Source organism: Methyloradius palustris, assembly GCF_019703875.1.
Lineage (GTDB): Bacteria > Pseudomonadota > Gammaproteobacteria > Burkholderiales > Methylophilaceae > Methyloradius > Methyloradius palustris.
In genome coordinates, this window is record NZ_AP024110.1 from 747,640 (window position 1) to 804,632 (window position 56,993).

The 56,993-nt window shown below is 46.6% G+C and carries 58 protein-coding genes and 2 tRNA genes (2 of these 60 only partly in view); 27 read left to right on the forward strand and 33 right to left on the reverse strand.

The window, feature by feature from the left end:
- The 3 genes from ZMTM_RS03660 to ZMTM_RS03670 form a co-directional block, all read left to right on the forward strand.
- Positions 1-514: the 3' portion of a ferredoxin--NADP reductase gene (locus tag ZMTM_RS03660; RefSeq protein ID WP_221764973.1), read on the forward strand. It extends 263 nt beyond the left edge of the window; the window shows 514 of its 777 coding nt (coding positions 264-777); its start codon lies beyond the left edge, outside the window; the stop codon is at positions 512-514.
- Between the two features lie 183 nt (positions 515-697).
- Complete coding sequence (locus tag ZMTM_RS03665; protein ID WP_221764974.1) at positions 698-1,822, forward strand: GNAT family N-acetyltransferase; 1,125 nt, start codon at positions 698-700, stop codon at positions 1,820-1,822.
- 98 nt (positions 1,823-1,920) lie between these two features.
- The gene (locus tag ZMTM_RS03670; protein WP_221764975.1) at positions 1,921-2,925 is read left to right on the forward strand and encodes an XdhC family protein; all 1,005 of its coding nucleotides are present in this window, start codon (positions 1,921-1,923) and stop codon (positions 2,923-2,925) included.
- Positions 2,926-3,037: 112 nt separating this feature from the next.
- Here the strand turns inward: ZMTM_RS03670 and gndA are convergent, their stop codons facing one another.
- Positions 3,038-4,549, reverse strand: coding sequence for an NADP-dependent phosphogluconate dehydrogenase (gene gndA / locus ZMTM_RS03675; protein WP_221764976.1), 1,512 nt, complete (start codon positions 4,547-4,549; stop codon positions 3,038-3,040).
- A gap of 278 nt (positions 4,550-4,827) precedes the next feature.
- Positions 4,828-5,358 (reverse strand): Spy/CpxP family protein refolding chaperone, encoded by a 531-nt coding sequence (locus tag ZMTM_RS03680; protein ID WP_221764977.1) that lies wholly within the window; start codon positions 5,356-5,358, stop codon positions 4,828-4,830.
- Positions 5,359-5,584: 226 nt separating this feature from the next.
- On the opposite strand from ZMTM_RS03680, the gene ZMTM_RS03685 reads away from it, so the two are divergent.
- The 5 genes from ZMTM_RS03685 (at position 5,585) to ppc (ending at position 12,277) form a co-directional block, all read left to right on the forward strand.
- Positions 5,585-6,280 (forward strand): response regulator transcription factor, encoded by a 696-nt coding sequence (locus ZMTM_RS03685; RefSeq protein WP_221764978.1) that lies wholly within the window; start codon positions 5,585-5,587, stop codon positions 6,278-6,280.
- A gap of 8 nt (positions 6,281-6,288) precedes the next feature.
- Complete coding sequence (locus tag ZMTM_RS03690) at positions 6,289-7,638, forward strand: ATP-binding protein (protein WP_221764979.1); 1,350 nt, start codon at positions 6,289-6,291, stop codon at positions 7,636-7,638.
- Between the two features lie 82 nt (positions 7,639-7,720).
- Positions 7,721-8,344, forward strand: coding sequence for an LON peptidase substrate-binding domain-containing protein (locus tag ZMTM_RS03695; protein ID WP_221764980.1), 624 nt, complete (start codon positions 7,721-7,723; stop codon positions 8,342-8,344).
- Positions 8,345-8,351: 7 nt separating this feature from the next.
- Positions 8,352-9,425, forward strand: a complete 1,074-nt coding sequence (locus ZMTM_RS03700; RefSeq protein WP_221764981.1) for a metallophosphoesterase — start codon at positions 8,352-8,354, stop codon at positions 9,423-9,425.
- Positions 9,426-9,496: 71 nt separating this feature from the next.
- The gene (gene ppc / locus ZMTM_RS03705; RefSeq protein ID WP_225907081.1) at positions 9,497-12,277 is read left to right on the forward strand and encodes a phosphoenolpyruvate carboxylase; all 2,781 of its coding nucleotides are present in this window, start codon (positions 9,497-9,499) and stop codon (positions 12,275-12,277) included.
- Positions 12,278-12,280: 3 nt separating this feature from the next.
- Here ppc and ZMTM_RS03710 read toward each other — a convergent pair whose 3' ends face one another.
- A complete protein-coding gene (locus tag ZMTM_RS03710; protein ID WP_221764982.1) occupies positions 12,281-12,787 on the reverse strand; it encodes a hypothetical protein in 507 nt (168 codons plus the stop codon).
- Between the two features lie 131 nt (positions 12,788-12,918).
- Between ZMTM_RS03710 and ZMTM_RS03715 the strand changes: the two genes are divergently transcribed.
- Positions 12,919-14,304: a tetratricopeptide repeat protein gene (locus tag ZMTM_RS03715; protein ID WP_221764983.1), complete on the forward strand. Its 1,386-nt coding sequence runs from the start codon at positions 12,919-12,921 to the stop codon at positions 14,302-14,304.
- On the opposite strand, the gene ZMTM_RS03720 is transcribed toward ZMTM_RS03715, so the two are convergent.
- From ZMTM_RS03720 to ZMTM_RS03790, 15 genes are all read right to left on the reverse strand, one after another.
- Positions 14,301-15,878 (reverse strand): diguanylate cyclase domain-containing protein, encoded by a 1,578-nt coding sequence (locus ZMTM_RS03720; RefSeq protein ID WP_225907082.1) that lies wholly within the window; start codon positions 15,876-15,878, stop codon positions 14,301-14,303. The genes ZMTM_RS03715 and ZMTM_RS03720 overlap by 4 nt on opposite strands.
- Before the next feature lie 218 nt (positions 15,879-16,096).
- Positions 16,097-16,768 carry an Npun_F0296 family exosortase-dependent surface protein gene (locus ZMTM_RS03725; RefSeq protein ID WP_221764985.1) on the reverse strand — a complete coding sequence of 224 codons (672 nt, stop codon included), beginning with the start codon at positions 16,766-16,768 and terminating at the stop codon, positions 16,097-16,099.
- Positions 16,769-17,008: 240 nt separating this feature from the next.
- On the reverse strand, positions 17,009-17,191 hold the full coding sequence (locus tag ZMTM_RS03730) for a hypothetical protein (RefSeq protein WP_221764986.1): 183 nt from the start codon (positions 17,189-17,191) through the stop codon (positions 17,009-17,011).
- A 100-nt stretch (positions 17,192-17,291) separates the two neighbouring features.
- Positions 17,292-18,122 carry a GGDEF domain-containing protein gene (locus tag ZMTM_RS03735; protein WP_221764987.1) on the reverse strand — a complete coding sequence of 277 codons (831 nt, stop codon included), beginning with the start codon at positions 18,120-18,122 and terminating at the stop codon, positions 17,292-17,294.
- 186 nt (positions 18,123-18,308) lie between these two features.
- The gene (locus ZMTM_RS03740) at positions 18,309-18,530 is read right to left on the reverse strand and encodes a hypothetical protein (RefSeq protein ID WP_221764988.1); all 222 of its coding nucleotides are present in this window, start codon (positions 18,528-18,530) and stop codon (positions 18,309-18,311) included.
- Positions 18,531-18,563: 33 nt separating this feature from the next.
- Positions 18,564-19,478: a DUF2971 domain-containing protein gene (locus ZMTM_RS03745; protein ID WP_221764989.1), complete on the reverse strand. Its 915-nt coding sequence runs from the start codon at positions 19,476-19,478 to the stop codon at positions 18,564-18,566.
- Between the two features lie 163 nt (positions 19,479-19,641).
- Positions 19,642-19,718: transfer RNA gene (locus tag ZMTM_RS03750), tRNA-Met, on the reverse strand.
- Positions 19,719-19,957: 239 nt separating this feature from the next.
- Positions 19,958-21,043: a redox-regulated ATPase YchF gene (gene ychF / locus ZMTM_RS03755; RefSeq protein WP_221764990.1), complete on the reverse strand. Its 1,086-nt coding sequence runs from the start codon at positions 21,041-21,043 to the stop codon at positions 19,958-19,960.
- Between the two features lie 32 nt (positions 21,044-21,075).
- Complete coding sequence (gene pth / locus ZMTM_RS03760) at positions 21,076-21,669, reverse strand: aminoacyl-tRNA hydrolase (protein ID WP_221764991.1); 594 nt, start codon at positions 21,667-21,669, stop codon at positions 21,076-21,078.
- A 152-nt stretch (positions 21,670-21,821) separates the two neighbouring features.
- Positions 21,822-22,442: a 50S ribosomal protein L25/general stress protein Ctc gene (locus ZMTM_RS03765; protein WP_221764992.1), complete on the reverse strand. Its 621-nt coding sequence runs from the start codon at positions 22,440-22,442 to the stop codon at positions 21,822-21,824.
- A 234-nt stretch (positions 22,443-22,676) separates the two neighbouring features.
- Entirely contained in the window at positions 22,677-23,609 is a 933-nt protein-coding gene (locus tag ZMTM_RS03770) for a ribose-phosphate pyrophosphokinase (RefSeq protein WP_221765564.1), read from the reverse strand.
- A 104-nt stretch (positions 23,610-23,713) separates the two neighbouring features.
- Positions 23,714-23,790, reverse strand: a tRNA-Gln gene (locus ZMTM_RS03775).
- Positions 23,791-23,843: 53 nt separating this feature from the next.
- A complete protein-coding gene (gene ispE / locus ZMTM_RS03780) occupies positions 23,844-24,713 on the reverse strand; it encodes a 4-(cytidine 5'-diphospho)-2-C-methyl-D-erythritol kinase (RefSeq protein ID WP_221764993.1) in 870 nt (289 codons plus the stop codon).
- A 45-nt stretch (positions 24,714-24,758) separates the two neighbouring features.
- Positions 24,759-25,442, reverse strand: coding sequence for a lipoprotein insertase outer membrane protein LolB (gene lolB / locus ZMTM_RS03785; RefSeq protein WP_221764994.1), 684 nt, complete (start codon positions 25,440-25,442; stop codon positions 24,759-24,761).
- 32 nt (positions 25,443-25,474) lie between these two features.
- Positions 25,475-27,121, reverse strand: coding sequence for a tetratricopeptide repeat protein (locus ZMTM_RS03790; protein ID WP_225907083.1), 1,647 nt, complete (start codon positions 27,119-27,121; stop codon positions 25,475-25,477).
- Positions 27,122-27,609: 488 nt separating this feature from the next.
- On the opposite strand from ZMTM_RS03790, the gene ZMTM_RS03795 reads away from it, so the two are divergent.
- The 5 genes from ZMTM_RS03795 (at position 27,610) to mutM (ending at position 32,498) form a co-directional block, all read left to right on the forward strand.
- On the forward strand, positions 27,610-28,542 hold the full coding sequence (locus tag ZMTM_RS03795) for an ABC transporter ATP-binding protein (RefSeq protein WP_221764996.1): 933 nt from the start codon (positions 27,610-27,612) through the stop codon (positions 28,540-28,542).
- A 68-nt stretch (positions 28,543-28,610) separates the two neighbouring features.
- Positions 28,611-29,357 carry an ABC transporter permease gene (locus ZMTM_RS03800; protein WP_221764997.1) on the forward strand — a complete coding sequence of 249 codons (747 nt, stop codon included), beginning with the start codon at positions 28,611-28,613 and terminating at the stop codon, positions 29,355-29,357.
- Positions 29,358-29,370: 13 nt separating this feature from the next.
- A complete protein-coding gene (locus ZMTM_RS03805; RefSeq protein WP_221764998.1) occupies positions 29,371-30,774 on the forward strand; it encodes a GldG family protein in 1,404 nt (467 codons plus the stop codon).
- The gene (locus ZMTM_RS03810) at positions 30,771-31,649 is read left to right on the forward strand and encodes a DUF4340 domain-containing protein (RefSeq protein ID WP_221764999.1); all 879 of its coding nucleotides are present in this window, start codon (positions 30,771-30,773) and stop codon (positions 31,647-31,649) included. The genes ZMTM_RS03805 and ZMTM_RS03810 overlap by 4 nt, the downstream gene beginning before the upstream one ends.
- A gap of 36 nt (positions 31,650-31,685) precedes the next feature.
- Positions 31,686-32,498, forward strand: a complete 813-nt coding sequence (gene mutM, locus ZMTM_RS03815; RefSeq protein ID WP_221765000.1) for a bifunctional DNA-formamidopyrimidine glycosylase/DNA-(apurinic or apyrimidinic site) lyase — start codon at positions 31,686-31,688, stop codon at positions 32,496-32,498.
- 43 nt (positions 32,499-32,541) lie between these two features.
- On the opposite strand, the gene ubiB is transcribed toward mutM, so the two are convergent.
- The 4 genes from ubiB to ZMTM_RS03835 form a co-directional block, all read right to left on the reverse strand.
- Positions 32,542-34,083, reverse strand: a complete 1,542-nt coding sequence (gene ubiB, locus ZMTM_RS03820) for a ubiquinone biosynthesis regulatory protein kinase UbiB (protein ID WP_221765001.1) — start codon at positions 34,081-34,083, stop codon at positions 32,542-32,544.
- On the reverse strand, positions 34,083-34,715 hold the full coding sequence (locus ZMTM_RS03825; RefSeq protein ID WP_221765002.1) for a ubiquinone biosynthesis accessory factor UbiJ: 633 nt from the start codon (positions 34,713-34,715) through the stop codon (positions 34,083-34,085). The genes ubiB and ZMTM_RS03825 overlap by 1 nt, the downstream gene beginning before the upstream one ends.
- 14 nt (positions 34,716-34,729) lie before the next feature.
- Complete coding sequence (ubiE, locus tag ZMTM_RS03830) at positions 34,730-35,485, reverse strand: bifunctional demethylmenaquinone methyltransferase/2-methoxy-6-polyprenyl-1,4-benzoquinol methylase UbiE (protein WP_221765003.1); 756 nt, start codon at positions 35,483-35,485, stop codon at positions 34,730-34,732.
- Positions 35,486-35,546: 61 nt separating this feature from the next.
- Positions 35,547-35,924 carry a gamma-butyrobetaine hydroxylase-like domain-containing protein gene (locus tag ZMTM_RS03835; RefSeq protein WP_221765004.1) on the reverse strand — a complete coding sequence of 126 codons (378 nt, stop codon included), beginning with the start codon at positions 35,922-35,924 and terminating at the stop codon, positions 35,547-35,549.
- 213 nt (positions 35,925-36,137) lie between these two features.
- Here ZMTM_RS03835 and ZMTM_RS03840 point away from each other — a divergent pair, with 213 nt between their 5' ends.
- On the forward strand, positions 36,138-38,096 hold the full coding sequence (locus ZMTM_RS03840) for a dynamin family protein (RefSeq protein ID WP_221765005.1): 1,959 nt from the start codon (positions 36,138-36,140) through the stop codon (positions 38,094-38,096).
- Positions 38,093-38,299: a cbb3-type cytochrome oxidase assembly protein CcoS gene (ccoS, locus tag ZMTM_RS03845; RefSeq protein WP_221765006.1), complete on the forward strand. Its 207-nt coding sequence runs from the start codon at positions 38,093-38,095 to the stop codon at positions 38,297-38,299. The genes ZMTM_RS03840 and ccoS overlap by 4 nt, the downstream gene beginning before the upstream one ends.
- A gap of 200 nt (positions 38,300-38,499) precedes the next feature.
- Here the strand turns inward: ccoS and rpoH are convergent, their stop codons facing one another.
- Positions 38,500-39,357 carry an RNA polymerase sigma factor RpoH gene (gene rpoH, locus ZMTM_RS03850; protein WP_221765007.1) on the reverse strand — a complete coding sequence of 286 codons (858 nt, stop codon included), beginning with the start codon at positions 39,355-39,357 and terminating at the stop codon, positions 38,500-38,502.
- A 931-nt stretch (positions 39,358-40,288) separates the two neighbouring features.
- On the opposite strand from rpoH, the gene ZMTM_RS03855 reads away from it, so the two are divergent.
- Positions 40,289-40,756 (forward strand): MarR family winged helix-turn-helix transcriptional regulator, encoded by a 468-nt coding sequence (locus ZMTM_RS03855; RefSeq protein WP_221765008.1) that lies wholly within the window; start codon positions 40,289-40,291, stop codon positions 40,754-40,756.
- 18 nt (positions 40,757-40,774) lie between these two features.
- Positions 40,775-41,191, forward strand: a complete 417-nt coding sequence (locus tag ZMTM_RS03860; RefSeq protein WP_221765009.1) for a DUF1398 domain-containing protein — start codon at positions 40,775-40,777, stop codon at positions 41,189-41,191.
- 209 nt (positions 41,192-41,400) lie between these two features.
- On the opposite strand, the gene ZMTM_RS03865 is transcribed toward ZMTM_RS03860, so the two are convergent.
- The 4 genes from ZMTM_RS03865 to ZMTM_RS03880 form a co-directional block, all read right to left on the reverse strand.
- Complete coding sequence (locus ZMTM_RS03865) at positions 41,401-41,631, reverse strand: hypothetical protein (RefSeq protein ID WP_221765010.1); 231 nt, start codon at positions 41,629-41,631, stop codon at positions 41,401-41,403.
- Between the two features lie 53 nt (positions 41,632-41,684).
- Complete coding sequence (locus ZMTM_RS03870; RefSeq protein WP_221765011.1) at positions 41,685-42,431, reverse strand: SDR family NAD(P)-dependent oxidoreductase; 747 nt, start codon at positions 42,429-42,431, stop codon at positions 41,685-41,687.
- Between the two features lie 230 nt (positions 42,432-42,661).
- The gene (locus ZMTM_RS03875; protein WP_221765012.1) at positions 42,662-43,408 is read right to left on the reverse strand and encodes an SDR family oxidoreductase; all 747 of its coding nucleotides are present in this window, start codon (positions 43,406-43,408) and stop codon (positions 42,662-42,664) included.
- A gap of 201 nt (positions 43,409-43,609) precedes the next feature.
- Positions 43,610-44,584, reverse strand: coding sequence for an SDR family NAD(P)-dependent oxidoreductase (locus tag ZMTM_RS03880; protein WP_221765013.1), 975 nt, complete (start codon positions 44,582-44,584; stop codon positions 43,610-43,612).
- A gap of 129 nt (positions 44,585-44,713) precedes the next feature.
- On the opposite strand from ZMTM_RS03880, the gene ZMTM_RS03885 reads away from it, so the two are divergent.
- From ZMTM_RS03885 to ZMTM_RS03900, 4 genes are all read left to right on the forward strand, one after another.
- Positions 44,714-45,352: a TetR/AcrR family transcriptional regulator gene (locus tag ZMTM_RS03885; RefSeq protein WP_221765014.1), complete on the forward strand. Its 639-nt coding sequence runs from the start codon at positions 44,714-44,716 to the stop codon at positions 45,350-45,352.
- A 150-nt stretch (positions 45,353-45,502) separates the two neighbouring features.
- Positions 45,503-46,249 carry a hypothetical protein gene (locus ZMTM_RS03890; protein ID WP_221765015.1) on the forward strand — a complete coding sequence of 249 codons (747 nt, stop codon included), beginning with the start codon at positions 45,503-45,505 and terminating at the stop codon, positions 46,247-46,249.
- A 265-nt stretch (positions 46,250-46,514) separates the two neighbouring features.
- Positions 46,515-46,952: a hypothetical protein gene (locus tag ZMTM_RS03895; RefSeq protein ID WP_221765016.1), complete on the forward strand. Its 438-nt coding sequence runs from the start codon at positions 46,515-46,517 to the stop codon at positions 46,950-46,952.
- Positions 46,953-47,077: 125 nt separating this feature from the next.
- On the forward strand, positions 47,078-47,668 hold the full coding sequence (locus ZMTM_RS03900; protein WP_221765017.1) for a hypothetical protein: 591 nt from the start codon (positions 47,078-47,080) through the stop codon (positions 47,666-47,668).
- A gap of 79 nt (positions 47,669-47,747) precedes the next feature.
- On the opposite strand, the gene ZMTM_RS03905 is transcribed toward ZMTM_RS03900, so the two are convergent.
- From ZMTM_RS03905 to ZMTM_RS03920, 4 genes are all read right to left on the reverse strand, one after another.
- Complete coding sequence (locus ZMTM_RS03905) at positions 47,748-48,125, reverse strand: class I SAM-dependent methyltransferase (protein WP_221765018.1); 378 nt, start codon at positions 48,123-48,125, stop codon at positions 47,748-47,750.
- Positions 48,126-48,326: 201 nt separating this feature from the next.
- On the reverse strand, positions 48,327-50,450 hold the full coding sequence (locus ZMTM_RS03910; RefSeq protein WP_221765019.1) for a TonB-dependent receptor plug domain-containing protein: 2,124 nt from the start codon (positions 50,448-50,450) through the stop codon (positions 48,327-48,329).
- Positions 50,451-50,503: 53 nt separating this feature from the next.
- Positions 50,504-50,833, reverse strand: a complete 330-nt coding sequence (locus ZMTM_RS03915) for a c-type cytochrome (RefSeq protein WP_221765020.1) — start codon at positions 50,831-50,833, stop codon at positions 50,504-50,506.
- Between the two features lie 153 nt (positions 50,834-50,986).
- Complete coding sequence (locus tag ZMTM_RS03920) at positions 50,987-51,376, reverse strand: hypothetical protein (protein ID WP_221765021.1); 390 nt, start codon at positions 51,374-51,376, stop codon at positions 50,987-50,989.
- Between the two features lie 154 nt (positions 51,377-51,530).
- Here ZMTM_RS03920 and ZMTM_RS03925 point away from each other — a divergent pair, with 154 nt between their 5' ends.
- From ZMTM_RS03925 to ZMTM_RS03940, 4 genes are all read left to right on the forward strand, one after another.
- Positions 51,531-52,862, forward strand: a complete 1,332-nt coding sequence (locus tag ZMTM_RS03925; RefSeq protein ID WP_221765022.1) for an ATP-binding protein — start codon at positions 51,531-51,533, stop codon at positions 52,860-52,862.
- Between the two features lie 11 nt (positions 52,863-52,873).
- Complete coding sequence (locus ZMTM_RS03930; RefSeq protein WP_225907084.1) at positions 52,874-53,419, forward strand: response regulator transcription factor; 546 nt, start codon at positions 52,874-52,876, stop codon at positions 53,417-53,419.
- A 3-nt stretch (positions 53,420-53,422) separates the two neighbouring features.
- Positions 53,423-53,932, forward strand: coding sequence for a TlpA family protein disulfide reductase (locus ZMTM_RS03935; RefSeq protein ID WP_221765024.1), 510 nt, complete (start codon positions 53,423-53,425; stop codon positions 53,930-53,932).
- A 125-nt stretch (positions 53,933-54,057) separates the two neighbouring features.
- Positions 54,058-54,522 carry a copper uptake system-associated protein gene (locus ZMTM_RS03940; protein ID WP_221765025.1) on the forward strand — a complete coding sequence of 155 codons (465 nt, stop codon included), beginning with the start codon at positions 54,058-54,060 and terminating at the stop codon, positions 54,520-54,522.
- Positions 54,523-54,558: 36 nt separating this feature from the next.
- Here ZMTM_RS03940 and ZMTM_RS03945 read toward each other — a convergent pair whose 3' ends face one another.
- Complete coding sequence (locus tag ZMTM_RS03945; protein ID WP_221765026.1) at positions 54,559-55,584, reverse strand: hypothetical protein; 1,026 nt, start codon at positions 55,582-55,584, stop codon at positions 54,559-54,561.
- Between the two features lie 166 nt (positions 55,585-55,750).
- On the reverse strand, positions 55,751-56,191 hold the full coding sequence (locus ZMTM_RS03950; RefSeq protein ID WP_221765027.1) for a copper chaperone PCu(A)C: 441 nt from the start codon (positions 56,189-56,191) through the stop codon (positions 55,751-55,753).
- Between the two features lie 234 nt (positions 56,192-56,425).
- Between ZMTM_RS03950 and ZMTM_RS03955 the strand changes: the two genes are divergently transcribed.
- A protein-coding gene (locus ZMTM_RS03955; protein ID WP_221765028.1) for a TonB-dependent receptor crosses the window boundary here: on the forward strand, positions 56,426-56,993 show its start. It continues 1,484 nt past the right edge of the window; 568 of the gene's 2,052 nt are visible here — the first part of the coding sequence; it begins with the start codon at positions 56,426-56,428; its stop codon lies off the right edge, out of view.

Genomic DNA, 56,993 nt, shown 5'->3' on the forward strand with positions numbered 1-56,993 from the left:
TATTTTGGTGAGCCGTAAGCCAACAGGTACCTTGCTGTTGTCAGACCTAAAGCCAGGCAAGCACCTCTATCTGCTATCAACCGGTACTGGTCTGGCTCCATTCATCAGCCTGATTCAAGACCCTGAAGCCTACGAGCAATACGACAAGATTATTCTGGTACACGGTGTACGCCGTGTGAATGATCTGGCTTACGAAGACTTTATTACTAAAGAGCTGCCGAACAATGAATTCTTTGGCGAAGAAGTGCGGAATAAACTGATTTATTACCCAACCGTCACTCGTGAGCCATTCAAGAACTCAGGCCGTTTAACTGATTTGATGGAAAACGGTAAATTGTTTGCCGATATTGGTTTGCCACCACTGAACCCAGAAACCGATCGCGCCATGTTGTGCGGTAGCCCAGCCATGCTGGAAGATACATGCCGTGTTCTAGATGCTGCTGGCTTGAAAGTATCTGAGCGTATCGGTGATGTAGGTGATTACGTGATTGAGCGAGCATTCGCAGAAAAATAATCTCAGCTTTTAGTATTCTAGAAACGGCGCTTTGCTTGATGCAAATGCGCCGTTTTTTGTTTATGGCACTCTTTAGATTTCTGTGAAAGCAAAATTCCTAGAACCTATTTCTAATACAATGGATTTAATTGCAAGCACCAATACTCAAAGCAGTGTCCAAAAGAAACAACTGTAAAGGCTTTCATGAGTTTTGAGATTCAAATTGCCACCAGCTACAGCCAAATCAATGCGCAGGATTGGGATGCACTGACTACAGACTCGCCGCTGTTAAGCCACGCATTTTTAAGCGCGCTTGAAGCGACTAAATGTGTAGGCGAAGGCACAGGCTGGCAGCCTTATCCCATCCTCGTATATGAGTCTGGAAAACTGGTTGGGGCAGCACCGCTGTATCTCAAAGGCCACTCGTATGGCGAGTATGTGTTTGACTGGTCTTGGGCCGAGGCTTATGAGCGTAGCGGCCTTTCGTATTACCCCAAGTTGCTGGTCGCTGTGCCATTTTCGCCTATCACTGGCGCACGTTTAATCAGTAATAACCCTGACGTCCAGGCTATGATCATTCGGACTATGGAGCAGCAGATGCAGCAGCATGATCTCTCATCTGCGCATGTGATATTCACGGATGAATCTTCTTCTGCGGCCTTGAAAGCCAGTAACTGGCTGCGGCGTGATGGTGTGCAGTTTCGTTGGCGTAACGAAAACTTCAGGAATTTCGATGATTTCTTGAGCCATCTTTCACATGATAAGCGCAAGAAAATCAAACAAGAGCGCAAAAAAATCGTCAGTGCTGGCGTTGTCTGTAAGCGCGTTAAAGGGAGGGATATCCAGCCGCAGGATTGGGATTTTTTCTATCAGTGCTATACCAATACCTATCTGGAACATCGCTCCACGCCTTACCTTACAAGACCATTTTTTGATGCCATTGGCGCTAGCATGCCAGACAATATTCTGTTGATTATTGCGGAGCTTGAAGGTCGCCCTATCGCTGCAGCACTCAATATTTATGGACAGCAGTCGCTATATGGCCGTTATTGGGGCACGTTGGAATATGTGCCAAATCTGCATTTTGAGTTGTGCTATTACCAGGCGCAGGAGTTCTGTATCGCAGAAAAAATTGAGTACTTTGAAGGTGGCGCACAGGGTGAACACAAGCTGGCACGTGGCTTCTTGCCCAGACCCACTTGTTCATACCATAAGATTGCTCACCCTGATTTTGATAAAGCGATCAGCCAATTTGTTAAGCGCGAAGCCTATGGTATGGCGGTTTACCATAATGAACTGGAAGAGCGAGCACCGTTCAAAGCTGATTGATTATTCCTTTTAATGGAATTCTTTAATCGATGGATTGCATATTATGCACAGATATTTGCGCTTATACTTTGTAAATCCATAAATGATATGAAAAGTATATGAATTCACTGGATTACGACGTCATCACACGAGCGTTGGAATGGCTGCGAGATGGCCATCAAGTGCATCTGTTTACCGTAGTGCAAACTTGGGGCTCTTCTCCCAGATTGCCGGGTGCATTATTAGCACTGCGTGCTGACGGCCATCTGGTAGGCTCAGTATCAGGCGGCTGTATTGAAGATGATCTGGCTGACAAAGCGATTAACCAACAGTTGCCGAAAACGACAGCACTCATGGAATACGGCGTTAGCCAGGATGAAGCGCAGCGCTTTGGTATCCCATGCGGTGGTCGTTTGCAGATTCTCGTTGAGCCATCAATCGCTGAGGCCACACTATTACCTTTACTGAATGCCCTCGAGAATAAACAATTAGTACGTCGTTCCGTCAATTTAAACAGTGGACATGTCAGTTTTAAAGAGGCTTTGCCTGGCTCCAGCGCAGGGCTTGAGGGTGAGTATTTCCATAACTATTTTGGCCCCAAAGCACGGTTACTTATCATTGGTGCCAATCAGCTTGGTGTATTGCTAGCCAGCATGGCGCAGACGCTCGAATTCGAAGTGCTGATTTGTGATCCGCGTGATCATGTCAAAGCAGAGTGGCGTGTGACAGGTACGCAGTGGATAGACGGCATGCCTGATGACGTGATTGTGGAAATCAAGCCTGATGCCAATACTGCAATTGTGGCCGTGACGCATGACCCTAAGCTGGATGACATGGCCTTACTAGAAGCACTCAAGTGCGATGCTTTTTATGTCGGCGCGCTTGGCTCTGAACGCAACCAGCAGAATAGACGTGATCGATTGTTGTCATTTGATCTAACGGCAGATGAGGTTGCAAGATTACATGGCCCTGTTGGTTTGCGTATTGGTAGCCGCACTCCGGCGGAAATCGCCATTGCCATCTTGGCTGAGATTATCCAGGTGCGTAGCCAGCAACGGCAATCTGCCAGCATTCCCCATCGCTTGGGTGAGGATTCAAAAGCCAGTTCTGCTTGTAAGGCTTAGCTGCTGAGTTTCTAGACTTGCGCTTAAACACTGCGTAATTCCCAATAAAAAAGGATGTCATTTAGACATCCTTTTTTATTGCCGATTTAATTGTTTGGTAACGCTATACCAATTAAATCTCTAGCTGCTTACGTGGGAACTCTGGCCAATCCACATGGAAGAACTCGCCTCTAGGCTTATCGGTACGTTCATAAGTATGCGCGCCGAAATAGTCACGTTGGCCTTGTAACAGATTGGCTGGTAATGAGGCGCTGCGATAACCATCGTAATAAGCCAGCGCTGCACTGAAGCCTTGTGCTGGAATGCCGTTGGTGACTGCGAGTGCAATCACTTTACGCCAGCCGGCTTGACCTTCATTCATGGCGTTGGTGAAGTAGGGGTCAAGCATGAGGTTTTTGAGGCGTGAGTTCAACGCATAAGCATCAGTGATTTTTTGCAGGAAACGGGCGCGGATGATACAACCACCACGCCAGATTTGTGCAAGTTCACCGAAGTTGAGTTTCCAGTTATAAGCCACTTGTGCTTTATCAATCAGCTGAAAGCCTTGTGCATAGGCGCAGATTTTCGAGCAGTACAGCGCATTTTTAATGGCTTCGATAATCGCTTTTTTATCGGTCTCATGTTTGATGACAGGGCCTTGCAGAATCTTGCTGGCATCTACACGTTCTTCCTTCAGACTTGAAAGTGCGCGCGCATACACAGCGGCGGCAATTGCATTGGCTGGTGCGCCTAGTTCTAGCGCATTTGCTGCTGTCCATTGGCCTGTACCTTTTTGGCCTGCAGTATCGAGAATCTTATCGACCAAAAAGCCATCACCTGCAGGGTCTTTCTGTTGCAGGATGTCGCCAGTGATTTCAATCAAGAAGCTGGAAAGCTCGGTCTTATTCCATTCCTTGAATACCGCACCAATTTCATCAGCAGGCATGCCCAGCAGATTCTTCATCAGCCAGTAGGCTTCGCAAATCAACTGCATATCAATGTATTCAATGCCGTTATGTACCATTTTCACATAATGGCCAGCGCCATCTGGGCCGATGTATTCAGTACATGAGAAACCGCCTACAACAGGTTTTCCTGGGGCAGCGCCTTCAAGCGGCTCACCCGTTTTTGCATCAACTTTGGCTGCAATGTCGCGCCAGATAGGCTCTAGTGAAGCCCATGCTTTGCGTGTGCCACTTGGCATGAGTGATGGGCCAAAGCGCGCGCCAGTTTCACCACCAGAAACGCCAGAGCCGATGAAATCAATCCCTTTTGCGCTGAGTTCTTTTTCGCGACGAATCGTATCTGTCCATAAGGCATTTCCGCCATCAATAATGATGTCACCTTGCTCCAGGAACGGTAGTAGTGCGTTGATAGTGACATCAGTCGCGCTGCCTGCTTTAACCAGCAACACAATCTTGCGCGGGCGCTTGATGCTAAGGACGAATGAGGCCAAATCTTCAAAGCCAATCACGCGTTCGTGAGAAGGCTCATTCGCCAAGTTTTGTGCGATGAAGTCGCGCATTTTTTCGGGGTTGCGGTTATATACCGCGATGTTGTAGCCGTGGTCGGCAATATTCAGCGCCAGGTTCTGGCCCATGACGGCTAGGCCTACAAGGCCGATATCAGTAGTTTTGGTACTCATGAGTTCCTCAATTTGTTATTAATGATGTATTGAACGCGAAACAAGACATTTGCCCAAAACGAATAGCTTAGCCATGTCATGGTTTACCAACGCCTAAATAAATAAAGTACGTCGATAAATGCATTCTAGTCCAAATAAGTGGACAACAGAAACTGCAGAACATTCTGATTCTTTGCAGACTATATCGCTGCTTGATGACATTAAAAAGTAAAGATCATGAATGCAAAAAGCCAGCATGGTGAAACATCACCATGCTGGCTTTGGACTGCAGTTAAAACTTATTCTGGTTTTGGTGGTTTTCCCCAGCCACGTTTTTCGCCATCAGGGCGGGGTGGTGGCAGTTCAGACCATTTTTGTTTCTGCTCTGGTGTTAGCACTGCATAAATCTCATGCTTGGTTGCTGTGCGTTCTACTATCATCGCTGCTTGCTGTTTGGCTTGTTGATCAGCCAAAGCTTGTACCTTTTTAGCATCATAAGGCTCGGCCTTGGCTGCATCATCCAGCGCCTTGAAGTTGGCGCGCATGGTCTCAAACTGAGCCTTAGCATCGGGTTTATGCTTTTCCATGATCTGCTTGATTTTGTCTTGCTGATCCTGGCTCAGGTTGAGTTCGCGCAGGCCATGAAAACCGCCTGGGCCATGGCGATCACCATCTGGGCCGCCATGTCTTTGTTCACAATTGCCACGGTCGCCATGTTCATGCGGTGGCGGGGCATCGCCGGGCTCTGCATGCAAGGCGGCAGCGTTTAATGCCAGCATCGATGCCACTAGCATGCTGCTTGAAAATATGACTTTGGTAAATTTACTCATAATATTTCTCCTGCTTGATGTTCTTGTAAATGAGCCTGACTTATTGAATCTTTAGCCAGTGCTCATTGCCTTATGTCACGAAGCCTATTTTGCATGATTGTGTGTATGGCTACGTTTTGTTGGCGTAATACTGGGTAAAAGTTTGTAAAGAGGCCACCCACGATGCCCGAATCTTTGGCAGAATCAGATACTTAATAAAGATGACGATAAATACAGAGGGTATGCCGTGCTTAAAGTGCTACTGATTGATGATGATGTCGAGCTTTGCCAGATGATGGCCGAGTACCTAGGTGCAGAAGATTTTAAGATGGAAATCGCACACGATGGCGAAGAGGGCGCGCGCCTCGCGCTCGCGGGCAACTTTGATATTGTCGTGCTGGATGTGATGATGCCGCGCCTGAATGGCTTTGATACCTTAAGGCTGATTCGTGCCAGCTCGCAAATACCTGTCATCATGCTCACTGCCAAAGGTGACGAGATCGACCGTATTGTCGGTCTTGAACTCGGTGCCGATGATTATCTGTCTAAACCGTTTAACCCACGTGAGCTGGTGGCGAGATTACACGCCATCCAACGTCGTGTTGCGGTACGTGATGAAACCCGTAAACAGCCTACAGATGAAGTGCTACGCGTAGGCAAGATTGCGATTTACCCAGCAGAAAGAGTGATTGAATGGCGCGGTACACCGCTTGAAATCACCACCAGTGAATACAGTTTGCTTGAGGTGCTTGCTCGTAACGCAGGGCGTGTAGTGAGTAAATCAGACCTCTTCCTGCAAGGCCTGGGCAGGCCAGAAACAGCTTACGATCGCAGCATAGACGTGCACATCAGCAATCTGCGCCAAAAACTTGGCACCTTGGATGATGGCCGTTCACCTATCCAGACCGTGCGTGGCACTGGCTATCAGTTTATCCCGACCTAAGCGCAGATATGGGCCGTTTATTCTGGAAAATATTTATTGGGCTCTCACTGACTTTTTTAATCGTCAGTGCGGTCATCGGTGGCATGGTCTATCTGCATGAACATAGTGCCAAAACCGATGAAGGATTTATGCATGATAAGCGCGCCGATTTTCTGGTGGGCGTTACTGCCAACGCGCTTGAATATGGCGGGGAAGATGGCGCCAAAGCGCTATTCAAACAGTGGCCGGAGCGCCGAGGCGCTACGGTATTGGTGGTAGATGCCGATGGCAATGACTTGATCGGCAGAGCCGTGCCACAAGGCAGTCTGGCAGAAGCGGTTGATGCACTGGTGGAAGGCGACCAGGCAGCCAGTGTGCGCAAGGTGAAAACTCCCGCTGGCAATGATTACATTCTGTTTTCGCCGATGACGGCTGATGTTCCGCCCCATTTGAGAAAAGGCCCGCCGCCACCGCCCATTTTCCCTGTGTTACTCCTCCAGGCATTCGGTGCTTTATTTACCAGCTTTCTTTTCAGTGCGGGTTTTGCGGTCTATTTGAGCCGCCCGATTCGCTATTTACGCCAGACCAGCCGCCGACTAGCGGAAGGCCATCTGGATGCGCGCGTCACGCCGTTACTCGCCAAGCGCAATGATGAAATGGCCGAGCTGGGGCAAGATTTCGACTTTATGGCCACACGGCTGCAAACCTTGCTCAACGCTCAACGACAACTGTTGCACGATGTTTCGCATGAGTTACGTTCGCCTGTAGCCCGTATGCGGCTCGCAGTCGGCCTTGCCCAGCAACAGCCAGAAAAGCTTGAAGCTGCATTAAGCCGTATTGAGCGCGAAACCGAAAGGCTGGATGAACTACTCGGCCAAATACTCACGCTCTCACGCTTGCAAACTGATATGAGCCAAGAGGTTAAAGAAACCATTAGCCTCAATGAGCTGATCGAAGATATTTTGCAGGATGTGAATTTCGAGGCGCAGGCAGTGGGTAGCAAGGTCATATTCAAATCGAATGCCGAAGCGAGTGTAGAAGGCCACTATGAATTATTGCACCGCGCGCTGGAGAACGTCATCCGTAATGCCGTGAAATACAGCCCAGAGGGTGAGTCTGTAGAAGTGTCTCTGGATAAAAATGACCACAACCTGATCACTATACAAGTACATGATCACGGTCCCGGAATCCCAGAAACTGAGTTGGAGGCAGTCTTTGAGCCGTTTTACAGAGTCACTCGCCAACACAAAACAGAGATCACTGGTCACGGCTTAGGCCTAGCGATTGCCAAGCGTGCGATTGAGAAACATAAAGGGCAAGTCACGCTTAGTAACGCGTCACAGGGCGGGCTAATCGTTAAAATCAGCCTACATAAATAATCTTGCTGATTGTCATGATTGGTCTTCAATCTAGCATGATCTGAAATTTAGACTTAACTACGCAATCTCTGCGTGGCATCATATGCTTATGAATTACGATGCTTTACCACTATTCCCGCTCAATCTGGTGTTCTACCCGGGCGGTTTATTGCCACTCAAAATTTTTGAGTTGCGCTATCTCGATATGGTCACGAGCAGCATCAAGGATAGAACGCCGTTTGCCATTGTTGCAGTACTTGAGGAAGGCTATGCATCAGTCGCTGATAATGACTTTCCGTTTGCCAAGGTAGGCACTATCGCCGAGATCATTGAGTTTGATGCGCCAGGCGCGGGCTTGATGTTTATTAAATGCATAGGTAAAAACCGCATTCGTATTAAATCTGCATGGCAGCAGGCCGATGGTTTATGGTTGGGGAGTGTGGAGCCGATCCCAGCAGACATTACGATGCCACTGCCAGATGACCTGATTTTTACTACTGACACGCTGCGCCAGCTGATTACTTCTTTAGAGACGCAAGAAATCCCTGAAAGTGAAATGCCGCTGCTAAAACCTTACTTGTTTGATGATTGCAGTTGGGTGTCCAACCGTTGGTGCGAATTTCTGAACCTGCCCATCAAGCAAAAACAGCGCTTGCTTGAGCTCGATAGCCCGCTGGTCAGGCTGGAGCTGATTAATGATATGTTCAATGTCAGCAAGCCAGAATAAAGACTCAATGAAGACTTCTAATTCACATAGCAGCATCCAAGCCTTAAATCCTGGCTCACTCGACATCATTGGGGATGTGCATGGCGAACTGGATGCACTGAATCAGTTATTAGAGCACCTAGGCTACGGCGAGCAAGGCGAACACCCTGACGGCCGGCATCTGGTGTTTGTCGGAGATCTTTGTGATCGTGGGCCTGATAGCCCCGGTGTGATTCGATTGGTACGTGACATGGTGGAAGCGGGTAACGCGCAAATGGTGCTCGGCAATCATGAAATTAGCTTTTTGCGGGATCAGGCAAAAGATGGCTCAGGCTGGTATCAGGCTAAACGTGTTGAGCGTGATAACCATAAATACGCGCCTTATGCTGAAGCTACGATTGCAGAAATACTCGAGTTCAAGGAGTTTCTTTCATTTCTGCCAGTTGCGCTAGAGCGTGAAGATTTACGTATTGTTCATGCCGCCTGGGATCAGGCTTCTATCGAAAAAGTACGTGAAATTCCGCTGGGGAGCATTGCTGATTTTTATAATCAATGGGAGCACGAAACAAAAAAGCACCTGCATGAATCCGGCATGCTCGAGGCCTACAGGCAAGAACAGGCTGACTGGAAATCGCGCATTGAAGACGAGCACCAGCAGGTGGATTTTCTACATCACACCGCTAAATTCGATGAAGTCTCCCAAATGTATAACCCCATACGGGTGCTGACTTCAGGCGTTGAGCGTAAAGGGACGTACCCTTTTTACAGCAGCGGAAAATGGCGTTTTGTGGAGCGCGTGGGCTGGTGGAATGATTATGCGGATCCCATTCCTGTAGTAGTCGGTCACTACTGGCGCAAATATGGGCAGATTAATGCCAACTCATTGGGCAAGGGCGATCCTGATTTATTCATTGGTATATCGCCATTTGCGTGGCTAGGCCTGAATCGTAATGTGTTCTGTGTGGATTATTCAGTAGGCGGTCGCTGGCGTGATCGCAAAGATCATATTGCTCCGCCGAGCAAGTTCAAGCTGGGCGCATTGCAATGGCCTGAGAACAAAATTGTGTTTGATGATGGCAGCGTGGAAGCTTTGGTCAAGTAAGCCCAATTGCTCAATTTGATTGGTGTAGTTATTGCTTGAAAATATAGCAAAATAATCCAACACCAGAGGCAATGATGAGCTTAGTTCTTAAGAATCTCGAAGCAGGCCTTAAAGACAATATTCGCTATCTCGGGCGGGTGTTGGGCGAAGTGATTACCGCTAAAGAAGGCATCGCTGTCTTCGATGTGATTGAAAATATCAGAAAAACCGCCGTCAGCTTCCATAAGCATAGTGATAAAGATGCAGCAATCGAGCTTGAGCAACTGCTCAAGCAACTGACAGTTGACCAGACCATCTCAGTAGTACGCGCGTTCAGCTATTTCAAGCATTTGGTGAATATCGCTGAAGACCTTTATGCGCACGACCAAAGCCGCCTGAATGATGAAGACATCAAGCCAGGCTCACTCTCCAGTTCGCTCGCCAAAATTGCAGAAAAACCACTCGATTTTGCAGAGATTGAGGCATTCTTAAACTCTGCGCTGGTATCGCCTGTGCTCACCGCACACCCCACTGAGGTGCAGCGTAAGAGCATCTTGGATACCGAGCGTGCGCTCTCATCTTTGCTGGCTGCTCGCGCATTGCCAATGTCCAAAAAAGAGTCAGAAAGAAACCATTTGCTGATTGTTGGTGCAATCACGACTTTATGGCAAACCAGAATCCTGCGTTTTACCAAGTTGACGGTCAGTAATGAGATTGATAATGCCCTCAGCTATTACCGCATGACTTTTCTTGAGGTGATTCCTGAGTTACTGCAAGACATGGAGCTTGAGCTCAACAAGATTTACGCCAAAGCGCCCGACGAAAGTTATCAACTCCCCAATTTCTTCCAAATGGGCAGCTGGATAGGTGGTGATCGTGATGGCAATCCTAACGTCAATGCTTCTACGTTGACTGAAGCCATCGACCAGCAGTCGATGACCGCATTCAGGTATTACCTTGAACAGATACACGCATTGCGACTTGAGCTTTCGCTCTCTACACGGCTGGTAGAAGTCACTGAAGCGCTAGTGCAACTCACTGAAGCGTCGCATGATAAATCGCCACACAGGCAAGATGAAACCTACCGTTTGGCGTTGAATGGTATTTACTCGCGTATTGTGGCAACGGCAAAACTAGTTACATCTGATATTGGGATCACGTTGGCCGAGCCTGAATCCAAGCCTTACGCCAGTGCAGATGAATTGCTGGCTGAGCTATATATCATTGTGCAATCGCTCAAACAAAACAGCGGTGACGCCTTGATCTATCCTCGCCTAGGCAAGCTGGTAAAGGCGATTGAGACTTTTGGCTTTCACTTAGCAACGATTGATATCCGCCAGTCATCCGATGTGCATGAAGCCGTTATCAAAGAGCTATTCATGAAGGCGGGTTATGACTTCAACTATGCCGATTTAGATGAAGACGAAAAAATCCAGACATTGCTAGATGAGTTGAAACAGCCTCGTTTGTTGTTTTCGCAATTCCAGCAATATTCAGAACTGGTGCATTCCGAGATTGAAGTGCTGAACAAAGCGCGTGAAATAAGAAAAATATTCGGCGAGCGGGCAGTGCGTCAATACATTATCTCGCATACCGAAACGCTCTCTGATTTGCTTGAAGTCGCGCTGCTGCAAAAAGAAGCAGGAATGCTGCGTGGGGTATGGGGCTCGCAAAAAATCCAAATGGATCTCAACATTGCGCCACTTTTTGAAACCATTGCCGACTTACGCCATGCGCCTATGATCATGGGGCAGTGGCTCAGCCTGCTCGGCATTCGCCATATCCTGCGCCACCAAGGTAACGAGCAGGAGATTATGCTCGGCTATTCTGATAGCAATAAAGATGGCGGTTTCCTCACTTCAAACTGGGAGCTCTACAAGGCAGAAGTCTCACTGGTCGAGCTGTTCAAGCAGGCCAATATCAAGCTGCGCCTGTTTCATGGTCGCGGCGGCACGGTGGGTCGTGGCGGTGGCCCGACTTATCAGGCCATCATGGCGCAACCACATGGCACGGTGGATGGGCAGATTCGCCTGACCGAACAGGGCGAGATTATCGCCAACAAATACTCTGACCCTAAAGTTGGCCGTCAGCATCTGGAAACCCTGATTGCTGCGACCATTGATGCCTCGCTATTTCCTCAAGACCAGTTGGAATCGAGCAAGCGCCGTTCGTATGAAATGGTGATGGAAGATCTCTCCACTACCGCGATGACGACTTATCGCAGTCTGGTCTATGAAACTCCAGGCTTTGCCGATTACTTTTTTAGTGCCACGCCAATCTCTGAAATCGCCGAACTCAACATCGGTAGCCGTCCAGCTGCGCGTAAATCTACGCGCAGAATTGAAGATTTACGCGCCATTCCTTGGGGCTTCTCATGGGGTCAATGCCGCTTGCTATTGCCAGGCTGGTTTGGCTTTGGCAGTGCCATTCATCAATACCTGAATAAAGATGAAAAGCTGAATAAACAACGCCTGAAAGTGCTGAATGAGATGCTGGAAGAATGGCCGCTGTTCAAAACCCTGATTGCTAACGTAGATATGGTGTTGGCCAAGAGCGACCTCGGCGTAGCCCGCCGTTACTCGCAACTGGTGAATGATGAAAAGCTGCGCGAGCATATTTTTAACTGCATTGAAAAAGAATATTTGCTGACAACTGAAGCCATCAATTTGTTATTGAAGAGCCCTGTTCGCCTGAATAACAACCCGACATTGGCTAACTCCATCAAAAGCCGCTTGCCTTATCTGGATCCACTTAATCACCTGCAAGTGGAGCTGATCAAGCGCTTTAGAGAAGGCGCTGATGACGACCGCATCAAACTCGCGATTCACTTATCCATTAATGGTATTGCCGCCGGCTTGCGCAATACCGGTTAATCACTAACTCGCGAAAGCAAACCTCACCAGCACAAAGCCTAAACTAGCCCAAAATGCTTGCCAGAAAACATTTCTGGGAATGATGGAGGGCTTTGTAGTTACCCAGTAGTTTGCGATCATTTTTGAGATTAAGGCCACAGCAATAGGCGCCAACACCAAGTCTGCGATTCTTAAATAAAGCGGAATCACTGGCGATACGGGCAGGAAGTGCAAAGAGACAAAGCCCAGGATAAACGCCCCTGTGAACCAGACAAAACTGGCGGGCCATACTGGATTGATGGGGGCATCGCCAGTATTCTGTTTGTCGAAAAGGCGGTGAATGCTATCAATTACGCGATCCGTAATCTTGAAGATGTAAGCCCCAATGCCATCTTCAAACATTAGTAAAATCACCATTACCACCATGATCACTGCAAGAAAAGTGAAAAAATTCTCACGAAAGTCTGCCGCCCTGGCGATAGAGGCGTTGAGTAGCATGAAAATCCCGATGAGATAGATGCGATTTTTCATTTTTTGCACTCCTGAAGTTAGCATTGCAGGGTAGCTTAATCGAACTTGGTGAGCAAACTGTAGTGATTAATCTTAGACAATCGACTTAAATCAAGTTGATGACTGCAACGCTTGATAGAATGATGGCTGACATGAAGCAACCCATACAACCTTCCAACTCGGCGCGCCAGCAAGCTGAAGCTTTATATTTTGAAGGCAATGCTTTGCTAGAGCATGGCGATTTAGCAGGCGCTGAAACCTGCTGGCAGAAGGCTATAGCTTTGGCGCCAGATTTTGCCGAAGCCTATTGCAACCTTGGCTTTGTGTTTGATAAAAAAGGCGCACCCGCCGAGGCCGAAAGCTATTACCGAACATCCCTCTCGTTAGACCCGAATTGCACACGTACCTTGCTGAACTTGGGCGCATTTCTCGCTGAAAATAAACGGTTTGATGAAGCTGTCGTACTTTATGACCAAGCCATCGCCATTGATCCACGCTCGCCTGTAGCTTGGACTAATCTCGGTATTCTCCACACCTATTTGCGGCGTGAGCAAGAGGCCGAGCGCTGTTATCGCTTGGCCATGCAATTAGACCCCGAGTACAAAAATGCTGAATTTAACCTCAGCTATTTGCTGTTACGCCAAGGGCGGTTTGAGGAGGGCTGGCAACGCTTGGAATCGCGCAACTGGTATGCCGTACTGGCTAACCACTTTACATGCCCGCGCTGGCAGGGTGAGCCGCTATCAGGCAAGTCACTGGTGATTGGCTACGAGGCTGGGCATGGCGACATGATCCAGTTTTACCGCTATGCGCTGGTGCTCAAAGAACAATGGTCGGTCAGTATCACCTTGATTTGCCACCCTGCCCTAAAGCGCCTGTTTGAAATACAAGGTACCTTAGACCAAGTGCTGTCGTTTGAAGATACCATCCCCCAAACTGGCTTGGATTTCTGGACGCCACTGATGAGCCTGCCATACCGCTGCGAAACGCGCATAGAGACCATCCCAGCAGCCATACCGTACATTAAAGCGCCAGCCGATCTAGTTAATAAATGGGCAGAAAAGTTGCCCGTAAATGGCCTGCGTGTTGGTTTGGTATGGAAGGGCAACCCAAAGTTTGAGAACGATGCAGAGCGCTCAATCCCCAGCCTGCAATTGCTCGCTGCCTTATGGAGTATCCCTAATATCCAGTTCATCAGCCTGCAAAAAGGTGCGGGTGAAGACGAGGCTGAAAACCCGCCAGCTGGCATGCCTCTCACTCATATGGGTAGCCAGATACAAGACTTTGCTGATACCGCTGCCATCGTTGCAAATCTGGACTTGGTAATCTGCGTAGATACCGCGATCGCACACTTGGCTGGCGCAATGGGTAAGCCTTGCTGGGTATTGTTGCCTTACTACATGACCGATTGGCGTTGGATGAATGGCCGTACTGATAGCCCTTGGTACCCAGAAAGCATGCGCCTTTTCAGGCAGGCGAAAATGGGCGAGTGGGGCAGTGTGATTGACGAAGTCGCCCAAGCATTGAGCGAGCTTTAATTTATCGTGTTTTGGTAAAGGCTAATACAGTTTCTGCCAGACCGCTTGCTGACATACATCGCTTCATCAGCAAAGCGTAGCAAGCTATCGGCATTATCACTATTGCTTGGGTATATGCTTATGCCGATACTTGCAGTCACAAATACTTCGGTATCGGCATCTATCGGTACGGCTTGATTGATTGCAGAGATCACTCGGTCCAGCACCACTTTGTACTCATCAATGGTTTCCAGATTGGTGAGCAGAATGACAAACTCATCCCCACCCAACCGTGAAACCGTATCATTCGAGCGTGTTGCTACCTGCATGCACCTTGCAATATGCGCCAGCAGTTTGTCACCAGCCGCATGACCATAAGTGTCGTTGATCGGTTTGAATCCATCTAGATCCAAGTAACACACGGCTACAAACTTGCTATTGCGCTTGGCATGCGCCAATGCTTGTTCCAATCGGTCAGCCAGCAATAGCCGATTAGGCAGGCCAGTCAGCACATCGTGATAAGCCATGGCTTCTATCGCTTCTCGCTGCTTTTTGAGGGCGGAGAGGTCGATCATAATCCACAGTGATTCATTATTATTACCAGGTAGAGATGCGCCATGCATATCCACCCAGATACGCTCGCCATTCTTTTTGAGCAATGTTTGCTGGCTACGATAAGTCTTGCCAGCCGCTAATAGCGGATAAGCGGTTTCGCCTAATTTGTTATAGGTTTCGTCGTCAGGATATAAAAAACGCGTACCTAGGCCTTCAATTTCTTTCTTCTCGTACCCAATCAGGCTAGGGATTGCGTTGTTCACCCACACAATTGTTTTATTCTGCAATTTGAATATACCAACCAACTCATTATTGAGCATGATTGATTGTTCAGAGCTTAATTGCTGGAGTTTGATCTCAGCCAGTTTTTGATCGTTAATATCACGCCCCACCGATTGGATTTCTTTCAGTTTCCCGAATCGATCAAAAAATCCCCGGTTGGTAAATTGTGCCCAGCGCACGCCATAGACGGTCACTATCCTGTTTTCAATCACCACCACGGGGTTGGCGCGAGATAAAGTCGCAAGCTTTTCATTGATGATTTGAACATCTTCATGCCACACAATCGGATGCCAGACTTTGCCGATCATTTCTTCTCTCGTCACGCCAAACAATCGACAGAATGGCTCATTGACGTATATATAGCTGCCATCAGCATTCAGCCGTGAGATCAGTTCTGTTTGGTCTTCCAGCAATTTCATGTATTGCTGTTCGCTTTGTTTCAGGTTCAGAAAGTTGTTGTTGAGGATTTCTTGTTTATGCTGCAATTTTCTAATGATGTAGCCAATTAAAATGCAGCATAAGAAAAAACCAAAAACACGAACATTAGCTTCGGGTTTGATTGACCATACCCAATGTGGCGCGATGAACACGTAATAAGTGGTAACGGAAGACAGCCCAGCAATAAATATTCCTGCTCTTATTCCGAGAAAATAAAAACAGATAATCGTGGCTGGTGCGAAAGTAATAAAAGGGAAAGGAGCGTCAACTGGAAAAAGAGCAAAACGAAGAGTTAATGCCATGAAAAAAATAACAAGCACCAGCGTATATCTTTTGAGGGGGGCTTTCTTACTTATCAATTCAATGAGTACCAAATGCTAGTCAATTATCAGGCGCAATAAGTAATTATGCTCATGCCGCCTGTTTAAAGCAAAGTTTGCGTGGATTGTTTCTGGAGTGAGTACAAAAGAGTCACTGGGCAATCAGCCAATAAAAAAGCTACAGCATCTGCATGCTGTAGCTTTTTACTACTGAATGATTAAGCTAGTGTTTTGTTGCGGCGTTTTGCCATGAAGCCAATCAAACCAATACCCATCAACATCAACAGGTAGGTTTCTGGTTCTGGCACTGCAGCAACGTATGAAAAATTCGCAGTTTCAAATGCATTGCTAGAAGATGTGAATACTACGTTGGTGATAGGGTTAGATGCAGCTGCAGAAAAAGTCACAAATGCAGAAATACTTCTATCACCATTGCCATAACCTGTTGGCACTGATGATCCTGAAATCGAGCCTAAAAGCGAACCGTTAGAGAAGAAGTAAGCAGTATTGTAGCTATCTGGCGAACCCCATTGAAAGCTCAAGCTAGTTAACGCTTGTGAGAATGAAATCGAACCTGTACCAGGTACTGAGCTACCTGAAGTGCCTGTGTTGTAGCCAGAGGTACCAATCGTCCAAAAAGCGCCAGTTGTACCTGCGGGGGCTGCTGCAGTGCCAGAGTAGTCACTACCAGCGGCAAGGCCGATCGCACCACCATTGAATGTTGCAATGCCAAATACCTGATTGCTTAGATATGCGGGGATGGCTGCTGTGCCAAGATCAATCTGCGTTCCAACTGTTGGCGCTGTTGAAGAATATGTAACTGCCGCTTCTGCAGTCATCATATTTGCCACCAACAACAATAACGCTAAGCCTGCTGCTTTAATTTTCATTTTGAAGCCCCGAGTAATCAATAGTGGTATTAAAAAATCTAAATTTATATTATTGGTGGCGATGATATTTTCTTTTGTGCCACAAAGATATAGCCCGTAAGGGCTAAGCTCTTTAATTTACAGGCGATTTTGAGGCTGAGGATTTAGAACAGGCAACGCTGAAGCCGCATAATATAAAACCAGAATTAATACGTTTTCAATCAGTTCTGGCAGCTTGAATGAATTGCCAGAAGTAAGCGTTTAGTTAGCAAGTTTGCACTCTGTTTCGTAATCTTTTAGCGCATGCGCAATGCATGCTGCTCTTTGTTTCATGCCTTCACACCTGATTAATCGGCCTTGCTTTTCAAGCTGGTGCGCATTGAAGGTAGTAATTTGTTGGTAATCGATTAGATATTTGATAATGCTATTTTGTAATGTTGTCATGATGATGCCCCTATGTGAATCTTCACAATAGGCTTATCAACTAGCTATAGATGTAGTCTCTTGGCCTATTATTAGCTTTTGCTGTCCTACACGCCTTGCCTTAGTGTTTGCCTGCAAAAGCATAGCCAGACTTAGTCCGTTTTGCCTGGTACATGGCTTTATCGGCACTCTTGATCAACACATCAGCAGACTCACCATCATCTGGGAATACTGAAATACCAATGCTTGCAGTGACCACGAGTTCAAGCTTGCCTACCTTACATGGCGCTTGAAGCGCCTTGATAATCTTTTCTGCGATCAACGCAATGTCTTGCCTGTCATCAACTTCCATAATCAAATACAAGAACTCGTCGCCGCCATGTCGGCTCACAGTATCGTCAACGCGAGTCGTTTCTATCAGCCGTTTCGAGATGATCTTTAACACATGGTCACCTGCATCATGGCCATATTGGTCGTTAATACTCTTGAACTCATCCAGATCCAAAAACATGATGGCCAGCGTCCATTCATGCCGTTTAGCCTGTGCCAGACCATGCTCAAGTCTATCGTTGAAAAGCACACGGTTAGGCAAGCCAGTCAAAGCATCGTGAAAAGCCTCATGGCGGGCTGATGCCTCTTGCTGCCTTACAGAGATCAGTTGGTGCTCCAGCACTTCGCGCTCCCTGATCTCATGCTCTAGTGCTTGATTAACGATAGTTAGTTGCTCGGCAGCCTCTTGCACCTTGCCTTTCACCTCACCACTTTTTTCAATCGCATTTTCAACCTCTGGCTGGTGGTCTATATCCGCGAGGCTCTCTTTTAACACCAGATTCACTGAAGATAACTCCTCAGCGCATTCCTCTACCACATCTTTTATCTGTTCACTATGATCCAAGACTTTAGCTAATCTGGTGGCAGCATTAGCCGCTTTATTGATTGGGGGACTTTTCATATGGGGCCTTGTGCTGATGGGTACTTGCTAGAGCACTAAGCTCAAAGCAAGCACGCATTCAGTCTATTAAAGCGCCTACCATAGGCTTGTGAGAAGGGTTGCGATGTAGTCTCTAGGACTATTATTTAGACTGTCGTATCCTACAGCTAGCTGGCGCTATTGATGGCTTTGGGGAGCCCCGCAGCTTTAGTCGACTTCATCAGATGATGAGCAAGGCAGTGAATTTGAGTCTGCATTCTTCTCAAATCCATCACGCTCTAGTTTCAAGCGAAACTCACACGAAGGCAGATGGCCTTCAATGCTGCCATTGATTGTAGTCGTCACTACCTTGCAATAAACACATTGGTAAGTATGTGCGTGGCCTTCAACATGCTCTTGAGGGTAATCAATGTAATAAGGTTTTTTCATATGGCAATTATGATACGTAAATTAGAGAAATCTCTACCTATTTTTGGATTTTAGAACTAGCTTATATTTGCTTGAGTGTTTATAAGCCTCAAATAACCTAACTGGCGGCAGTCCTTTAGATTTTCTTTCTTCTAGCAGATTTTTGACTATCCCAATCACTCGCTCGTCAGCTTGACAGCCAAATATCACTCCAACTAAAGCTTCGGGAGAATATTGTAAGTAGGTATGCGCCCCTTTTGACCAGACAATTCGTGCCTCTTGCTCGTAATCCCAAGCTTTATATTTGGACAGCAATATCCTTCTATAAATATCGTTGTCTTCAGCTGCCCAGTCAAATATAGGGTAATCATCTGTGTAGATTACTGGAAGTGCCCCTGATAAAACTTCAGGGTCTTTTACTGTTTCGAATTGAAGGCAAATACCAGTATGGTTATATGCGTAATGACTCCACATTAAAATTGAGCGTGGGTCTCCAGCAAATGAAAAAATACCAGTTTCTTTTTGGCTCTTCGAGAATACCCTTTTAATTGAGGCTAACCATTCAGACCTACCTCCCGCCATAAATTTTTCTAGAATATCTTTCTTCTGTTTCCAATTTTCCTCAACAGCTTGCTCTTTAACCAGCGATTTATATTTTTCTCGAATAACTTTTGTGTCGCTATCAAATACGACTTTCGCGGACATGTCATATGGGTCGTTGAAATCAAGAGGGGAGCTAAGCCAAAGCAAGCTCTCAACCAATATATCTCTTACATATCCTGTTCGCTTAGTTTCATCGAAAGCAGGAATAGACATGTATTTGTATTGAAATCGTGGATATTTCGGACGAACATTTTTAGCAAAAAACTTTCGTCGTTCACGATAATTCAATTTCAATACTGTTCTAAGGAAGCTATTTGTTTCGGCCCTGGTAAAAGCTGGAGGGGCGTATCTGACATCAGTTTTCATGATGAATGCTTGGATGAGATTGAGATCCAAAAATTGTACTGTTTTTGAGGCTCTCTAGAACGTTGTTTTGAACATTCTTTATTTCTATTTCTCTTACTCTGCCAGAAGGGTGCCAAGTGGCATAAATAAAAACGCCCCAATCTCTCGAAAGGGGCGTCGTTATTGGTGGTGATGGGGGGACTTGAACCCTCGACCCCAGGATTATGAATCCTGTGCTCTAACCAGCTGAGCTACATCACCGGGGAAACTTGGTTCGAATAAATCTGAAGGATTTAATCAAGCCCGCCATTCTATTGTTTTGAGGGTTTAATGTCAAAAACAACTGTGGTTTTGTGGGCTTGATTTCAATGGTTTTCTAATAAGCGTGCGAGACGGATGCAGTACAAGGCGCACGGAGCGCAAAACCTGAGACAGTACAAATAGTACGGCGATGGTTTGAGCACCGCGCAACGCAGTAATGTCCCGTCGTAGCCGCTTATTTAGACGTTAAACAGGAAGTGCATCACATCGCCATCCTGCACCACGTAGGTTTTGCCTTCCAGGCGCATCTTGCCTGCTTCTTTTGCGCCTTGTTCGCCTTTGTGGGTGACGAATTCGTTGTAGTTGATGACTTCTGCGCGGATGAATCCACGTTCAAAATCAGTATGGATCACGCCAGCGGCTTGCGGGGCGGTAGAGCCTTTGCGGATAGTCCAGGCGCGTACTTCTTTAACGCCAGCGGTAAAGTAGGTCTCAAGGCCTAACAAGGCGTATGCAGCGCGAATCACGCGGTCTAGCCCTGGCTCTGTTAAACCCAGCTCATCAAGAAATAGCGCTTTGTCTTCATCTTCAAGGTCTGAGATTTCAGCTTCTATCTTGGCGCAGATAGAGACCACGGGTGAACCCTCTTTTTTGCCAAGCTCGGTTAATTTATCGAGCAATGGGTTATTTTCAAAGCCAGTTTCATCTACGTTGGCGATATACATCACAGGTTTAACGGTGATCAGGCATAGCGGCTTGATGATGTGTAGTTCATCAGCATCTAGCCCCAGCGTGCGCACTGGGTTGCCCTGGTTGAGCCATTTGAAGATTTTATCGAGCACAGCGCTCAGGGCAATGGCGTCTTTATCGCCAGACTTGGCTTTTTTCTGCTCGCGTTGCAGGGTTTTTTCAACGGTTTCCAGATCGGCCAGTGCCAGCTCGGTGTTGATGGTTTCAATATCAGCGAGTGGGTCAACCTTGCCTGCTACGTGGATGACATTGCCATCTTCAAAGCAGCGCACAACGTGGGCAATGGCGTCTGTCTCGCGGATATTGGCGAGAAACTTATTGCCTAGGCCTTCACCTTTGGATGCGCCTGCAACCAGGCCAGCAATATCTACAAACTCAACAATGGCAGGCTGCACTTTTTGCGGCTTGACGATATCGATGAGCGGCTGCAAGCGTGGGTCTGGCACTTCTACAATGCCAACGTTAGGCTCAATAGTGCAGAAGGGGTAATTCTCCGCCGCTATGCCCGCTTTGGTAATAGCGTTGAAGAGGGTGGATTTACCGACGTTGGGAAGACCTACAATGCCGCATTTCATAGTGGTTGCCTTTGTGCTTTGCCTGTGTGCTTCTACAGGGCTTTTGGTTTGGTATGGAGTTTTAACATGGCTGCTTCAAAGCTGCCACTGAGTAGCATGCTGGTGAGCGGCACGCTGTCGTCTATTGTTTGTTCTATCAATTGCATTTCGTTTTTGGATGGTGCGCGCAGCACAAAATTGATAACTTCATTTCTATCGCCCGGGTGGCCAATGCCAAGCCGCAAGCGCCAGAAATCATTAGTGCCTAAATGTGCCGCAATATCTTTTAAGCCATTGTGGCCGCCGTGGCCGCCACCTTTTTTGAGCTTGACCTGGCCAGGTGGAATATCAAGTTCATCATGAATCACCAGAATATCTTCTGGCGCAATTTTATAAAATTTGGCGAGTGCGCCGACTGATTGCCCGCTGGCATTCATAAACGTAGTGGGTTTAAGCAGCCAGGCTTCATCATCACCATGTGCAGATTTCAGTTTGCCCGCATGCCCAAAAAACTTGGATTCATTAGCCAGCTTGCTATTGGAAACACCTGCTAATCGATCTACCCACCAAAACCCGGCGTTATGGCGTGTATCTACATATTCGCCACCAGGGTTACCCAGTCCGACAAAGAGTTTGATGCCGCTCATGATGTGATTAAGTGGTTTGATCGCATAGTGCTTGGATTATGCTTGGTTTATGTTTTGTTATAAATAATCGAACCGTGTGCCCATTAAATAAAAAACGCGCCCCAGTCTCTTTTAATGAGCTTGGGGCGCGCTTTTAATGCGCGAGCAGTTGATTACTCGGCAGCTGGAGCTGCTGCATCTGGTGCTGCTTCGTCAGCCACGGCAACGCGTGGGCGAGCGATAGAAGCGATAGATGCATCGTTGTCATGCGCCAATTGTACAAACTCAACGCCCTTAGGCAGCTTGATTTGTGACAAGTGGATAGACTCACCCAACTCAAGTTTTCCCAGATCAATCTCGATGAACTCAGGCAGGTCTTTAGCCAGGCAGCTAACGTCAGCTTCTGTCAGGATGTGGGTCACAATGCCGCCGCCAGTTTTAACGCCAGGTGCGGTATCTTGGTTGATAAAGTGCAATGGCACCTTAACGTGGATTTTTTCAGTAGCACTTACGCGTTGAAAATCAATATGCTGAATCGTGTTACGTACTGGGTGCATTTGATAATCACGCAGCAATACAGATTCTTTTTTGCCTTCAACATCTAACGTCAAAATAGAAGCATGGAATGCTTCATGACGGAACTGAAGAAACAGTGCCTTGTAATCGAATTCCAGGCTAACTGCGTCTTGGCCTGCGCCATAGACAACACCTGGTACTTTGCTTGCGCGACGGAGACGGCGGCTCGCACCCGTACCTTTGCCTTCGCGCTTTGTTGCCAAAATTGTAATTTCCATTTTACTGCTCCTGATATGTGCTAAAAACACTTCGCTCGCGCTAACGTTGTTGCCTGAACCCTCAAAAATCCTCATTTACTCAATGTAAATTCCGGTTTTTTCGGCTTCATGCGCCTAGTTAGCGCGTCGCTCTGGTATTTTTAGTCTTTCAATAAACTGTTATCCGCGACCAGATAACAGGGTTGTGAGCCCTTTGCTTTTGGCATCAGACTCGAAACTTGCGCTACTTAAAACTTAATCCATAAACAATGAGCTAACAGAATCTTCATTACTAATACGCTTGATGGTTTCTGCCATCAGTTCTGCTGTGCTCAGTTGGCGAATCTTGATGCAGTTCTTTGCATCTTCGCGCAGTGGGATGGTGTTGGTAACGACCAGTTCATCCAACTGCGAATTCATAATTCTATCTACTGCGTTGCCAGACAATACTGGGTGCGTACAGTATGAAACCACTTTTGCTGCGCCATTTTCTTTCAGCGCGGCAGCCGCTTCACACAGGGTATTCGCAGTATCTACCATGTCATCCATCAGCACACAGGTGCGGCCAGTGACATCACCAATAATGTTCATCACCTTGGCCACATTTGGCTTAGGGCGGCGTTTATCAATAATGGCCAGGTCAGAGTTCATCTGCTTGGCTACAGCCCTTGCGCGCACTACACCGCCAACATCGGGCGAAACAATAATCAAATTCTCATAATTTTGCGATGAAAGATCCTCAAGCAAAATCGGTGTTGCATAAATGTTATCAACGGGAATATCGAAAAACCCTTGAATCTGGTCAGAGTGCAGATCCATCGTCAACAAACGGTTTACACCAACACTGGTCAGCATATTGGCAACCACTTTGGCAGTGATTGCAACGCGTGCTGAACGCGGACGTCTGTCTTGTCGTGAATAACCCAGATAAGGAATCGCGGCGGTAATGCGACCTGCGGATGAACGGCGGAGCGCATCAACCATCACCATGACTTCCATCAGGTTGTCATTGGTGGGGTGGCAGGTGGATTGCAGTACGAATACATCTTTGCCACGCACGTTATCCAGCAACTCGATCATAACTTCGCCATCGCTGAAGCGATCTACCGTAGCGCGCCCCAGATCGATACCAAGATGATCGGCCACCTCTTTGGCTAGGGAGGGGTTAGCAGTACCGGTAAATACCATCACGCCGCCATTAGCCACTGTCGTATCCTTATCATCTAAAAAAATAAAAGCGTGTAAGGCTACACGCTCTCAATTATCTATCTTACTAATTATATTACTAAAACTGGCTGGGGAAGAAGGATTCGAACCTTCGCATGCCGGAATCAAAATCCGGTGCCTTAACCAGCTTGGCGACTCCCCATTTGATCTTTAATGCTATTCGGCTAAGTTTCAGCCCAATTTCTTAAAACTATACTACTCACTTGCATATTCATACAGCGGATGTTTATCCAGCCCGCGGGCTAAACATCTAAATACGGGCACACCAGCAATTTCATGTGGCATTTTCGCCAAAATATCTTCTGCCAGTGCTTTATTCTCGATTTCTGCAAACACAGAAGCGCCAGAACCACTCATCCGCGCTTTCGTAAATTGTGACAACCACTCTAAACAGGCTGCTACGGCGGGGTACTGCTGGCTAACTACTGGTTCAAGGTCATTGTGGAGATTGTTGCTTGCTCCGACCCTTGAAAAGGCCGCTATTGTCGTGGGAATCGTGTTTCTTGTCAATTCCTTTGCGCTAAAAACTTCAACGGTGGAGACGTGTACTTGTGGCGTCATAATGATGTACCAGGCAGGCTTCAGCTTAACGGCCTGTAGTTGTTCGCCTATGCCTTCAGCCCAGGCATTCTGACCAAAGATAAACACAGGCACATCCGCGCCTAGGGTTAAGCCAAGATCAATCAATGTTTGCCGAGGAAGATTCAAGTTCCACAGTTTGTTGAGCGCCAATAAAACCGTGGCTGCATCTGAGCTGCCGCCACCTAAGCCACCACCCATGGGGATGCGCTTATCCACCGCGATATCAACGCCTAACTCTGTTTTACTGTGTTGCTTAAGTAACTTTGCGGCACGCACGCATAAATCCTGCTCTGCGCTGACACCTTTTATATCTTGCGTGCGGTTGATTATGCCATCTGCGCGGACTTTTAAATGAATGGTGTCATCAAAATCGAGCAGCCGGAACACGGTTTGCAGCAAGTGGTAGCCATCAGCGCGCTGGCCGATGATATGCAAAAACAGGTTGACCTTGGCAGGCGCGGGAAAGGATTGAAAGCCATCCATGATGGGGTTCTTTGTATAGTTAAGCGAAACGAAGCTTACAGCAGATTATTTTATCGGTAATGGCTCTGCAATAACATCCCAGCGTTCAACGACTAATTTCAGCACAATTTTTGGCGATGCTTTTTGTGATGCTAAAGCGTTATAGCCATCTATGCTACGCAGGGTTATTTTACGCGGTAGCTGAAAGCCTGAGGCTGCTACGTAATCGCTGTATTCAATATTCCAGCCATCTTGCGATAACTTGGTGAGCCGGCCAGAGGCGTCCCATTCAGAAGTGGAATCCAGATTGTTAGCGCTAGGGCGGCCTAACACCCAATCTGGCAAGCCTTGCATGGGTAAACGCCAGCCCAGTGTTTGCTGTGTTAGTGTTTCGGTATCATCGGCTTTGTAGGTTTTGCCATCTGCAACGAGAATAACTCCGTCATCGCTACTTGCATCAATGGTGGCAACTTGTGAGCCCAGCGGCGAAAAAATCGCCATGCTGTCGCTGTCTGGTGCGTGGCTCCAACGAGTTGAGCCTGAGAATCCGCGATTATCTGTTTGCACACCTATCCTGCCCTGAATGCCAAAGTGATTGATACTGGCAATCGACTTGAGATGTTGCTGGTTCACTTCGGCAGTGCTTGATGATTGCACATTCGCGGCTGGTTGCATGGTTGCACAGCCAGCAAGTGCGGTCAGCACTAAGGTCAGGGCTGCATGACGCAGCCAGTGGGTAGATATATTCATAGGGATTTAAACGGGCTAAATTAAAGTTAAAACTATTTGAATTTCTTGGAGGTATTTACCAAGACTTCATTGTCAGGGAAGTCACGCAATGCGTCATTCCAGGTTTTGATGGCTTCATCATGCTTGCCTTGTTGCCACAGCACTTCGCCCAGATGGGCTGCAATTTCGGGATCATTCTGCGCTAAGTAGGCTTGCCGTAAATGCTCGGCTGCCTTGTCCAATTGGCCCATGCGGTATTCCACCCAGCCCATACTATCGAGTATGTAATGGTCATTAGGGCTAAGTTGTAAGGCTTTTTCAATCAACGTGCGCGCTTCATCTAGCTTGATATTGCGGTCTGCCAGCGTATAGCCTAGCGCATTGTAGGCTTGCGCGTAATCAGGGCGTATCTGGATCAATTTGCGTAACTGGGTTTCTGTGACATCTAGCCGCTCAGTGCGCTCTGCGGCCATCGCATAGTCGTAAATCAGTTCAGCTGTGTTCGGGCCAGTATTCACTGCATTTTCTAATACGTTATAGGCTTTTTCATAGTGCTTGGCTTGAATCAATAAGCTGGCTTTTGCTTGTGCCAAGGTCACTTGTTGCTGCTCGGATAAATCTTCAACCTGGCTCAGCATCTTCAGTGCTTCATCTACGCCTTGCTTGCGCGCAATGATATTGGCGATGTTGAGCTTGGCATCCATATAGCGTTCGCCTGGCTGTATTTTGATATACCAAACAATGGCTTGATCATCCTGCGCCTGTTTTTCAGCAATTTGCCCGAGGTACAGATAAAGTTGTTCAGGGTCTTTAAAACCGTGACCTAATGCAGCCTCAAAATATTGTTGTGCTTGGGCGTAATCTTGCGTTTGGAATGCAAGCAAACCCGCAACGACCATGACTTCTGGCGCGCCTTTTGAGTATTCCACCAGTTTTTCAAGCTCAGGTTTGGCTTCTTCATACTTTTTCTGGCTGATCAGTATGCGTGTACGAGTGAGCCTGACTTCATTAGCTTCTGGGTGTTTTGCCAGATAAGTTTTGTAGAACTTTAAAGCGTCATCTGGCGATTCGGTGTAGATGATTTGCCCACGCACTACCGCACTGGTCTCCCATGCTGGGCGTAACTTATCGGCAATATCCAACTCTTTGAACGCCAAGTCAGTATTGCCAGCAGACCATGCAGCATTCGCAGTGGTGAGGTGGGCTTCAGGTAACTTGGGGTAAGGTGCAGCGAGCTCTTGCACAAGTGCCAGTACAGCTGCTTTATCGGGTTGGCGCGCTAATAGTGAGTTTAAGTATAAAAACCCATTGGCGCGCGTGTCTTCTTTTGCCAGCAATTTTTGCAAGTAAGGTTTTGCATCAATCAGATTGCCTGCGGCAACCAGTATCTGTGTGCTGGCTTGCTGCGCTTCTGTTGAGTTAGTGTCTAACTCGTTCCAAAGCCTGACAGCCTGAATCGCATTGGCTGGCACATTGCCTACAGCTGAAACTTTGGCGGCACGTTCTGCCAGCCTTGGATCTCTGGTTTTTTTGGCAAGATCAAGAAATATGTCGCTCGATAATCCCAGATCGCCTCGTTGGCCAGCAATTTCTCCTACCAGATACTCATATACAAATTGGCTGGTAGCATCAGTCTGCCGGCCGTTGGGGCTGTCTGTACTAGCAGCAATGCTGTTTTGGCTGATGAGTAAGCTGACCATCAAACATGCGAGTGAGATTCTAGATGTAGTGTAAATGGGCATGTATTGAGATTTTTCGGTTGGTTTAGTGATTCATACGATTAAGTACTCATCAGGATGCTGTGTATTAGCAATATGGTCTCTTCAAATCGAATATTCAACTCTGAGGTGGAGATAAAGAAACCCGATTATTTAGTCCGCGATCGCGATCGCAAGTTCATCCATAATGAAATCTGACTATATCTTTTTGGAGGCGACTTTCCAATAGCAAAGCATTATTTAGCCAGTAGAAAAGCCAGATTTAGGTAAGGTAAAAGAACTTTTAAAGACTATACTGGCTCTTAAAATTAAATGCGACACAAAGTAAACGCTTGACATATGTCAGGCGTTTTTTTAATTTAGCAAACCTTTTGCAGCCATGCGTTGGAATTTTCAAGCATGGCAATTTATAAATCGCATAGTTAATAAGTGCGAATAACCATAACCCTGAATTTTGGAGTGTAAGTTTTATGACTACGATAACCGTTGAGGCGAGCGATTTAACCCGCATCTATGGTGGCCGCGAGGCAGTTAAGGATGTCAGCTTTACGCTTAATAAGGGTGAGGTTCTTGGTTTTCTAGGCCCTAACGGCGCTGGTAAATCCACCACCATGAAGATGCTCACAGGTAATCTGGCGCCGAGTAAAGGCTCGGTGAAAATCTGTGGTATCGACATGATCGAAAACCCAAAGGAAGCCAAAGCACTAATTGGCTATCTGCCTGAGCAGCCGCCGCTGTATCGTGAATTAACGGTAGATGAGTACTTGACCATCGCAGCCCGTTTGCACCGTGTGAGCAGCAAGCATATTAAAAAAGCAGTCGATGTTGCAAAACAACGCTGTGGCCTGACTGAAATGGGCAAGCGCCTGATTGAAAACCTGTCCAAAGGTTACCAGCAGCGTGTTGGTATTGCGCAAGCCATCATTCATAACCCAATGGTCGTCATCCTTGATGAACCAACGGTAGGCCTAGATCCCATCCAGATTCGTGATATCCGTGCCTTGATCAAAGAGCTGGGCGGCGAGCATAGCGTGATTCTTTCTACCCATATCTTGCCTGAAGTTGAAATGATCTGTGACCATGTGCAGATCATTCACAAAGGCGAGCTGGTATTCAACGGCGCAATTGAAGTATTGAAGCAACAGCGTAATGGCAACAAACTTTTGATAGGCCTTAATAATCCGCCTACAAATGAAATATTGCTGGGTATTCCAGGGGTGCTTACAGTAGATAATTTGCCTAACGGTATGCTGAGAATCAAGCATCAGGATGGTGTCTCTCCTGCAGAGGCATTGGTGCAGGGCTCAGTGAATAATGGCTGGGGTTTGTATCAAATCAATCCAGACCAAACCAGCCTTGAAGAAGTATTCGTGCAGCTTACCTATCAAGAACTAGCTGCATAACTCACGAGATTCAATCTGCATTAATTCAATCACTATAAATATAAGAAAATTTAGAGGAAGACGTACTCATGATTATCAATATTGCCAGAAAAGAGCTGAAAAGCCTTTTCTCCTCGCCCATGGGATGGGTGGTGCTCGCCTTGCTTCAGTTCATTTTTGGTCTATTTTTTCAAGAGCAAATAAATGAATACTTTCAAACAATGTCTGGAATTGTAAGGCCAGAAGAACGTCTAGGAGTCACTGAGTTTATCGGCAATAATATTTTTGGCATTGCTTCATTTATCATGTTGTTTGCTGTTCCACTTTTATCAATGCGTATGATTAGTGATGAAAGACGCCAGCAGACACTGACTTTTCTTTTTAGTGCGCCACTGTCGCTTACAGACATTGTCCTTGGAAAATTCTTTGGGTTAGTGACATTTTTAAGTATCAGTATTTTACTGGTTGTTGCAATGATGCTTTCTCTCAATTTCTGGTCAGATGTTGATCTTGGTTATATATTGGCGAATGCCATTGGTTTATGGTTCTTGGTAGCTAGTTTTTGTGCGCTAGGTGTTTACGTGTCTAGCCTTACTCAACAGCCTGTAGTTGCTGCGATCATCAGCTTCATCGCACTTTTCGCATTGCTAATTCTCGACCATTTTTCAGGGGCAGATACTGATAGTCCTATAGCTTATCTTTCTCTCATGAAGCATTTTCAGCCATTTTCTAGAGGCTTGGTTGATACACGAGACTTTGCCTACTTTTTCTTGTTTATCATCACTTTTCTAACTTTAACGGTGCGTCGTCTCGACGCTGACCGTCTGCGTGGCTAATCGGATAACTATAATGAAAATCAACCGTAAACTACGTTTCCAGCTTTTCATGCAGAACAGTTTCTTTCTGGTCTTGTTTCTGGCATTTATATTTTTATTAGGCTTTGTCTCTTTTGAATATCATGGCTCACAGGACATTACACAAAGTGCGCGGAATACGCTTAGTGAAGGTAGTGTGAATGTTTTAAAGCAGATGAAGGGGCCTATCAGTATTACTGTATTTGTTTCGCAAGATAAGGAATATCGTAAGATTATTAATGATTTTATTTCACGCTATCAACGCTCAAAACCTGATATCAACGTTGAATACATCAACCCAGCAGAGCACCCAAAACTTGCACAAGATGAAGCTATTAAGGCTGAAGGTGAAATGGTTATTGAGTACGAAAAGCGAAGCGAACATCTGGTGCCGGCCTACGTTGAACAGGACATGACAAATCTTCTGGTGCGACTTTCACGCAGTAAAGAGCGCGCCGTGATGTATCTGGATGGGCACGGCGAACGTAACCTGATTGGAATTAGAAATTATGATCTAGGCGAGTTTGGCAAACAACTGCAGAAAAAAGGCTTCAAGCTGGCTAACCCTGACTTGACCATTGCGCAAGGTGTACCGACCAATGGCGCTATGCTGGTGATTGCTAGTCCGCAAGTAGATATCACCGACGTTGAAGTGAAGAAGATCAAAGACTACTTGGATGCTGGCGGCAATCTTCTATGGCTGCTGGATGATGAGAAAATGCATGGCCTGCAACCTATTGCTGATTACATTGGCCTAAAGGTGACACCTGGCATGGTCGTTGATCTTTCATCTGCTCAGTATGGTGCTGATGCCAAGATCGCTTTTGCCAGCCAGTATGGTGAGCATGCTATCACCAACAACTTCATGTTACGTACCCTGTTCCCAGAGGCGCGTATGATTGATGCGAAGGGGACAGACGATAATGGTTGGGAGGTTAGCAACCTGATCTCTGTAGCACCAAATGGGTGGTTAGAAACAAGTAAGATCGAGTCTGCTAGTTCTGCTACCAAGGTCAGTTTTGATGATAAAAAAGATATTCGCGGCCCTATCAATATTGCTGTAGCGCTTGAGCGTAAATATGGTAAAAAAGGTCAGCGTGTTGTTGTCGTGGGTAATGGAAATTTCTTGGCCAATACTTATGTTGGTCAAGGTGGCAATCTTGATCTTGGCGTGAATATTGTTAATTGGTTGGCTGGCGATGATAGCTTGATTACTATTCAACCGAAATTATTAAAAGATGTGAATGTGAGCATTCCTAGAGATGGTTTTGGTCACCTTGCGGCATTGATTATATTTGTGCCTATTTTTGGTTACTCACTGGGGCTTTTCCACGTCATCATACCGCTCGCATTCTTAATATCAGGCATCATCATCTGGTGGAAGCGTCGTAAAGCATGAAGTCACGCTGGATAGTCAATTTGGTCTTGCTGATTTTAGTCGTAGCGATTGCTACCTTTCTATACTTTAGGCCTATGCCAAAAGAGGAGGGGCCTAAGACCTACGAAATTTCCAGCATGAAGTTGGCAGATTTTAATAAGGTCAGTATTGAGTTTCCAGCTAAAGCGCCTGTGGTGTTTGAGAAAATAGATGGCAATTGGCGCATCACCAAGCCTTTCGATGCTAGGGCTGACCTGTCGTCAGTGCAACGCATTTTATCGGTCGTGGCCGCAACCACTACCGAGAAATTTACGCTTGGCGACCCGTCACAATTTGGCTTGGATCAGCCAAAACTAAAACTTAAACTGAATGACGAAGAGTTTTTGTTTGGGACGATTAACCCAGTCTCTGGAGAGCAATACGTTCAATATAAAGATAGCGTTTACTTGGTGCAGACAACGTACTCGGAATCCGCAGGTATCCAGATTGAAGAAATGATGGATAAAAGCCCATTCAAGCCAGGTGAGAAACCAACTGGTTTTGACTTCTCAAGGCTTGAGCAATGGGAAGAAAGCCGTTTACAGGTTGATTTGGCCGATGGTAAATGGACCACATCAGTTGCCAATGCCAAGCTGACCCAAAATGAAATGAACGAGTGGTTTGACGAATACTGGAAACACATGGCCGTGACTTCAGTTGAGCGTTACACCCCAGACCGCAGGGCGACGTATCCTTCACTTGAAGTTAAGCTCGAGGGCGGTGCCAAGGTGCATTTCGATAAGATGCAGGAATCACCAGAGATCATTCTTGGTCGTCCAGATGAAGGCATTAAATATCATATGCCGCCAGATTCTGGCTTCACCATGCTTAATCCACCTGTGACATTGGCTAAATAATTAAGCTCGCTCGTTTGCGGTTTAATCACAGCTCACATGCCTGAACTCCCTGAAGTTGAAACCACGCGGCGCGGATTATTGCCGCTGGTTGGCCAAACTGTAGATCAGGTGATTATTCGCAACGCATCACTGCGTTGGCCTATTCCTCAGCATATTACCCAGTCGTTACCCTCCCAAAAGCTCATAGAGCTGAGTCGTCGCGCCAAATATATTCTGGCGCGATTTGATTCAGGCACCCTGATTTTGCATCTAGGCATGTCTGGCCGCATCTGTTTATTGACGCAGAATGAAGCGCCAGCCAAGCACGACCACTTTGATATGCATTTTAAAGATGGTCAGGTCTTGAGGTTGCGCGACCCACGCCGCTTTGGCGCAGTGTTGTGGGCAGAAGGTGACGTTAATGAGCACTCCTTACTCAGTGTGCTGGGCCCAGAGCCACTAGATGATAGCTTTGATGGTGCTTGGCTATACCAACACATTCGTACACGTTCAGCGCCGATTAAAAATACAATCATGGATAGTCACCTGGTTGTCGGCGTTGGCAATATCTACGCGAGTGAGTCTTTGTTTCGCGCTAGGATCAATCCGCAAACGCCTGCTAATAAACTCAGCAAAGCGGCCTGCAATCGATTGGTGTCAGAGATTAAATCTACCTTGAGTGATGCTTTACTGGCAGGTGGTAGCAGCTTGCGAGATTTCTTTGGCGCAGATGGCAACCCTGGCTATTTTCAGCAGGAGTATTTCGTTTATGGCAGAACGGGGCAGCCATGCAAGATATGCGGCAGGCCAATCAGCACGATACGTTTAGGCCAACGCTCAACATTTTACTGTGAGCATTGCCAAAAGTAAGGCTTATAAAATCGCTTTACCAGTCATTCAAGCTATTAGGCGACTAGTGCAAGGTTCGCCAAATCTCCACCAAGCTTATGACTTGGGCTGTAGCAACCAAACTGATCACAATGGCTATTAAGCGTAACCAGTAGGTATTGCGCCGTTGTTGATGGCTGAGCGCCTCTATTTTTGCGCTGAGAGGGGAATCCAAACTGGCTGTAAGTTGGCTATGTACTAGTCTTGGCAGTTGCGGCAGTATCGTGCCCCAGTTTGGTAGCTCCGCCTGCATATTTTTCAACAGACTACGCCAGCCAATCTGTTCCGACATCCAGCGCTCGAGGAAAGGTTGTGCGGTTTTCCATAAATCCAGGTCAGGGTCTAGCTCACGGCCCAAACCTTCGATATTCAGCAGTGTTTTTTGCAGCATGACCAACTGTGGCTGGATGATGACACCAAAACGGCGCGACATCTGGAACAGGCTGAGCAGGGTGCGTCCAAATGAAATTTCTTTCAGTGGCTTGTCAAAAATAGGTTCGCAGATGGCACGTACAGCGGTTTCCAACTCATCCACATTGGTGTTTGCGGGCACCCAGCCGGATTCAATATGCGCAACGGCAACATCGCGATAATCGCGGTTGAAGAAGGCAAGGAAATTGCGCGCCAGATAATATTTATCAGTTTTATTGAGCGAACCCATGATGCCGAAATCCAGCGCGATATAACGGCCATCGCGCGCCACCTGGATATTGCCCGGATGCATATCGGCATGGAAAAAACCGTCGCGGAACACTTGCGTAAAGAATATCTCCACGCCATCGCGCGCCAGTTTGGGAATGTTAATGCCTAACTCACGCAGCTTATCCACCTGGCTGATGGGGATGCCATCCATGCGCTCCATCACCATCACCTGCTCACGGCACCAATCCCAATAAACTTCTGGAACTAACAGCAATTTCTTATCAGCAAAGTTACGGCCCAGCAGGTTGCAGTTGGCGGCTTCTAGCATCAGGTCTAGCTCGCCTTGAATATGTTTATCAAACTCGGCGACCACTTGCCTTGGCTTCAAGCGCTTACCTTCGCTCGACAGTGTGTGTAGCAGCCAAGCGGCGCTATCCAATAAAGCCAGATCTTTTTCGATAACGCGGGCAATACCTGGGCGCAATACCTTGACCGCTACAGCCTTGCCAGCAGGCAGGTGGGCAAAGTGCACCTGTGCCACGGAGGCGCTGGCGATGGGTGTGACATCAAACTGCTCGAAGACCACACTCAATGGTTTGGCAAACGATGCTTCAATGATTTGCACCACATCTTCGTAAGGAAATGGCGGTACACGATCCTGCAGTTTGGCAAGTTCGTCAGCGATATCCAGTGGAATAAGATCACGTCGGGTGGATAGCATCTGGCCGAATTTGACGAATATGGGTCCTAGCGCTTCCAGTGCCAGTCTGAGACGTTCGCCGCGACTTGCCTCTATGTTTCTCCAGAAAAAGATGACCCTGAATACGCTTCGCAAAGGGCGCAATTTGGTATGGCCGAGTATGAGCTCATCCAGGCCATATTTGAAGGTGACAAAAAGAATTGTGATTAAGCGGAATAAACGCATCAGCTGCTAGGAGTTTCTGTTGAATTGGGTGAACTGTTATTGGTTGCCGCTTGTTTCTCAAGCTTTTCCATGAGCTTATCAAATCGCTTGCTCAGACGTTCTGCATCATCACGCAAGGTGTCGACATCGGCTATGAATTTCTCCACATGGCGTTTTTTGGCGAGTATGGGTTGTTCTTCCTGCCAGTATTCCACCAGCATCTCAGCCGCATTCAGTGATTGCTTTTTGATGCCTGCGACAGTTTCACGGCCAAAGGTAGCAATCTTGTTGGCAGGGATATCGCCAATCACTCGGCTTAGATCCTCTTCATATTCCCATTCTAGGTTCTGCATGACTTTTGACAGCGCCATGGCCAGCTCAGTATCGCCTTCAAGCTGTGCCTGTTTGGCTGCGGCTTCATCTTTGGCCAAGAGCCTGAGCGCGATGGATAATGAAATCGTGACTGTGGCATCTGCTTGGTTTGAATCGCCCGCCATGGCCAAGCCGCCATCTTCCAGTATGGTCAGGGTTGCGCTAATCGGCGGCATATTGAAGCGCACAGACTTGCCTGCGAATGGTATTAGCTCAGCCCGAGCCCAGCTATTCTGGGTAATCAGGTGGTTTAACAAGCGAGTGAGTATGGGTTTCAGCATATTGAGTACCTTTACTAGATTTTCCAACCCTTGTGCAGTGCGACTACGCCTGCAGAAAGGTTGTAGTAATCCACTTTTGCCAAGCCGGCATCTATCATCATTTGCCTCAGGGTTTCTTGATCTGGGTGCATGCGAATGGATTCAGCCAGATACTGATAGCTATAGGCATCTTTGGCAAACAGCTTGCCCATCAAGGGCAATAGCTTGAATGAGTAAGCGTCATATAACGGTGCCAGTGGTTTCCAGACTTGGGAGAATTCCAGTACCAGCAAACGTCCACCTATCTTGAGCACGCGCTGCATCTCGGCGAGTGCCTTATCTTTATGCGTCATATTGCGCAAGCCAAAGGCAACGATGACGCAGTCAAAATACTGGTCAGGGAAGGGCAGTTTCTCTGCATCACACTGCAGTGCGGGGATTGCAAAACCTTCATCAGCCATACGGTCACGACCAACGCCGAGCATGGATGCATTGATGTCGGTTAGTACGACTTCACCCTCAGGGCCTACCTTTTTTGCAAATAGCTTGGATAAATCACCGCTGCCACCCGCCACATCCAGCACGCGATCACCTTTGCGTACACCGCTGACTTCCACTGCAAAACGCTTCCAGGTGCGATGCAAGCCAGCAGACATGACATCGTTCATCAAGTCGTATTTTTTTGCTACCGAGTGAAATACCTCACCCACCTTGCCAGCTTTTTCATTCTCAGAGACAGATTTAAAGCCAAAATGCGTCTGGTCGGTGGAGGGTTTATTGGATTCTGTCATCACTATTTCTTTCGATCTGATTTAATGGCAATCTGCTTTATTAATAATTTAGATTAGCAATCTAGTCTGTTTGTCTTTTGATGCCGACAGCATCAAGCCTGCCTATGTATTCCAGCCACAAGCCTTCGTAGTTAGAGGCTAAATCGTATAAATAATCCCATGAATAAAGACCCGTATCATGGCCATCACTGAACTTGAGCTTGACTGCATAATTGCCAATCGGTTCTATTGCCACGATATTGACGTTTTCTTTGCCTGTTTGCAGCACTTCTTGACCAGCACCATGACCGCGCACTTCTGCCGACGGTGAATAAACACGCAAAAACTCGCATGAGAGTTTGCAATGCATATTATTGTCGAAGGCAATTTCTAGTAGGCGCGATTGTTGATGCAGCTTAATGTCTGTTGGTCGCGGGCTATTCGGGCTTAATCCACTCATAAGCAGCTATTTTTGCACTTAAAATAAAGGCATTGATGATAGCAGAATCAAGCAAAATCATGGGCGTAGACTCAGGTTCTGAGAGATTTGCATCATCAACCACATATTGTGACAATTTTTGCGCAAAGTATCTTCTTTATACTCATGATTTATTTGACTATTTTTTTTCGCATGCTACAGTAAGGTCAAATATAAAAGCATTCAGGGTAGATTATGGTCGAAAACAAGCTAGCTCACCAATTCGCCGCCTATACGGATTGGAGAAAAGCACTGGTCGAAACCATCTGCGATTACCGCAGCTGGCTTAACGAGCAGGAGCTTAATGATGCCCAAATTGACCAACGTATCCAGTTTCTTCTCGAGCGACTACGCGAAGATAAGTTAAATGTCGCTTTCGTTGCTGAGTTCTCTCGTGGTAAATCCGAACTAATCAATGCAATTTTCTTTGCTGGCTACGGTCAGCGCCTGTTGCCATCGAGTGCAGGCCGCACAACAATGTGTCCTACCGAGTTGCTTTACGACCCTAGCAAGCCAACCTCACTGCAATTATTACCTATCGACACCCGCTCTTCTGATGCCACCACCACTGAATACAAGCGCTATCCTGATGAGTGGAAAGTATTCGAGTTTGATATTGATGACAGCGATAGCATGGTGGAAGCATTCAAGGAAGTCAGCCGCACCAAGAATGTCACAGTCGCTGAAGCAGAACGTTTTGGCCTATTCGACCCTAACAGTGCGGACGATGCGCTGAATGTGAACCAAGATGGCACGATTGATATCCCTGCTTGGCGTTATGCGGTGATTAACTTCCCACATCCTTTGTTGGAACAAGGTTTGGTGATTCTGGATACTCCAGGCTTGAATGCAATCGGTACTGAGCCTGAATTGACGCTGAACATGCTGCCAAATGCACATGCGGTGCTATTTATTCTGGCTGCTGATACTGGAGTGACTAAATCTGAAATTGATGTTTGGCGTCAATACATCAGTGGCACGCGCTGGAAGCAAAAAGGCCGTTTAGCTGTTCTGAACAAGATTGATGGCTTGTGGGATGAGTTGAAAGATGAAGCCCAAATAGAGAAAGAAATTCTCAAACAAGTGAATACGAGTGCAGATTTGCTTGGTTTGTCGCCAAACCAGATTTTCCCTATTTCAGCGCAAAAAGGCTTGCTCGCCAAGGTCAATAAAGACGACGACCTGCTTATCAAAAGTCGTTTGCTTGAGCTTGAGAAGGCGCTTTCTGATGAATTGATTCCGTCTAAAAAAGAGATTGTGCGTGACAATACGCAAAGCGAAATTGAAGACCTGATCAATAATTCGCTCGGCATTCTGGAAGCACGTTTGCAAGGTATGAACGAGCAGTTGGAAGAATTGAAAGGCCTACGCGGCAAGAACGAAGATGTGGTTGAACACATGATGAACAAAGTGAAAGCTGATAAAGAAAACTTTGAAAAAGGTTTACAGCGCTTTCAGGCTTTGCGCAGTGTATTTTCAAAACAAACTAACGAGTTATTTACCCACCTGGGTATGGAGTCTCTTAAATCGCTGGTCATCAAGACCCGCGAAAACATGGTTGCTGCTAACTTTACCAAGCAGTTACGTAATGCCATGGATGAGTTTTTTAGCACAATCAAATCGCGCCTTATGAGTTCGGATGCGCAGATTGATGAAATCAAGCGCATGATGGATGCGATGTATGAAAAGTTTTCTAAAGAGCATGGTTTGCGTAAAACAGATGCACCTGTTTTCTCAACTTTGCGCTATCAAAAAGAGTTGACCAAGCTTGAACGTGCTTATAAAGAGCAGTTTAGTACAGCGCTAAATATGATTGCCAATGAAAAAATGATGCTGACGTCCAAGTTCTTTGAGACCTTAGCTAGTCGTGTGATTCACGTGTACGAAGTCGCTAACCGAGACGTTGAGAATTGGCTTAAAGCTGTGATTTCACCAATGGAATCACAAGTGCGCGAACACCAATTACAACTGCGTCGTCGGCTTGAAAGTATCAAGCGCATTTACCAGGCGACCGATACATTAGAAGACCGTATCTCTGAGTTGGAGGGCATTGAGAACAGTATTCAAGCCCAAGTTGCTGATTTAAAAACGCTGCGCCAGCACATCAAGAATGCATTAGAATTTGACGCGGATGCCCAATCCAAGGCTGCATGACCACCACTACCTTACTGTTTTTGCTCGGTGTGACCATTATTTTTGTTGGTATAGCAGCTGCAGGCATACTTTGGGCGATTAAAAGTGGCCAGTACGATGATATGGAAGGCCCAGCGCAAAGAATATTGATGGATGATGATGACCCGATGATTCCATTTAAACGCTTGAACCCAAATCTCAATCAGAATAAAATTGAAAAATAATTGAGTGAGGCCTTTATGAAATCTTTTTTTACCTTTGAAAATCTACCGCTGACCATTGTTGTGCTTTTAATTACCTGGTCATGGTTGAGCGCATTATCAGTGATTTTCTTTGCTTGAGCAAAGTCTAGCTGAGTGACAGACAAAAAAACAAAAGGCTGCAATCGCAGCCTTTTGTTTTTTTTATTTCAAATGTTGGGAATTTAAGCCACTTCGCTTAACAGCCCTTTCATTTTTTGCATTGCTTTCTGCTCAATTTGACGAATCCGCTCTGCGGAAACTCCATACTCAGCTGCTAAATCATGCAAAGTCACATTGCTATCTTCTTGTAACCAGCGCGCTTGCACAATGCGTCTGCTGCGCTCATCCAAACTCTCAAGCGCCAATGCCAAGCCTTCAGTTTGAATGTGGTCATTTTGCGTTTCAGCGAGTTTTTCTAACGGGTCTAATTGCGTGTCCTGCAAATACGCAATCGGGCTGTATTTATCATCTTCATCATCATCGCTGTTATTTTCCAGCGAGATTTCATGGCCACCCATTCGAGATTCCATCTCAAGCACTTCTTCTGGCTTTACCTTAAGCTCACGGGCAATGCGCGCCACTTGGTCAGGTTTTAAGCTACCTTCACCAGTTTTCATGCTACGTAAATTAAAAAACAGTTTACGTTGTGCTTTGGTGGTGGCCAGTTTGACTAAGCGCCAGTTACGTACGATGTACTCGTGAATCTCAGCCTTAATCCAGTGGATCGCAAATGAAACCAAGCGCACACCGCGGTCAGGGTCAAAGCGTTTTACCGCTTTCATCAGGCCAACATTGCCTTCTTGAATCAAATCTGCTTGTGGCAAGCCATAGCCAGAATAGCCGCGCGCAATACTTGCTACCAAACGCAGATGCGAAACAATCAAGCCTTTAGCAGCTTCTAGATCATTGTTTTCTTTCAGGCGTTTAGCATAGTTATGCTCTTCCTCTGCGGTAAGCACAGGGAACGCCTTGATCGTACGCATGTACTGGTCAAGGCTGTCTAAGCTAGAAATTGAAGGTATAGTTAAAGCGTTTGTCATAGGATTTATCTCACTCATGAAATAATTTTAGCACTCTACATAAGAGAGTGCTAGTGTGAGAAAGTTTCATTTTTTACTTTTTGTGATAATGAAGACAATTAATAAAGTCTGTCTGGTTGGAATAAAGTCTGTCTGAAACTGGATTTAGAAAAACCCCCATCGTTCTGGTTTTAAGAACTTTTTAAATATTTATAAGGCATATCGGCGTCCGCTATCGGCCAATAGCGGCCACTCTTGCAGCGCAATTAATTCTTTAATTTAATGCTCTGCATTACAGGCCATTTCGTAGCTTATTAGAGCGGCACTAATATCGTCAGCCTTATCCTGCAGAATCTTACCTCTAACTAACAGTCCCTTTTTCTGACATTTGTAAGCATCGAATGCAGTCTGGCATTTATAGTCGATTAGGTAATCCCTAATACTTATTTGTAATGTAGTCATTATTAGACTCCTCTTAGTGAGTCTTTACCTTACGCCTATTGAAACTTACTAGATGTAGTCCAATGGACTATTATTGGATACGAAATGACTACATGCCCTTAGGCTTAATGAAGCCTTGAATAATCCAGACTAATCCGATACCTGCTAATAAACAAAACATCGAAAATGTTAGGCAGATATAAAGGCGGGTAAGAAATTCCTGATTAAACCCAGAATTCACCAAGTAAGACAAGCAAGGAAACATACAGAGGCTAGCAGCAAATATGTTTACCCAACTTATGGTTTTTGCAATAGAACTTCGTACTTCGACTGGTTCAAACATGTTTGGCTGCCTGTAGTGGGATTGCCGAGCATGCAGCATAGGCTTATATGCGTAAGAATGTTGGTTTATATAACGCCTATTCGTCTATATAACAGAATCAACAATAGTTTCCAAAGAAACCTTATGCAGGTATAATGGTTTCTGTAGAAACTATTAAGTAGGTTTGCAATGAAATCCTCCAGCAATTCGAATATCAGTTCACTAGAGTCTCATCTAGGCTTTTGGTTAAGATTTGTCTCGAACCACGTCTCAACGCAATTTTCCATCCAGATTGAGAAAGAAGGTGTATCCATTTCCGAATGGGTCGCTTTACGACATTTATTTCAATCTACCGAATCATCTACTGCAGAGCTTATCAGTGCATTGGGAATGACCAAGGGCGCAGCTTCTAAAGTGGTTTCGCGTCTAGAGGAAAAACTCTATGTGAAACGTGTCAGCAATCAAGTTGATAAAAGAGAACAGCTTCTGACCTTAACCTCCGCTGGCAAAGCTATTGTTCCGAGACTGGCTACACTGGCTGATCAAAACGATGCAGCCTTCTTCGAGTGTCTATCTCAAAGCAAAAGAGATGCGTTGATGGGTCTGCTGAAAGAAATCGCAACAGTGCATCAACTAAAGAAACTCCCTGTAGATTAAGAGTAAGGATAAACCCTCATGGATACAACAGTTAGAGACATTATTGAAAACAGCGCACGTCAATCTTACGAAGGTTCAATTCACTTTGGACAAGTAATTGGTAATTTAATGAACGCTGGGGTCGAGTCATATTTTGCAGATTATCGCAGCCCCTCTACAACTTACTATCTTCCATCTGACGAAAATATAAGGTTGATTTTGAAAGTACCACAACTAAAGATTGCTCATGTATTCGATAAAGAAGCGATTCAAAATGCCATACGTGGTGCGCAACGGGGGGAGGTAAAATATCCACAATTCTTGGAGCTATCGATGCAAGCGGGCTGTATTGGTTATTTTGTTTGGATTACTGGACGGCATGTCACTTACTATGGCAGAAATGGTGAGACGCATATTGAGCCGTTCCCAGATGCAAACTGCAGATTGTCATCATAGTTAGGCGGCTATCGGCCAATAGCAACCTATAATAAATTAAATTTTTTCAACATTTGACGAGCACCTTGTTAGGCTCATCGACATCCTCCCCTTTTTTGGATTACGAGCTGTTCTAGCACGTAGAATACGCCGAGATAAACTTCTAAAGACACGAATCTCAGCTCGGTTATCCGTCTAATGACGGGTTCCAGAATCTGGCCCTCTAGTGTCTACAACGATTTGGGAGTAGGCATTTCTACGGTGGCATTCCGTTGGCTTTCAAGCTCCAATACCCGACCTTCTAAATATCTGATGCGATTAAGCGTGTAGTCATATTGGCTATAGTCCATCATTTCTTCCCAGCGTCGGATAACATTGAAGATGCGTCGGATGGCACCAGTGCCAGTGCGGACCCTGGTGGGCGTCTTGTCGGTAGATTGTGGGTTGTTTTGTTTGTTCATGTGAGTCCCCTAGAGTTGGTGAATATCGATTTTGCGGCTCAACAGGCTTCGCTCTAGACGGCCGTCAGGCCGCCGTCAACTGGCAGGTCGATACCAGCGATGTAGCTGCTTTGGTCCGAGGCAAGGAACAGAGCTGCGCAAGCGATCTCCTCTGGACTCGCTAGACGCGCCAGAGGGGTCATAGCCATGATCTGCTTTCTGGCTTCAGCGGCGCCCTCCTTGGACGGGAACTGCTCGTCGAACATAGGTGTTTCGACCGCGCCAGGGCTAAGCACGTTGGTCCGGATCTTCCGATTCTTGAGTTCGCTAGTCCACGTCCGCGCGAACGACCGTAGCGCTGCCTTTGTGGCGCTGTAGGTGCTTCGACCGGGAAAGCCTTTGTTCTTCCCTGCGGACGCGACGAGTATGATGGAGGCCCCATCATTCAAGTGGGGCAACGCCTTTTGAACGGTGAAATAAGTGCCGCGGGCGTTGGTGTTAAAGGTCTTATCGAAATGCTCGGACGTCGCTGCTGCGGTCATCGACTTTTCGACGAATGCCGCCCCAGCAAAAATTACATCGATCTTACCCCTCTTCGCAACGCAGTTGTAGAGCTGGTCAAGGTCATCAAGGTTTGAGATGTCGGTTTTTACGCCGGTGACGTTCTTACCGATCTCGGCCACAGCGTTGTCCAGCTCCATCTGGCGACGACCTGCGATGAATACATAGGCGCCTTCTTCAACAAACCTCTTGGCTACCGCTAGGCCGATGCCGCTACCCCCGCCCGTGACGACGGCAATCTTGTTTTTCAGTGCAGACATTTTATTTCCTTTGTTGTTGGGTGCTATCCGGGGAGGCTTATGATGATCCCTTGCTACTCAGGTTCCCGAATACTTTCCAATATTCCAAACAACCGTTCGATTAATTCAAAAGTAAAACCGGGCAGTGCTCACCATCTAGTCGATTCGAGATTTAGTGCGTATCGCGAGCCTAGTTGTTGGCGATACGCACTAAAGGCGAAGTTAAGTGAAGCGTGTGGCATGTGCTGCCTTCAAAATTGCGACCAACCGCCATCGACCGGAAGCTCGGCGCCGGTCGTGAAGGTCGCGTCGAACGCGAGGAAGAGGACAGCCTTGGCGATTTCCTCCGGTGTCCCGAAGCGCTTCATGGGGACCATACCGCTCGCATGTTTCCTCATCTGGGCGGCTGCATCTTTGTCGGGGAACGCCTTTTCGAGGATGCCCGTGTCGATGGGACCAGGCGACACCGCGTTCACACGAATTTCCCGAGGAAGAAGCTCAGCGGCAAGCACCCGGGCGAATGATCGCAGCGCAGCCTTGGCGGCTCCGTATGTAGCTTGGCCAAGCATTCCCTTGACGTTGGCAATCGAGGTCGTGAGGACGACGGAGCCTCTCCGACTGATCATCGGCGCGAGCTTCTGGACCACGAAAAACGGTCCTTTGGCGTTCAGGTTGAACATCTCGTCGTAGATCGCCTCGGTCACGCTTTCCAGAGGCGTTGGAATGCTGAACCCGGCGTTGACGAAGAGCAGGTCGAAGGTGTCGAACTCAGTCTTCACCCGAGAAGCGAGAGCATCGATGTCCGTCAACGAACGCGCATCGCTCGAAACCACGAGAGCGTCTTTCCCGAGCTCTTTCTGCGCCGATTCCAGGCCGGCTTGCGAACGACCCGTCACCAGAACATGTGCACCTCCATTGAGGAGCATCTTCGCTGTCGCGAGCCCCATGCCGCTGGTACCGCCAATTATCACCGCCCGCTTCGCTTCGTACTGTTTCATGTGAATTCTCCTTGCGACATCTGGCCGCTTTGCTGGTTAAGTTCTGTACTGTTTAGTATGAAACAGAATGGCATTATGTTAGTTGTTATGGTCACGGTCAAGGATTTTTGAACTAAATAATTCAAAACATAATTGGAACTCGCGGACGACCACGTAACTCCGCAATCGCCTGCTGATTCTGACCACCGTGACTAGACTGCTTCAGGACACCGTGATTAAGGATGATGGGTTTAACAAATCGACACCAGTGACCTTGACGACGGCCTGCCACGAGGCTTCCTGGCTGGCGTGATCGTAGAGGTGCGGCTGGCGCTGCACCTCAATTGGACCTGAAAACTTCCCTTGAGCCGAGGCAAAGAATTGCCCAGAGACTTCGGTTCCGAACCCCGACGCCTGGAGGTAGCGACGGGCCGCGGTCTCTGGCGTTTGATTCATGCCGGGAATGAGGTTCACGATGGGAATCATCAGATACTTCAACAACGGGCCAGCGTTTCGCGCCACATTGGTGGCATTCGACGCACCGGGTGAGACAGCGTACACGGCCATGCCGGAGGGTAGCCGACGCGCCAGCGCCCCGACCCACCAGGCGATGATGAGCTTCGCGTCGGCATACGCAGTGTTGGGGGTGTACTTCACGTTTGGTCCGCTGCGAATCAGGGCTTCAGCCGCAGCTGTTTGGTCGCCCCCGTAGCATTTGGCCGCAAAAGCTGGCAGGTCGGTGTATTTGAACATGGGTACACCCCCGCGGGCAGGCTCCGCGCTGGCGATAACAATCCGTGCATTGGGGCTCAGCAGGTTGGCACGAAGCAACCCGACAGTCAGTTGATGATGGCCGATCAACGGGGCCTCGGAAGCCTCGACGCCGGCGGCAGTGATCACACGCTTCTTACCTGGGACCATCCCGGCATTGAGTAGCAGGAAATCAATCAGCTGACCTCGCTTAATCAGCTCGGCTAGAGCGGACTCAACGCTGGCGGGCACGTTCAGATCAAGCTCAAGAGGCGTGAAGAACGTTGTCTTAGTCTCAGCGGCGAGCTGATCTGCCGTTACCTGAACCTGGGCCAAGCTGCGACCTGTAATTATGATATTGCGGTAGCCTTCGGCGGCGAGCATACGGGCTGCGGCATGGCCGAGTCCAGAGGTGGTACCAGTGACGAGAGCGATAGAAAGATTCATAGATGGTTCCGTGATTAAGGGTGATATCGAACCAAGGTTGCCAGTAAAGTCTGAGCCACCTTGTAGGTTTAGAACTGTTTAGTTATAATATATTGGTGCAACAAGCACGGTCAATGAGTTTTTAACTAAATGATTCAAAAACATATTAAGCCTGGTGGGCGACCACGTAGTTTCGACGAAAGGGACGCGCTGGAAAAGGCGACTCAGGTGTTCTGGTTGAAAGGCTACGACGGAGTGACGATCGACGATCTTGTCGCCGGGATGGGTGTGGGGAGGCCAAGCCTGTATTCCATCTTTGGGAACAAACAGACATTATTCTTGCGCGTCCTTAAGGCGTATATGGAGAAGAAAGGCGCGCTCGCTGCGAAGGCACTCCTCTCGCCGCAGAGTCTTCGCGATTCCCTCGCCGGTTTCCTGAGATTTGCTGTCGAAAGTGCGACCGAGGAAGGATCCGCCCCGGGATGTCTGGCATTATGCATCGCGCCGGTCGTGAACGATCCTAAGGTTCGGGAGATCCTGCTTAATGCAGCCACTGGCGCCGCGGCGCAAGTAGAACTTCGTTTCAGGGACGGGATCAGCGCGGGAGAAATCCCGTCTGACTTTCCTGTAGCCGTACGGGCGAGCCAAATCTTGGATTTTGCTCGGGGTCTGACCATGCGTGCGCAGCTAGGCATCCCGCGCAAGACGCTCCTCAGGGATGCCGAGGAAGCGGTTGACTTGGTGCTCCTGCCACGGCGTGGAAATGCGGTGCCAGAAGGGGGCGTTTGACGAAAAGGGATGTACCTGGTGTGCGTGGTTTGCACAAGGCTAGGCATTCAAGGCTAACCCAGCATCAAATAAGACGTCTAAACGGCTACTATGGGTCGTATTTAGCCTCTCAATCTATCTGAATTAGCGAAGTCCAGACCATAAGAAAATATGAAAATTTTTCGAATATCGATTTTGGCATTATTAATCAGCCCTTTAATTTCGTTAGGAGCTACTCCAGACTCAGCTCCCCCAGTTGAAATGCTCCCTCATACTTTCGCAGTTTCGTCTCACCTCGGCGATGCCAATTTTGAATGGCAGGAAGAGGCTCTGCAAAGTGACGGGTCTGTAATTACTCTAAATAGGTCACGGAAAAATCACTGGGTTGATGGTTCAAGTGACGCTTTAGTGATGATAGAAACTATAAATCTTCGTGTCTCCATCGATAGCTCATTAATTAAATGGCAGCAGAAATGGACGTACGATTATCCGAACTTATTAGTCCTCTCAGTCAATGTCATTAGCGGCATCCCTTATATAGTGACACAGCCACTAGACGATAAATCCTATTTTCAAAGGGGCTGTCCGAATCCTCCATATGTCATTTTTAAATACATTAATGATGAATGGGTACAAATACCCATGAGTGAATTACCAGCAGAAATTACAGAAGCTAACGTGGTTGTTTTAGCATCTGATCAAGTTGTTTTCACATTGGTGAACCATGACGAAGTGATTCCTGTGGCAAAAGTGCAGAGCTTAAACGATCAAATATTTGCACTTACGACGGGATATGCGACACGTATTTATGAACGTAAAAATCTTGAGGCTGATGATTCGATTATATGTGGCTTGAATCTTCTATATCATGGCAAATTGTTTAGCTCCACTGAAGATCTTATAAAGCTGAAATATTGAAAAAAGCCAATAAATATACTTTATTATTAGCGTCAGCTTTGGGTCGTATCGAGACCCTCAAAAATGGCTAGAGACGGCCAATTGCGGCCATTTCAATTGAATATTTTTGTATCGCACATTAAATATTCAGCTTAGTAGTTATATAGTACGAAATACTTACTACCCATCAGAAATAAGCCAGATGACTAGAATCCAGAAAATAATCACGTTTTGCGTTGTTTGTTGGGCAGCGTTTCTTTTTCTTGAGCTTCATTACATATGGAAGTTGCAACCTGTCGCAACCGATTTTGAGCCAACAATGACAGTGGAGGGTGTTTTTTCATTGCGCTCTACAAAAGATTCTACAAAAGAGTACAACAAAGATGCATGGCATTCCAATAAGGCAACCTACTTCAATATGGTAGGCAACAAGCCCATTTCATGTGCAGTAGGCTTTTTAGGAACAGTAGGGAACTGTGCCCAATATGATCAATATAAAGGTTATGTAGTCATTGCGAAAATGGCACATCTTAAGGCATTGATAATCGATGTAAACGTAGTAAGAGAGTTTTGGGTAAATGGCAAGCGTGTAGATTCCTACGTATCAAATGATGAAATGCTTAATCAATGGAACAAAATATCGTACTCCAATGCAATTCTCAATTCTTTAGCACTATCGGTCTTTACCCCAATGATTGCTGGATTTCTGATCTGGAGAAAATAATTAAAGTGGCTGCTAAGGGTCGTTAGCGGCCAAGATTAACGTCGAACGCACTCCATATTAACAATATCTTGCATATCTCAAATATGGGATATAGTCATATTGTTCCTAACAACAATAAAAGAATAATGATGTCGCGAATCATCTGGGTAATTTTTCTAACCCTTCAAGCAACATTTGCATTTGCCCGTCCTGCGTTCTTATCGATACCTGATGGCCAGCAATTAGAATTAAAGGCAGATAATGCAATTGTCCCTTTCGGTCCCATTCTCATTCCGCTTTCAAAAGGATGGAGCTTTATATGGAAAAAGCCTGTTTTCATGGCATTTTCACCTGATGAAGTTAGACTCCAAGCTACCTTTGCCTTCGACTCTCAGGCAATGAATGACCCAATAAAGCAACTAGCATTTGCGGAAGATAATAGAAAACGATTACCTGAATATCAGATGAAGTGGGTATCAGATTTTGGTGAGGTTACTAAACCGTGTGTAGAAGAGGCACAACCGTTGGAACGCTTTCGTTTCATTTGTTCTTCTGAACATCTTGTAGATGGAAAAAAAGAGTATTTGATAGCATATGCGTATGTCGGGAAATGGGCGATCTTATTCCTGAATTTTTATGGTAAAGGTGAGGCGTCAAAAGGCTTCGAAAACTCAGAATCAATACTTTCAAAAGCCATTTGGGACGACGAGCCGTCTCAACAGTCCACTCAACACTAATAATTTAAGCACAAATCCTTTATCTCTGCTTTCGACCCATAGCAGCCATTTTTAGATAAATAGTTAAGGCAGCAGTTGGTCATTTTTTCGTGAAAATACTATTCGAAATAAACCAATACCTATGAATACAAACATAGCCAATATCCCCGATTAATATTTTGCTAAAAGGGGCTTTGGATTTTAGTGATTGCAACCAAGCCGTTACAGCGCCATTCGGGCGAGTAAATGACTCCTCCCTTACTTGGATTCTTCCAGGTCCGCAAAATGGATCTATATAAACTTTGTTAGGCCATCGGTTGAAGGCTGAGCGAGCGGCATCGATATAAGTACAAAGATATTTGTATTTCTGTTCAACCACCCAAGATCCTACCCCTAGACCCTTTTTTCCTTTTTCAATGACTAGATGTGCGTATGCATCCTCGATTGGTAGATGATTAGTGACAATTCTTAGATTCATTGTTGCCCCCTTATGTAACCATGTTACACAATAAAGACAATATATTCATATGTAAGGGATTGAATTCAGGGATTTTTCTAATGAACGTAGGAAAAATGCATTGCTAGAGGACACTCGAAAGAACTTGGTTGTCTAACATTTGGCTCTAAGCTACCAGTGCAATTTTATTGCTTAGAGTCAGATGTTAGGCAGGTGTATTAATTAGAAATCGACATTAACGCCGAAATTAACAGATCGACCAATACCAGCCACTGAACCCATTTGTCCAACTGACCCGTTTGCGCTCCAGTCAGCATAATCCACTCCACCTAGCGGCAAATTATAGAATTTGTCGAATAGATTGGTGACGCTGAGATCAAGTCGTACCTTTTGCATCTGATAAGCTGTCCTCAAATTAACCAGGGTATATCCAGCTGTTTTTAGCTCAAATCTCTGGGTATCCACCTGTGACTTTCTATCAACCAATTGCACGTCGATAGCATTAGCCCACGCGCCTTTTTTCTGCTCAAGGCTCATGCGGATATTGAGTGGCATGATGTGGTACAAATCATCCCCGTTACTTTGTTCGCCTCTGTTAAAACCCAGCAACCCAGTCAGGCGGCCTTTGCCAAAGCTGCTGTTATCCCATAGGCTGTGCTTCCATGCCATATCAATACCGTAGAACTGAGCATTTTGATTTACGAATTGCAGGATCGCTTTTGTATCATCTGTACCTGGATTGAATGTGCCAATCCTGTTCACCCCAATATAGTCCTGAACATAGGTAAAGTAAGGTGTGAGTTTGACTTGCCAGTCTTGCTGATTGGCATCATGCCAGTCGAATGTAGCACTCACAGTATTTGCGGTCTCAGGTTTGAGATCGGCATTCCCCACATAGCCATTGCCATCACCAAACCAGCCTATCATGGTAGCCGCCATTGTTCCGCGCCCCCATGAATAACGCTCATACAGGCTAGGACTACGGGTTTTTCTGGCATAGCCGAATTCAAGTGTCTGGGTGTTGGATGCTTCGTATTTTGCAGTTGCTGTGGCATCAATATTGTTGTCGCCCTTCAATCGATTGCCTGCATTGAATGCTAGCGCTGCCGCATCGTCTATGGCGTTCATCATACCGCCGTAGGATTGGACCTCACCCGTACTGGTTTTCACATAATCATCACGTATGCCAAGTAAGGTACTCCATTGATCTGTCCACTTTGATTCAACTTCAGCAAACAGGCCAAATCTGTCGCGCCTGCCATTGTTGATGTTGATATAGGTATTTGGCTCCATCATCATGCTACCTGGGACTGCTGGCCAGAAATCATCCAGTTTGTTGCGATGAAATTCATTACCGATTCGCAGCAGGTGCATGTCATTCAATGGAATACTGGCTTTAACCGTATATCCATAATCCTGACCGTGTGTCTTCATTGGCATGTTGCCTGTTTTCTCAGGTGAGAAGAATCCCATTTCATGATGCACGTCCTGCCAGTAGAAACGTGTATCCAGTTCACCCCAGTTGAATTGCCTGATGTAATTTGCATTAATGGTATCTGAGCTATTGCCGACCATATCCATATACTGGTTTACATAGCCCTGATAAGGCACATCCTGATGACTGATCTTCAATGAAAATAGCTGATCATCGCCTTTAGCGGCGAATGTGACGGCTTGGGTATTACGCTGATATTGAGTAGAGCGTACTTTATTGCCATTTCCATCTTCGTAACTCTGTGCTCTGTCTGTGGTGCCCGTGAACCCAAGACTAAGATTTTCGCTGGCTACAGATGCGTTCACAGCAGTGCTTAAGCCACTATTGTTGCTTCGGTAGAATGTGGAGAAGCTACCCTGATATAACAGCTCGTCTGCATTATTTGAAAATGCAGGCGTGGCAGAATCCACCTTGATCGTACCTGCTATGCTGTCACCACCCATGCTGACGGGTGTGATACCTGCCATCACACTGATACTCGCTACGCTACTGGCAGGCAGATAAGAAAGTGGTGAGTTCATATGATTGGCACAGGCTGAAGTGACTTCAGCACCATCGACGAATATCTTGATGCGATCATCATTCAAGCCACGGATCGAAGGCAGGTTTGAAACCCCGCCCGCCTGATAAAGGCTGACTCCTGGAAAGTCCTGCAAAAGCTCTGCGGTGTCGGGGGTTGCTGTTTTGTCAGCCTGAATCTTACTGGATAGGGTCTTCTCGGCAGTGACTGCGACCTCTGGGACTTTCAATGAATCAACAGCCGTGTCCGCTTGTGCACTTGTGAATGCGATTGTGGATAGAACCAATGAAGCACCTTGTATCAATGAAGGACGTCTTAACATTTTTTTCATATAGATTTCTTTTAGCGATTGATGTTGAGAATAATGGGAAGAGCAACGATTGGTTACTTAAGTGAAAGTACCCACTGAACAAGCGTCTTGATATCAGTGTCACTGACGTTTGGGCTATTGGGCGGCATCGCGAATGTGCCCCAAACTCCACTACCACCGGCTTTTACTTTTGTGATTAATTTCGCTTCTGCTGATTTATCACCGCGGTATTTGTTGGCCACGTCAACATAAGCAGGGCCTAGTATCTTGTTGTTGATGCCATGGCACGCCAAACAGCCACTTTTCTGCGCTAATGCTTCAGCGACTTTGTTATCCCCTGCATGGCAATTTAGTGCAGATATTGATGCAATAAGCGACAAATTAATGATGGATAGATTTTTCATATTTCCCCTTCACGATGTGCGGTCGCACAGTCTTTTGATGTATTATTTTTAATGCCGCGATATCACAATTCGGCCTATTGAGTCTGTCCCCAATATGGCTGGTTATTCTAGATGAGCGAGTAAAAATGAGAATGCGACATGATGTCGCAAGGGTTACAGAGATTTTTTAAGGGAAAGTATGTCGCGGATGCTCAGTGGTACAACAGCAAGCACGCTGAGAACCCACAGCAACATCCAGACTGGTACTTTGGTCGCTGGTATAAAGTAGATGTGCTGGGTAAAACTTGCCATGATAGCGACTACTCCAATCGCCCCATAAAACCGATAGCCTGCAATCCGCGTGTAATGCGATATCTCCTGATTGGGGTAGCCTATCAGGAAGGCATACAAGACACAGGATGCAACCAGCCATAACATCAGAATTGGAATGACTGGCAATACAAGAACAGCAATCATGCATCCCAGATTAAAGCCTATCGTGTATTTCCTGTAGCTGTGATCGAGGTCATTTTCTAGAAACACAATTGGCACTTCCGTTATCATCAAAGTCATACTTTGGTAGGTGATTGAGGTCTATATTTTATGTTTAAGCATGGGTTGCAATAAATGTGGCAAATTGTCGCAACGCAGAATGAATGGTCAGCTGTGACCATTTGTCGCAGGCGCCTAGCCCTGAGACCGAGGTAATATCAACACTATGTCTGCAAGCTCTCTATCGTCTGTCACCACTCTGACTAATTTACGTCGCCTGGTCTGGCTACGCTTTTTAATGGCAGCTTTGCTAGGAATATCAACGCTAGTCGCTATCGAATTCTACGACCTTGATATCCCAATGCGGATTATTAGCAGTGCCGCAATTCTCGCCTTGGTTGTGAACCTCACTACCTTATGGCGTTTACGGCACTCAACCACAGTGAGTAACCCAGAGTTATTCATTCAACTACTACTGGACATACTGATTCTGACCGCTGTGTTTTATGACACGGGCGGGTACAGCAATCCTTTCATCTGGATGTTTTTGTTGTCTATTGTCGTATCGGCGGTGGCACTACCCTGGCTCTATACTTGGGTGATCGCAGGAGTTTCCATTGCCTGCTATAGCAGCCTGATGTTCTGGTACAAACCGCTTAATTTGATGATGTCCAAAATGATTGGAATGGATGGCATGGCTGGTATGTCGGACCATGATATGCCGATGTCATCGATGCCTATGGATCACACGGGCTTTGGTATTCACCTGGTTGGAATGTGGGCAGGCTTCGTCGTCGCAGCAGTAGTGATTGCGATCTTTGTGGAACGCATGGCATTCAACCTGCGTGAGCATGACCGTTTGCTCGCAGAAACCCGGGAAAAAATGCTAGAGAACGAACGCATGCTGGCATTAGGCACTCTGGCTGCAGGGGCGGCGCATGAATTGAGCACACCACTTTCCACGATTGCGATACTGCTTCAGGAACTGCGCCAAGGCCATAGCAAAGACGAATTAGATCAATCACTGGAAATCATGACCAAGCAAGTTGATGTATGTAAGCAGGCTTTGCTATCAATCACTTTATCTGGCGGCAATGTTCGCGCAGAAGCGGGACAACGTACCACTATTCGTATTTTTCTTGAACAGGTACTCCAACAATGGCAAGACCGTCGTCCAGGTATTGTCATGCAAACAAAACTCAGCGGGATTGAGCCTTTGGCTGTCATTACAGATCGCGCATTAGGACAGGCATTTGTCAACCTGCTGGATAATGCGGCGGATGCCTCTCCTCAAGCTGTGGAGGTTGATGCAAACTGGACAGCAACAGATTTAGTGTTAGACATTCATGACCAAGGAGAGGGCTTGGATATTTCAACCCTCCACCAAATCGGACAAGCTGGTTTTACGACAAAAGAAGATATGGGTGGGCTGGGGCTAGGTGTATTTCTCGCCAAATCAGTTATTGAGCGCTTGGGTGGAACCCTGCAATTCATAATGCGCGAGACAGGCGGAACCCTGACACGTATTACATTGCCATTGGATAAACTGAAAGTATGATAAATAATGCCATGAGTCCCTTAGATGGACTTCCCACATTGCTAGTCGTGGATGATGATGAAATCTTTGCCCAGACCCTCTCTAGGGCAATGATCAAAAGAGGCTTTTCGGTCATGACTGCGAATAATGCAGGAGATGCCACCAGACTTGCTAGCGCTTCGCCTCCAGATTATGCGGTGATTGACCTCAAGATGCCTGGAGAATCCGGACTTTCATTGATCAGGATACTCAAAGAGTTTAGTAGTAGCACGACCATCGTTGTACTGACAGGTTATGCAAGCATTGCTACGGCTGTTGAGGCAATTAAACTCGGTGCCACTTCATATCTTGCGAAGCCGGCTAACGCTGATGAAATATTGCAGGCCTTGCACAGTGGTGAAGGCGATGACTTGATCCCTATGGCCAACAGCCCGCTCTCAGTGGATAGAATGGAATGGGAACATATCCAACGTGTGCTAAGTGAAAATCAGGGTAATATTTCAGCGACCGCCCGCAGCCTCAATATGCATCGCAGAACGCTACAACGTAAATTGCTCAAACGACCAGCAAAGTCATAAGTCATGAAGTATCTATTAATATTGATTTATACCATCCTGCCCCTTCAGTCTTCATATGCAGGTAGTCTTTCTGTTGGCAAACCTGTGCCATCTTTCAAAATAAAAACTATGGACGGGCAAGTAATGACGCCTGCCACCTCAAAAGGCCATGTGTTGATCATCAATCTCTGGGCAACCTGGTGCGAACCATGCCGTAAAGAGATGCCAGCGATAGATGCCTTTTACCGCAAGTATCATGATCAGGGTGTTGATGTAATCGCGGTGAGTCTGGATGATCGCAGTGATCTGGGTAAGGTTAAAGCAGTGACGCAATCATTTGCATTCCCGGTCGGAATGGAGAAAGACGCTGATATTGATGGTTTTGGTCGCATCTGGCGGGTGCCGGTCACATTTATCATTGATACGGATGGCATATTGCGACGCAATGGCTGGGAGGGCGAGCCTCTGGTTGATATGGACATTCTGGAAAAAAGCATCAAACCACTACTCGGTTCAACCAACAAGACTCAGTAGCCAAGCCAGATCACCCCGCCCTAAAGACTCAGTCATATTCTGTATTTTACGTACTGCGGCAACGTGTCGCATTCCCCGCTTAGTTTAGTGCTTCTAAGATGTCTTTTTGGATAAAACCTTGGAGCATGAATTTGACCATCAGGAAAACACTGTCTTTAGTTAAGTCCTTCACTTTTGCAATAGTGATGATGGGATTTCTGCTATCTGCCACATCAAACGCCAGCGATAGTTCAGAGCAATTGGCGATTAAAAACCTGATCTCCAGCACATTCGACAAACCTGAACTTAAAGTCATCACTTCCCCTGTTGTGGTCGTAGACCATTACGCTATCGCTGACTGGGTTCAAGGAGAAAAAGGTGGCCGCGCTTTGTTACATGAGACCAATGGAAAATGGTCGATTATGGCTTGCGGCGGGGATGGTTTTAAAGATGTTAAAACCTTGATAAATGCAGGCATCAAACAGTCTATTGCACAACAATTGATATCCCAGTTAAATCAAGCTGAACTGCCGCTGAGTCCAATTGCTGTCAAACGATTTAGCCTATATGGCGCGGAAGACGAAGCTGAAGCGTCTCATCATTCGCATTAAATCAGAGTGGAAGCGCACAGGCCGCTTCCACTCTAGCTAGAATGAGTAGCGTGCACCGACAGACGCAGTAAACCTTGGAGCAAGCTGCACACCATTCACATTCTGGTAAATCGGTATTTGCACAAAACTGTAAGCGGAAAGCTTTTTATTGACTGGCACTACGACACCAGGGCTTAGATAGACCAAAGTGCCACCTGTGCTTACCGTATCAGCTTCCGCACCAGAGTCGCGTGCTACATAACGTGCATTGAGTTGTAATTGAGGTGTGAAGCCAGCAAATCCAGTGTAGCGTAACCCGCCATTCAGGTTTAGGCCATTCCCAGGGCGATAGTCATCTTTGGCGTTGAGCGCGGTCTGAACCACGCCCTGACTGAAGAAGCCCCAATCCTTGTTGATTGCATCGTGATAATAAACGCCAAGAATTACATCCGTCGTCCCAGTGCCTGGCTGCAGGCCACGATCAATAGCTGCGACATCGCCAAGCGCTGCAGGGTCTGTTGATATACCCGTTTGTCGATGATCCCCCGTCGGCAGCTTCAGTCCGAATAAGACACCTACGTTATGCTGTTCGGTAAAACCTTGAAAACGACCAATGACCTTGATGTCGCCGATATTCTTGGTGCCTGACTCGTAGGCTTCATCAGCTGGAGAAACGCCGTCACTGCTTGTACCCAGTGTTGCGTGGCTTCGGTCAATATACGGCACTTGTACCTGTACACCCCAGCTAGGATTGAAATTGTAGTCTCCAGTAATGGTGACATAGTGATTCTTGGTGTACTTCTCAACTTCCTGCGGGCCGTCATTGGCTGGATTTCGTGAGCCAGTATTGACGATGCCGCTCGCTGCCTGAGGGGAAATCTTGCCAGTCCCGCTACGTAGTTGGTTCTGATCCAGATAGTCGTAACGGACATCCAGCTTAAAGCCAGAACTGGTCGAAAGTCCTAGGCTCTCCCAGTCTGAACTCAATGTACATCCGCAGCTCGCACATGCTTGAGCCAGTTGTGGTAAAGCAAGGATGACTGTACTTAAGACCGTCAATTGGATAAATCTGGATTTTTTCATTTTATCTCTTCTACAAATAGGGAGTGATGCCTGAAAGCAAAGACTTCGACTCAATTACACCGTTGTTTGATGGTCGAATGCTACGGGACAAAATGGCTTAAATGAATGTGACAAATTGTCGCAGTCATTTATTCTGGAATGAAAGGAGCTGCTAGAAAATTAGCTGTTAGTGAGACTGGTTGGGGTCAGATGATCTTGCAATAATCTTGATACTGACGGTTGAATGAATATTGTCCTTACCTGAGAACACAAAATCCACTGGCACAGCCTCGCCGTCTTTGATCGGGTGCTTGATTTCGTTGAACATCAAGTGGTAGCTGTCTGGGGTCAATTCCACAGCTTTACCTGCTTTTAGGTTGAGTTGTTTCACCTCACGCATTTTCATGACATCGCCATTCATGATCATTTCATGGACTGCAACAGAATTAGCAACGGGAGATGAAAGACTGATTAGGGTTACATCTTTATCGGATACGAATTTTAAATAACCGGCTGCTACGCTTTGCCCTGGCGCGGTAGATCTGATCCATGCGTGAGTGATCGTAACTTCAGCATGGCTGATTGTTGCCAGCATCAATAAACCGAATCCAATTAGCCATTTTTTCATCAATCTCTCCAGTTCCCTAGGGTTGAACGAACCACATGTTTTTCTTTGTGCACATTTTATATCAGCTTTCCAAGGATACACTGCGGCATATTGTCACAAGGCCTCTGTTCCATTGTTACGAACGTTCAGTCAAATAAGTTATTTAACGCATAACTCGACTTGGTGTGAGTATCGTATGATTAATTAATAATTACTCATACGTTGCACTAAATTCAAAATCAATCATGAATAATTATGTCTACTAGATACAAATTACCCTGGCTTCTTTTAATTGGTTTGCTTGCCACTCATACTGTTCTTGCCGCAGATAGCCTACAGCTAGAACCTATCGAGGTGATCGGGCATTACGATAACGCAGTAGGTACGTCAGATGCAGCCAGTCAGGGAACAGTCACTTCCAGCTTGATTGAGAACAGACCCACCCTGCGAACAGGTGAACTACTAGAATTTGTTCCTGGCATGATCGTGTCACAGCATAGTGGCGATGGTAAGGCGAATCAGTATTACCTTCGAGGATTTAACCTAGACCACGGTACTGACTTTGCCACCTATGTCGATGATGTACCCGTCAATATGCGTACCCATGCACATGGTCAGGGCTATACCGACCTTAATTTTCTTATCCCTGAATTAGTCAGCCGAATTGACTACAAGAAAGGCCCTTACTTTGCTGATGAGGGAGACTTCTCTTCTGCAGGCGCAGCACATATCGGTATTGCAAACAAACTTCCACAAGGCATTGCCTCCTTGTCTATCGGTGATAATGGCTATCAACGTGCAGTGCTGGCTAAGTCGTTTGATG

Excerpts from the sequence above, each read along its gene's own strand:
- ppc (WP_225907081.1), top strand. The coding sequence starts at position 9,497 with ATGATGAGCTTAGTTCTTAAGAATCTCGAAGCAGGCCTTAAAGACAAT.
- ZMTM_RS03790 (WP_225907083.1), bottom strand. The coding sequence starts at position 27,121 with ATGGTCAGCTTACTCATCAGCCAAAACAGCATTGCTGCTAGTACAGAC.
- ZMTM_RS03805 (WP_221764998.1), top strand. The coding sequence starts at position 29,371 with ATGAAAATCAACCGTAAACTACGTTTCCAGCTTTTCATGCAGAACAGT.
- ZMTM_RS03865 (WP_221765010.1), bottom strand. The coding sequence starts at position 41,631 with ATGAACAAACAAAACAACCCACAATCTACCGACAAGACGCCCACCAGG.
- ZMTM_RS03925 (WP_221765022.1), top strand. The coding sequence starts at position 51,531 with ATGTCTGCAAGCTCTCTATCGTCTGTCACCACTCTGACTAATTTACGT.
- ZMTM_RS03860 (WP_221765009.1), top strand. The coding sequence starts at position 40,775 with ATGGATACAACAGTTAGAGACATTATTGAAAACAGCGCACGTCAATCT.
- ZMTM_RS03770 (WP_221765564.1), bottom strand. The coding sequence starts at position 23,609 with ATGGTATTTACCGGTACTGCTAACCCCTCCCTAGCCAAAGAGGTGGCC.
- ZMTM_RS03810 (WP_221764999.1), top strand. The coding sequence starts at position 30,771 with ATGAAGTCACGCTGGATAGTCAATTTGGTCTTGCTGATTTTAGTCGTA.
- ZMTM_RS03950 (WP_221765027.1), bottom strand. The coding sequence starts at position 56,191 with ATGAAAAAATGGCTAATTGGATTCGGTTTATTGATGCTGGCAACAATC.
- mutM (WP_221765000.1), top strand. The coding sequence starts at position 31,686 with ATGCCTGAACTCCCTGAAGTTGAAACCACGCGGCGCGGATTATTGCCG.
- ZMTM_RS03710 (WP_221764982.1), bottom strand. The coding sequence starts at position 12,787 with ATGAAAAATCGCATCTATCTCATCGGGATTTTCATGCTACTCAACGCC.
- ZMTM_RS03730 (WP_221764986.1), bottom strand. The coding sequence starts at position 17,191 with ATGACAACATTACAAAATAGCATTATCAAATATCTAATCGATTACCAA.
- ZMTM_RS03715 (WP_221764983.1), top strand. The coding sequence starts at position 12,919 with ATGAAGCAACCCATACAACCTTCCAACTCGGCGCGCCAGCAAGCTGAA.
- ychF (WP_221764990.1), bottom strand. The coding sequence starts at position 21,043 with ATGAAATGCGGCATTGTAGGTCTTCCCAACGTCGGTAAATCCACCCTC.
- ZMTM_RS03825 (WP_221765002.1), bottom strand. The coding sequence starts at position 34,715 with ATGCTGAAACCCATACTCACTCGCTTGTTAAACCACCTGATTACCCAG.
- ZMTM_RS03835 (WP_221765004.1), bottom strand. The coding sequence starts at position 35,924 with ATGAGTGGATTAAGCCCGAATAGCCCGCGACCAACAGACATTAAGCTG.
- ZMTM_RS03935 (WP_221765024.1), top strand. The coding sequence starts at position 53,423 with ATGAAGTATCTATTAATATTGATTTATACCATCCTGCCCCTTCAGTCT.
- ZMTM_RS03885 (WP_221765014.1), top strand. The coding sequence starts at position 44,714 with ATGATTCAAAAACATATTAAGCCTGGTGGGCGACCACGTAGTTTCGAC.
- gndA (WP_221764976.1), bottom strand. The coding sequence starts at position 4,549 with ATGAGTACCAAAACTACTGATATCGGCCTTGTAGGCCTAGCCGTCATG.
- ZMTM_RS03910 (WP_221765019.1), bottom strand. The coding sequence starts at position 50,450 with ATGAAAAAAATGTTAAGACGTCCTTCATTGATACAAGGTGCTTCATTG.
- ZMTM_RS03795 (WP_221764996.1), top strand. The coding sequence starts at position 27,610 with ATGACTACGATAACCGTTGAGGCGAGCGATTTAACCCGCATCTATGGT.
- ubiE (WP_221765003.1), bottom strand. The coding sequence starts at position 35,485 with ATGACAGAATCCAATAAACCCTCCACCGACCAGACGCATTTTGGCTTT.
- ZMTM_RS03900 (WP_221765017.1), top strand. The coding sequence starts at position 47,078 with ATGATGTCGCGAATCATCTGGGTAATTTTTCTAACCCTTCAAGCAACA.
- ZMTM_RS03690 (WP_221764979.1), top strand. The coding sequence starts at position 6,289 with ATGGGCCGTTTATTCTGGAAAATATTTATTGGGCTCTCACTGACTTTT.
- ZMTM_RS03945 (WP_221765026.1), bottom strand. The coding sequence starts at position 55,584 with ATGAAAAAATCCAGATTTATCCAATTGACGGTCTTAAGTACAGTCATC.
- ZMTM_RS03875 (WP_221765012.1), bottom strand. The coding sequence starts at position 43,408 with ATGAAACAGTACGAAGCGAAGCGGGCGGTGATAATTGGCGGTACCAGC.
- ZMTM_RS03840 (WP_221765005.1), top strand. The coding sequence starts at position 36,138 with ATGGTCGAAAACAAGCTAGCTCACCAATTCGCCGCCTATACGGATTGG.
- ZMTM_RS03880 (WP_221765013.1), bottom strand. The coding sequence starts at position 44,584 with ATGAATCTTTCTATCGCTCTCGTCACTGGTACCACCTCTGGACTCGGC.
- ZMTM_RS03700 (WP_221764981.1), top strand. The coding sequence starts at position 8,352 with ATGAAGACTTCTAATTCACATAGCAGCATCCAAGCCTTAAATCCTGGC.
- ZMTM_RS03855 (WP_221765008.1), top strand. The coding sequence starts at position 40,289 with ATGAAATCCTCCAGCAATTCGAATATCAGTTCACTAGAGTCTCATCTA.
- ZMTM_RS03745 (WP_221764989.1), bottom strand. The coding sequence starts at position 19,478 with ATGAAAACTGATGTCAGATACGCCCCTCCAGCTTTTACCAGGGCCGAA.
- ZMTM_RS03680 (WP_221764977.1), bottom strand. The coding sequence starts at position 5,358 with ATGAGTAAATTTACCAAAGTCATATTTTCAAGCAGCATGCTAGTGGCA.
- ubiB (WP_221765001.1), bottom strand. The coding sequence starts at position 34,083 with ATGCGTTTATTCCGCTTAATCACAATTCTTTTTGTCACCTTCAAATAT.
- ZMTM_RS03930 (WP_225907084.1), top strand. The coding sequence starts at position 52,874 with ATGAGTCCCTTAGATGGACTTCCCACATTGCTAGTCGTGGATGATGAT.
- ZMTM_RS03735 (WP_221764987.1), bottom strand. The coding sequence starts at position 18,122 with ATGAAAAGTCCCCCAATCAATAAAGCGGCTAATGCTGCCACCAGATTA.
- ZMTM_RS03765 (WP_221764992.1), bottom strand. The coding sequence starts at position 22,442 with ATGGAAATTACAATTTTGGCAACAAAGCGCGAAGGCAAAGGTACGGGT.
- ccoS (WP_221765006.1), top strand. The coding sequence starts at position 38,093 with ATGACCACCACTACCTTACTGTTTTTGCTCGGTGTGACCATTATTTTT.
- lolB (WP_221764994.1), bottom strand. The coding sequence starts at position 25,442 with ATGAATATATCTACCCACTGGCTGCGTCATGCAGCCCTGACCTTAGTG.
- ZMTM_RS03915 (WP_221765020.1), bottom strand. The coding sequence starts at position 50,833 with ATGAAAAATCTATCCATCATTAATTTGTCGCTTATTGCATCAATATCT.
- ZMTM_RS03890 (WP_221765015.1), top strand. The coding sequence starts at position 45,503 with ATGAAAATTTTTCGAATATCGATTTTGGCATTATTAATCAGCCCTTTA.
- ZMTM_RS03740 (WP_221764988.1), bottom strand. The coding sequence starts at position 18,530 with ATGAAAAAACCTTATTACATTGATTACCCTCAAGAGCATGTTGAAGGC.
- ZMTM_RS03905 (WP_221765018.1), bottom strand. The coding sequence starts at position 48,125 with ATGAATCTAAGAATTGTCACTAATCATCTACCAATCGAGGATGCATAC.
- pth (WP_221764991.1), bottom strand. The coding sequence starts at position 21,669 with ATGAGCGGCATCAAACTCTTTGTCGGACTGGGTAACCCTGGTGGCGAA.
- ZMTM_RS03940 (WP_221765025.1), top strand. The coding sequence starts at position 54,058 with ATGAATTTGACCATCAGGAAAACACTGTCTTTAGTTAAGTCCTTCACT.
- ZMTM_RS03800 (WP_221764997.1), top strand. The coding sequence starts at position 28,611 with ATGATTATCAATATTGCCAGAAAAGAGCTGAAAAGCCTTTTCTCCTCG.
- ZMTM_RS03870 (WP_221765011.1), bottom strand. The coding sequence starts at position 42,431 with ATGTCTGCACTGAAAAACAAGATTGCCGTCGTCACGGGCGGGGGTAGC.
- ZMTM_RS03725 (WP_221764985.1), bottom strand. The coding sequence starts at position 16,768 with ATGAAAATTAAAGCAGCAGGCTTAGCGTTATTGTTGTTGGTGGCAAAT.
- ZMTM_RS03920 (WP_221765021.1), bottom strand. The coding sequence starts at position 51,376 with ATGATAACGGAAGTGCCAATTGTGTTTCTAGAAAATGACCTCGATCAC.
- ZMTM_RS03665 (WP_221764974.1), top strand. The coding sequence starts at position 698 with ATGAGTTTTGAGATTCAAATTGCCACCAGCTACAGCCAAATCAATGCG.
- rpoH (WP_221765007.1), bottom strand. The coding sequence starts at position 39,357 with ATGACAAACGCTTTAACTATACCTTCAATTTCTAGCTTAGACAGCCTT.
- ZMTM_RS03695 (WP_221764980.1), top strand. The coding sequence starts at position 7,721 with ATGCTTATGAATTACGATGCTTTACCACTATTCCCGCTCAATCTGGTG.
- ZMTM_RS03670 (WP_221764975.1), top strand. The coding sequence starts at position 1,921 with ATGAATTCACTGGATTACGACGTCATCACACGAGCGTTGGAATGGCTG.
- ispE (WP_221764993.1), bottom strand. The coding sequence starts at position 24,713 with ATGGATGGCTTTCAATCCTTTCCCGCGCCTGCCAAGGTCAACCTGTTT.